The organism is Sphingobium sp. Ant17 (assembly GCF_000588875.1).
Lineage (GTDB): Bacteria > Pseudomonadota > Alphaproteobacteria > Sphingomonadales > Sphingomonadaceae > Sphingobium.
The window spans coordinates 1-49977 of the sequence record NZ_JEMV01000035.1 but is presented as its reverse complement, the minus strand read 5'-3'; the positions used below and the strand labels follow the sequence as shown (position 1 = coordinate 49977).

Here is a 49977-nt window from a genome sequence, read left to right as displayed (position 1 = left end):
CCGATCATCAGCATAGTTCGATCGGGGCGCGTCCTGTCGGGATCTCGCCCCGTAAAGGGCGCTCCGTGCGCCCCGAAGCAAACGCGCACGCGCAACGGGGATCAGTCTCTTGCCAGCCAAGCCTGGGGGTCGTGGTGACGCAGGATATCGTCAACGCCCTTCGTGATGAGGCGCCATGACCTACCTTCTGGACGTCAACATTCTTGTCGCACTGATCGACCCCCAATCATGTCGGTCACGAGGCAGCGCACCGCTGGTTCGAGGCGGAAGGCAGCAAGGCCTGGGCGACTTGCCCTATGACCGAAAACGGCGTGATCCGGATCGTCGGCAACGTCCGCTATCCCGSMACGCCGGTTCTCCGGCCGAGGTCGCGACGATCATGGCCCAGATGTGCAGACTTCCCGGTCACAGTTTTTGGCCGGACGATATCAGCCTGCTGACCGCAGACCATGTCGATGCAAGCCAGATCCTGACGTCAGCGCAGGTGACCGACACCTATCTCCTTGCCCTTGCGGTCGCAAATGGGGCAAGCTCGCGACTTTGATCGCCGCCTGACGCCCAAGGGGGGTGGGCCGGGGGGCAAGGACGCGATCCACCTCATTGGACATCAGTGATGCGTACCGACCTTGACCACCTCCCAGCAGCCAAGCAGCGAGAGCTCGAAGAGGTCGTGCGCATCTTGTTTCGCCGAGTTTCGGGAGGCAACCGAGAATGCGACTGGCCGCAAGAAGTCGGCCCGCATCCTCAAGATCATCCTTTTCGGCTCCTATGCGCGGGGCGATTGGGTCGATGCGCCCTTCGATGCCAATCAGTATAAATCCGACATGGATATCCTGGTCATCGTCAACCAGAAGGAACTGGCCGACGTCGCTGCCTATTGGTCGGTCGCAGAGCAGCGCCTCATCGACGCCTATCTGATCGAGAAGCGCATCCATACGCCGGTGCATTTCATCGTTCACTCGCTTCAGCAGGTGAACCAGGGCCTCAGCCATGGCCGGGTCTTCTTCATGGAAATAGCCGAACAGGGCATCGCCCTCTACGAAGCCGATGATCGCGAACTGGCCAAACCCAAGCCCAAGACGCCGTCGGAAGCAGCGAATGCGGCGCAGGACTATTTCGACGATTATTTTTCTGAAGCCATGCAAGTGTTCGAAGTCGCAAAGTTTGGCATTGAAAAGTCATTCGTCAGGAAGGCGGCATTTGATCTCCACCAGACTACTGAGCGTCTCTATCAAGCCATTTTGCTAACTCTCACCTTCTACACGCCATATGACCACAACATCGCATTTCTCCGCGCACAAGCTGAGAGCAGGCACCCTGCGCTGTTTGACATATGGCCACGGAACTCCCGAAAGGAGCGGGCGATGTTCCAAAAGCTCAAGGACGCCTATGTGAAGGCGAGATATTCCAAGCATTATCAGATCGATTTAGAAGAGCTGCGTTGGCTAGCTGAACGCATCGAAAATCTCGGCCAGACGACCCATTCGATATGCGTTTCTCACATAACCAAGCTAAAGGAAAAAGCGCGCCATTGACGTTGTCGCACGGATTTGCTGCGTAAAATATCCGACGCCGGAATGACCGAGTTTGGGACACCGCGTAATTGATGTAGCCACCCTTCTGTATGGTACGAAGTCGCATGAACGCTTCAATGCAGGAGGGTGACCATGTCGATCTACGCAGGACTGGATGTGAGTGACAAGTCCACGCATGTGTGCGTGGTTGATGGCGAAGGCGCTGTGTTGCGGCGCGAGGTTCTGGCGAGCGATCCCGACGTCATCGCTAAATGGCTTGGCCGCTATTGCCCGGATCTGGTGCGCGTGGTGCTTGAGACGGGGCCGCTGTCGGCGTTTCTCTATCATGGCATGGTAGCCCGCGATGTGCCGGTAGAGTGTATCTGTGCTCGCCATGCCAAGGGCGTGCTGTCGGCGCGGGTCAACAAGAGCGATGTTCATGATGCTGAGGGGATTGCGCAGATGGCCCGAACGGGCTGGTTCAAGCGCATCCATATGAAAGCTTCCGCCACGCATTTTGATCGTGCCGCGATACGAATTCGTGCACAGCTTATCACGGCGCGGACTGCCATGATCAACCAGTTGCGCGGCTTGTTGAAGCTGTTCGGCCTTCGCTTAGGTTCAGCCCGAGCTCCCGGCAAACGAACCGACCGCCTGATAGTGCTTTATGCCCAACGCCCCGATCTGGAGGCATTGTTCGCGCCGCTTATGGCATCCATCGAGGTGATCGAAGCGCAACTGCGCGCCTCGAACCGAATATTGGAGAAGAGGGCTGCCTCGGATCCCGTTTGCGCGCGTCTGATGACGGTCCCTGGCGTTGGGCCGATCACCGCCCTCACCTACACCATGAGCATAGAAGATCCTCGTCGCTTTGCCAGAGGTGAGGACGTTGGGGCGTATGCTGGGCTTGTCCCTCGACGAAGCCAGTCTGGCGAACGTGATACGCAAGGTCATATCTCAAAGGCCGGCGATCCGATGCTGCGACGGTCGCTGTACGAGGCGGCCAACATCATATTGTCGCGGGTAAGGCAGCCATTCGCACTGCAACGCTGGGGTAGGAAATTGGCCGAAGTCAAAGGTCCTAAGCGTGCCAGGGTCGCAGTCGCCCGGAAGCTGGCCATATTACTCCATTCCCTTTGGTTGAACGAGACCGAGTTCCGCTGGGTCTGACCCGGCGCCCCGCTCCCGATCAGCCATGCCCGGACGATCTCGTCACAAAAGTGGAGGGTTAAACCTCGTTTGGGACCCGGAGACGTCCACCCACCACCGCTCGGCCGCGATCATGAGGCACGGACAAAAGGCTCTCCCAGCTGTCCGATGACCCCGAAGACAACCATTGGCAATCGGGCTCAGGGAAAAAGAATGGTGATGCGAAAATCAATTAGACAACTTTGTGCTCGGTCCGCTTTGGAGCGACAGAAATGGGAAAACGGCCACTCCCGGCTCAGGATTTCGATGTCATTTGCTGCGGACAGGGCAGACGTTGATGGGTTGGTTGGGCCGGTTTTGGGAGCTGCTGTTTCATCATGTGAGCGTCCTCGACCGAGAGGAAGAAAAAGCAGGATGGGAAATAAATCGGATCAAGTCGTTCCTGCTTGCATTTTTTCTTGTCGTCAGCGACAGGAAAAAATGGCGTTAGCGACAATTCAGTTTACCCAGGAGCAGGCACGAGACATCGCTAAGGTATCCCCGGGCGACGTGCGCGCTTGGCGCAAAGCCGTTCCGTATCTGGCCGCCAAACCTGGCAAAGCCGCGCGGTTCACTTTTGCGGACTTGATTGGCCTCGCGATCACCAGTGAACTGACGAACCGGTTCGGAGCGCGGATCAGTGACATCGGTGCTAGCGTGGATAAGCTGTTTCATGAACTCGCCAACGCGCGACCCACCCATCTTGAAGGACTTGTTGCATTGATCGGTTCGGCATCCGCTCGTCTCCTGACGGTCGGCGATTTTTCGGCGCGGCAGATCGACGAACCTACTCTGATCGTGCCCTGCGATCCCATCGTCAGCCAGATTAGTGCTCGCATGATGCCCTCTACGCCCGTTGCCACGCAGAGCGCGCTTCCTTTCCCGCCACAGATACTCAAGGCCGCACGATGAGCGGCATGCATCTCGAATTTCAGGTTTCCGCCGGTACGCCTATCGTTTCGCAGCGGTTTGATGGCCGTTTGTCATCGACTGCCACGGAGATCGGCCAGTGACCGGATCAGTAACGATCGATCTTGTCGCAGCGCTACGCCAGTTCGGGGCGGACGAGGCGGCATTGCGCCTGCTGGACGTCGACGAGCCTGGGCTGCTTCCTTATGCAACTTTGCTGACTGCCCGCGATAGTGGTGACGAGGATCTCCAGGCGCTTGGCGGTATCTACGAGTGGCAGGGCACTCCGCTCGTCTTTCTCGTGGCGGCCGACAGGCTGGGCGAGGATGAGGCGAAGCTGCAGCGAATTCGTCGCGTTCTCGCTATGCGCGGCGACGCCCCCTATCTCGGCGTCGTCGGTCCCGGACGTCTCGATATCTATCATATCAGCTTGGATGATCGCCGGACGGTTGAGGCGCGTGTTGATGTCGGGGTAGCGGCCGGCCAAGAGGTCGCGACGCTGGCTCACCTCGCCAATGCGCGGCCGGGTCTGCCGACAGGCCACCGGCAATGGATCTCGCAGGTCGTCCTTAAGCTCCTCGGAGATTCAATCGACACGCTCAAGACGACATGCGGAGTCGATGATGACGATGCTATATCCTTGGTAGGACGTGCCCTTTTTACACGCTTCCTAGGCGACCGTCATTTGCTGGGCTCGCTTGGTGTCGATATACTTGCGACGGCCTGCTTGTTCGATGATGCGGCCAGCGCCGCGAAAACGTCTCAATGGCTCGATGTAACCTTCAACGGCGACTTTCTTCCTACCTCTTCGGGGATCTGGGAGCGTTTACCGCTGGACGCGTTCAAGGTACTGGGCGACATCCTGCGGCGTGCGCCCGGTGGCCAGCTCCGCCTCGGATGGGAAGAGCGTTGGGATAATCTCGACTTCGCGCATATCCCCGTCGCGTGCTCAGCCAGGCCTATGAGCACTATCTCCACAGACATGCACCAGTGCCGCGCGACAATCAGGATGAGAGAGCGTGTTGCCTCACGGAGGAATGCTCCCGAATGGAGTGATCGTTGCCTCACGTAAATGCTCCCTACAGGACATAGCCAGTCATGGCGATATTTGCGTGACGGGTGGCTGTGCAGCCGAGCCGTAGGCGAGGCGGAGCGGCCACCCGTCACGCAGCGCTGATCATGGCCATAGTGCCTGCTGTGCCTTCGCTGGTTACCGCAGGCATATGACTGAACACGAGGGCACGTGCTTTTTCAGTGCGCCAGCCTTTCAGCCGACGTTGGACCGTCCGAAGGAGACCATTGGGGTAATTTCCCGGTTGCTCTGCTTGGAGCCTTTCCAACAACTCCCGTCCGGTGCGCCAGGTTCTTCCTCGAACCAGGTTTCTAATTGGTCGACAACGTGGACCAGCGGATCTGGTCGGCGACGCCCCCGTTTCTGCGGTGGTTTCGCTGTCGCCGTAGGCCGCGCCTCGCCGTTTTTCCATAACGTTCTCAGGCTCAACAGAAACGCGTCCAGCGGCGGGGGCGACGCTGTCTCCGCCGGTGTCGCCGAGGCCACGGCATCAGCGAGTACCACCAGTTTTTGCTGCGCCGCGCGGATGTCGCGCAGCAGCCGAACCGGATCCAGCCCGGCAGCGATGTGGCGAAGCTGCTGACGTGTCTGCTCGCTGGTCCGGGGCTCATCCATCAGGCGCTGGAACGGCGTCGCCGGTGCATGATAGCGTTTATACACTCTGGCTCCGTCCCGCTGCTTCCCGGCCAGTTTGAACGAAGGTTGGAAGAAGTTCACAAAAAGACGGGATGCGGCGTACAACTCCGCCAGCGACCCGGCCGCTTCCAGTCCCTCGAACCGACGATATCCCACCAGGCGACGCACAACGGAGCCATTTTTTTGCTCAACCCAGGCCTGATCGTTCTTCCGATAGGGCCGGCAACGGGTAAAGGTGACCCCAGTCGCGGCACAGTAGTCGCGTACGGTCTCATTGATGAACACACTGTCATTGTCAGAATCGAACCCCAGCAATGGGAACGGCATCAGCTTCCGCAGTTCGGAAAGTACGGCAACCAACAGCGTTTGTTCGCGAACCAGCAGCGGGGCGCACTCGGTCCAACCTGTCGCGATATCGGTTAGCGTAAGCGTCCAGGCCCAGCTACCCTTCGCCATCGGCCCGCTGTGTGACACAAGGTCTGCTTCCATATGCCCCGGAGCCGGGTCCCCCCAGTCGCTGAAGGTTCGGATCGGAACGCTGCGCCTCAGTTCGGATCCTGCCACACCCCGCCGCCGCAGCCTCGGACTGCTTTCCCTCACGGTTTTCAACGCCCGGTCGATAGTCGCTGCGCTCATCTGCAACAACTTCGCCTTGATCGTAGGTTCCAGGTCAAGATGGCCATGGCCTTCCATGGCCTCGATCAGGATCGGTATGAGTGGCCGCAACCGCTTACCGCAGAGGCGGTCGCTCGCCTCCCACAATAGGATCAGCGCGGTTCGCACCGCCTCGGTATAAATCCTGCGCTCGGGACGCGCCGTCTGCCGCGACGGCACCTTTTCTCGCAAAATCCGCATCGCATGCTTGCGGTGCAATCCCGTGACTGCGACGAACTCGTCGAGAACCTTGCCCTTGCTCGTTCGGTCAGCCGCGCGATACCGCTCGCCAACCGCTTCAACCAATTCTCTCCGCGTCGCCATGCTCACCTTCCTCATCGTTTCCTCCCTGCCTCCGCCGGGAGCATTTTAGATGAGGCAACTGGACAACACTCAGGAGCAATTCAGGCGAGGCAATGCGATGCCCGGCAAGATCTGACGTTGCGATATGACGCGCTGTGCGAACATTATGGCATGACGCCGACGCGCAACAACCGCGGCGTTGCCCATGAGAATGGCGGGATCGAGAGCCCGCACGGGCATTTGAAGGCAGCAATAAAGGACGCGCTGCTGATGCGTGGTTCGCGAGACTTCGATGATCTGGCGAGTTACCGGCACTTCATCGACGAAGTCGTCAGCCGCAAGAACCGGCGCAACGGCCCACGCATAGACGCCGAGCGTGCGATATTGCAGCCCCTGCCTGGCGCGCGCACCAGCGATTATGAGGAGACGATCGTCACGGTCACCTCGACCAGCAGCTTCACGCTTCGTAAGGTGTTCTATACCGTGCCCTCACGGCTGATCGGGCATCGGCTGCGCGTTCGGCTTTACGATGATCGCCTCGATCTGTTCATCGGCGGCACTCACCTCATGACATTGCCGCGGGGGCGGTCGTTCAATAACGGCTCCCACGGCCATGTGGTCGATTATCGGCACGTCATCCATAGCCTGCGGCGCAAACCCATGGCGCTCCTGAAGTTGGTCTATCGTGACCAGCTCTTCCCAAGGGAGCCTTATCGTCAGACCTTCGACCGGCTCATCGCCGCGTTGCCCGAACGGATCGCTTGTCGGCAGATGGTAGAACTGTTGGCAATGGCGCACGAAAGGGCCTGCGAAGCCGAACTCGCGGAACTGCTGGCAGCCGACGTGGCTGCTAACCGTCTCCCCGACATGGATGCCTTGCGAATACGCTTCGCTCCCGATCCGGCGGCGCTTCCCGACGTGGTGGTGGAACTAGTCCCCCTTGTCACCTATGATGTTCTCCTGGCGGGAGAAGCCGCATGAGCCGGAACGCACCCGCTATCGACGCCCAGCGTCTGAGCCTCATCCTCAACGACCTGCGCCTGCCAGCAATCAAACAGATCTGGCCCGACTTTACCACGCGGGCAGACAAGGAAGGCTGGCCTGGGGCCCGCCTGCTTGCGGCGCTCGCTGAGCATGAGATCGCAGAACGGGACCGACGCCGGATCGAAAGGCATCTGGGCGAAGCCCGCCTGCCACCTGGCAAGACTCTCGACAGCTTCGCCTTCGATGCAGTGCCAATGATCTCCCGCGCCCGGGTGACGGCGCTGTGTTCTGGTGATGGCTGGCTCGAAAAAGGCGCCAACCTCATCTTCTTTGGTCCACCGGGTGGGGGTAAAACCCATCTGGCAGCCGCAATCGGCCTTGCGTTGATCGAAAATGGCTGGCGCGTCCTGTTTACCCGCACTTCCGACCTGGTCCAGAAACTTCAGGTTGCCCGCCGTGAACTGGCGCTCGAAGCCGCGATAGCCAAACTCGACAAATATCATCTGCTGATCCTCGATGACCTCGCATATGTGACCAAGGATCAGGCTGAAACGTCCGTCCTGTTCGAGTTGATCAGCGCACGGTACGAACGGCGTTCCACGCTCATCACCGCCAACCAGCCTTTTGGTGAATGGAACCGGGTCTTCCCCGATCCCGCCATGACGCTCGCCGCCGTAGATCGCCTCGTTCACCACGCGACAATCTTCGAGATGAATGTCGAGAGCTACCGCCGCCGCTCGGCGATCCAGCGACAATCACGCGCTGGTCGGCCACCGACCTTCGCGACAATCAAGTCCAACGAGGAAATGTCGCGCAGCGACAATCAAACCTGCGAGTAGCGCTTGCCAGCGTCAATCAAAGCAGGCACCACTTGAAAACCGCGACGATCAGTTCTCATCCTGATTGACGGAAACTTCTCATCCAGATCGCCGCGCCATACACCAGATCGGCAGCGGCGCGAAGGTGGCTTCTATACGCCTCGCCCGATCGCGGACCTGATGGTGCGCGGAGGGTTAAACGCGGTCGCTCGTTCGACGCCGGTCCATACAGCCCGCATCCTTGACCCAGCTGCGGGGGCTGGCGTCTTCTTGATTACCGCCTTTCGTCAACTGGTGGCAGAGAATTGGCGAGAGTCCGGTCGACGCCCTGATACGCATGAGTTGCGCCGCATCCTCTACGAACAGATCACTGGGTTCGACATCAACGAGGCGGCCCTCCGCTTTGCAGCGCTCGGTCTCTATCTGATGTCGATCGAACTCGACGCGAATCCTGAGCCGGTGAGGAAACTCAAGTTCGAGAATCTTCGCGGCCGGGTTCTCCTAAAGATGTGCGACGACGGACAGGACAGGCCGCTAGGTAGCTTGGGGCCTGCCGTCGGCGACGAGCATGTCGGTCGATATGATCTGGTCGTGGGAAATCCGCCTTGGGCAACCAGCACCCGCCTGCCGGAATGGCATAGTGTACAGGCGGTCATCCATCGTGTCGCGGCTGAGCGATTGCCGCAGGGATATCCACCTCCGCCGATCCCGAACGAGGTGCTCGACCTACCTTTTTTGTGGCGCGCAATGGAATGGGCCAAGCCGCTCGGCCAGATCGCTTTCGCGCTCCATGCCCGGCTACTGTTTCAGCAGGGCGATGGCATGCAGTTGGCGCGACGGGCGTTGTTTGCAGCGCTTGACGTTACGGGCGTGGTCAATGGAGTCGAGCTACGCCAGACGCGGGTGTGGCCGGAAATCGCGGCACCCTTTTGCATTCTTTATGCTCGGAACCAGGTGCCTCCACAGGGCGCGGGATGTCGCTTGGTCAGCCCGAGGTTGGAATTGGCACTTAACCATGCCGGCGGCATGCGCATCGATGCGAGCAACGCCGAATTAATCACGACGCAGGAAATCATCGAGACGCCGGAAATCTTCAAGCTTCTCTTCAAAGGAACGCGGGCCGACGCCCACGTCTATGAGCGCCTGCGAGCTCATGTGCCGGAGCGCCTCGGTCAGTACTGGGGCCGCCTTTTCGGAGTAGAGGCTGGGCGGGCCCGCTTCACCGGAAACGGGTACCAAAAGCTGAGGAACAGCAGTCGCATAAGAAAACATGGAGATGGCCTGCCAGGCGTCGCAGCTGACTACCTGCACGGCCGCCGAGAAGTCACTCTCGCGTCGATGACCAACATATTGGTTGATGAGAGGACACTTCCTTTTTTCACCGAGCCCCGCATTCATGATCGCCGGGCCGAGACATTATTCGACGGCGCTCTCGTCGTCGTCCAGAAAGCGCCGCCTGCCTCCCTAGGGCGGATCAGGACAGCAGTCGTGCAGGGCGGTGCCGTCTTCAACACTAGCCTGTACGGCTATAGCTCGCGAGCGCACGACGATGGATTGCTCGTCCGTTACCTCAGCCTCGTCATTGGCAGCAAGATCGCGTTGTGGCAGGTTCTGATCACTAGTGGTGAATTCGCCTTCGAGCGCGATACGATTGAGAAAGCGACGATCGACCGACTGTTCATCCCCGCGGTTGAATCTCTGTCCCACCATGACCGGACCGAGGTGCTTCGGCTCTTCCAACGGGTTCAGGACGCACCCCTGACGCGTGGGACGAGGTCGATCGCTGGTGCGCCGGTATCTATCATTTGCGTGAGCGCGACCTAGGGGTCGTAGCGGACACATTGAAGTTTGGGCTGCCTTTCGCCGGGAACCGCCGTCTCGCCCAAGCTCCGGCCGAAGATGAGGCCGTGAACGAGTTTTGCGCGGTCTTGGAAGCAGAATTGTCGCTATGGGGCAAAAGGTTGGGCCGATGCATAGAAGCGCGGCCGGCCGCCAAGCTGGATGCCTCACCGTGGCGGGGCATTCGCCTTACCTCCAGCGTTGCGAAGCCGAATGGACAGGCAGTCCCGCATATCGACTGGGGCAAATTTCTGCCGCTCGCAGACCATTTCGCAGCGACCGAGTTCATATTCGAAGAAGCGAATGATTGCCTTTGGTTGGGGCGGCTCGACCAAGCACGCTACTGGTCGGAAAGTCAGGCCAGAGCCGTCGCGCAGCGTGTCGCTTGGGAGCATATGGACCTGCTGAAGGGGCGTGCAAGCGCGTGACGGCTGGCTCTTCCCTACCTCGCCCCGAGCAGATCGATGAGCTCACCCGCGGGATCGAGCTACCGTTGACGGCGTTGCATGAGGAACATTCGGCAAGAGCAATCTCCTTTTCGCCATTCGCCTCGTTCTCGACCCGACGCTTGCTGACGCGGCGCGTCAGCTTAAGCTTTCCGACTTCTGGGACGGCTGCGAACTTGCCAAGGGGCCGCGGATCGAAGTGCATCTCGACTTTGCCGGGTTCGATACCGACGAGGCGCAGGCGGCCCTGCTCACCGATTTTCGCATCGCCGGTGATCCTACGATCGCCAGGCTCAGCTATGTTTTTCGCAAGAAGCCGGAGGTTGGCGGGCCGCCACAGTCCAGCGCGGATTGCGAGTTCATCGTCTACGGTGGTGGAGATGAATCGCGCCCGATTCCCAGCCGGCTGCGGCGTCGTATCGCGCTCGACATGCTCGACGCCTTGCGCGACGCCGAAGGCCAGCTCGGCTCGTGGCGCAACTCGCCGCTCCGGCCCCTGCTCGAAGACGCGATCGCCGGTGTAGATCACGCATCGCTCGAAGCCGTCGCCGCCGACCTCGATCGCGCCACCAAGGCGCTAGAGGCCTTTCCTACGGTGAAGGCGCTCGAGGATGGACTGCGCTCAGGTATCCTAGATCTCGCCGGTAAGACCCACGACATCGATGCCCGTCTGCGTTTTGCGCCAGCTGACCCGCTGCGCCTTTTCCGCTCGATTTCCATGTTCATCGACAACGGAAAACGCGGCATCGCGGAAGCGAGCCTCGGCTCTGCCAATGTCGCGCTGATCGCACTCAAACTCGCCGAGTTCGCGTGGCGCCGGGCGAAGAATGAGCGCAACTACTCGCTGCTGTGCATCGAGGAGCCCGAAGCACACCTCCACCCCCAGCTGCAGCGCGGTGTGTTCGATAAGCTGTTCAACGCCGGCGATCCTAACCAGGCGCTGATCGTCACAAGCCACTCGCCGACTCTCGCCGCTGTCGCGCCGCTTCGCGCGATTGTGCACCTTAAGGCGCAAGGTGGAAGGACGAACGCTTACTCGCTCGCGAACCTCCCCGTTACGCCCGAAGACCTTGATGACATCGAGCGCTACCTGACCGCCACGCGCTCCGAGCTGCTGTTCTCTCGCGGCGTCATCTTCGTCGAGGGCGACGCCGAGGAAACGCTGATGCCGGCGTTTGCCGATGCGCTTGGGTACAATCTTGATCGGCTCGGTATCTCGGTGTGCAACGTCGCCGGTGTCAATTTCACACCCTATGTCAAACTCGCCGCCAGCCTGGGCTTCCCGTTTTCGGTCGTCACCGACTGGGATCCCCTCGACGGCACCAAGCCGCCGCTCGGCATAGCCCGCACCCTCGACATCTGGGACGCCTATGCGTCTGTATCAGGGAGAGAAGTGCTTTCGGCTGCGCAGCGCGCCAGGTGGGATGCGTCAGACTTTGCCGCGTTCAGCAAAGCGTGGGAGCAGTCCGGCGTTTTCCTGAACGACCAGACCTTCGAAGTCTCCGTCGCGAATACCCCCGCCTTGCTCGGCACGCTCCTCGATATCCTATCTGAACAGGGGTTCGGCTCCGTCCGCACCAAGCGCATCGCAGCTTGGCGTGCCGACATGAAAGTCGATCCTGCGCAGCTGCTCGCGATGGTCGCGGATATCGGGAAGGGACGGCTGAGCGCCAAGATCGCCCGCAAGCTGCCCTTCGGCCAGCATCCACCCGGCTATATCGCTGCCGCCATCAGGTTCGTGGCCGACCGTGTCTAACCATCTCGCGCTGGCGCGGGCACTGGTCGATCTTGCTGCCAACGCCGAACAGGCCGCGGCGGTTCAGGAGCGCGGCCATTGCGTTGTCCTGGCCGGCCCTGGCAGCGGCAAGACCAAGACCCTGACCACGGCGATGGCACGCTGCCTCGTGGAAGATGTCGTCGACCCGCGCGGGGTCGCATGTATCACCTACAATAACGAGTGCGCGATCGAGCTCGAGACACGCCTCGCCGCGCTCGGCATTGCCAGCAACGATCGCGCCTTCATCGGCACGGTCCACAGCTTCGCGCTCACGCAGGTGATCGTGCCTTATGCGCGCTGTCTCCCCGGACTGCTGCCGGATGAATTCCGCGTCGCGAGCCGGGCGGAATGCCGTGCTGCGGTCGAAATTGCTTATTCGCAGGTCTTTGACGACCAGTTCGATCCCCATGATCGCTGGGGCTTTGCCGAAGAGAAGCGCCGACGCGATGTCGACCGATCGCGCCCTGATTGGCGCGGTTGCAATCCTGAGCTTGCCGATTTTATCGAAGCCTATGAGGCCGAACTGCGCCGCCGCAGTCTGATCGACTTCGACGACATGCCGCTGATCGCCTTTCGCATGATCCAGCAGCATGGCTGGATTCGTGCCGCACTGCGAGCACGATTTCCGGTCCTATTCGTCGACGAATATCAGGACCTTGGCTATGCGCTGCACGAACTGGTGCTCCTCCTCTGCTTCGCCGGCGGAATGCGCCTGTTCGCGGTAGGGGACGCGGACCAATCGATTTACGGCTTTACCGGCGCTGATCCCGAACTGCTGCAAAGCCTGGTCGCGCGTGCTGATGTCCGCGTCCTTCGCCTGCGTTTTAACTACCGGTCCGGCGCCAAGATCATTCGCGCCTCGATGGGCGCGCTCGGCGAGGAGCGCGATTATCGTGGGCGCGACGGTGCGCCCGACGGCGACTTGTTCTTCTGGAAGGTGATAGGCGACATCGATACGCAAGCGCGCACTATCGGCAACAAGATCTTACCCGTGCTTCTTGAGCGCCATCCCGCCGAGGAAGTCGCCATTCTCTATCGCGCGGCCTGGCTGGGCGACAAGATCGCCGCCGCGCTTGATGCTAAGGATATCCCCTATGTCCGCACCGACGGCAACGCGCTGATCAAACGCAGCTCGCGGCTCGCGCGGTTCATTGAGGGGTGTGCCCGCTGGACCACCGGCGGCTGGCGCGAGGCCAACCCGCCTTTTGCGCGCTTGCTCTCGCAGGCCAAGGCCTTGGTGTTCGGCGGACGCAGCAGCGACGCGGAAGAGCAGATGCTATCAAGCCAGCTGATTGCATTTTTGCGCAGCGGGATTGACAGCGGCGAGACCACCCATTTCTGGTTGCAAAGATTCTGGCGCGAATTGGTCACGCCATGGCGCGCGATCGCGCGCAATCCACAGGGAGAATGGGACGTTTGCTCCGAGATAGCCACGCGAACGGATCCTGCGCGCGGCGGGGACATTGCCCTCAACATTTTCGCTGGCCGGATTGAGGGAACGGGCCGCGTCAGTCTCAGTACGCTGCACAGCGCAAAAGGCCGTGAGTTCGATGCGGTCATTCTCTTTGGCATGAACGCCGGGGCGCTCCCAAGTCAACGCGACCGAAAAACGCCAACGGCGCTGCGCGAGGCCCGGCGGCTCTTCTATGTTGGCGTGACGCGGCCGCGAAAGGAGCTCGCGATCGTCTATCAGGACGGAAATCCTTCGCCCTGGGTCGTTGAACTCTACAAGCGGAGCCAGCAGGGTTAACCGCAACGCGATGGGTCCAGGGCAGTTCGAGCCGTGCGGCCATTCCGGAGTCGGATCGAGCGGATTCTCCGGCCAGACATAAAAAGCCCAGGCGACGCACGAGTATTGTTTGATGGCCTCTTCGTTTAATGTCCTGAGCGGCGATATGCGCGTGCGATGAAGAACAAGCATCTTTTCGAGCTTAGGAAGGCAGTAGTGCGAACGAGAGTCGGCTATTTCAGTTGGTCGGGTCGCTCCAAAGCGGTCAGCCGCCAAAATAGTGGACGGTCTGCACCTAGGAGGCGAAATTCTCCTGCTGAAAGGCCGGAATGGGTCGGTTTTGCCGGGGGGCGAACGCCGGGTCGTGAGACAATGCTGCCGTTCGACGTGCGACGCTCAAACGGCAGGCTTCGCCGCAACCCGCCTTAGCTAGCGTGAGATGGGGCGGATGGGGGTCTGGGGCAAGAGGTTTCCGGCTCATACCATCGTCCGTGATGCTGACTCACGTGGGGGATTCCCAAAGCGGCGAAACTATGAATCTATGTCTTCGGGTTGGAGGGCATTGTCATGGGTGCAGCGATTGGATTGCGAGACGACTTTGATGCAGCGGGCTTGAGGCGACTGGCGCGGACGACGAAGAGTGCGAACCAGGGACGCCGACTGCTAGCTTTGGCTGAAATCTATGATGGCGCGAACCGCAGCGATGCCGCGCGCATCGGCGGAGTGACCCTGCAGATCGTGCGGGATTGGGTGATGCGGTTCAACGCCCGAGGTCCAGCCGGCCTCCTTGACGGCAAGGCCCCAGGCAAGCCGCCCTTGCTGAATGATAYCCAGCGCCAAGCGCTCGCGGAGGTCGTTGAAAGTGGACCGATACCAGCGATCCATGGAGTTGTGCGTTGGCGGCTGATCGACCTGGCGCGGTGGCTTCATGACGAATTTGGGGTGTCTCTGACGGAAACGACCGTAGGGCGAGARTTGAAAAAGCTGGGCTATGTCAAATTGACGGCACGCCCACGTCACCATGCCCAGAACGAATATGCGATGGAGGACTTCAAAAAGGGGGCTTTGCAGCCGAGCTGGCAAAGATYAAAGCCGCCCTCTCGCGCGACACGCCCATAGAGGTATGGTTCCAGGACGAGGCCCGTATCGGCCAGAAAAACAAGATCACCCGCCGCTGGGCCAGGCGCGGCACCCGGCCTTCAGCGCCCAAGGATCAGAGGACCAAATCAGCCTACATGTTGGGCTACGCCCGCCTTCGGCCCGGCGTTATCTGCCCTGAGCTTGGCAAGGGCGCTGGCTTGGTCCTGCCCTTCTGTAATACCCAGACCATGTCGCTGCACCTGGCGGAGATATCGCTCGCTATCGAACCAGGTGCCCACGGCGTGCTGCTGATGGATCAGGCCGGATGGCACATGACCGGGAAGCTGGAAGTACCCGATAATATCAGCATCGTTCCGGTGCCGCCAAAATGTCCTGAACTCAACCCGGTCGAAAATATCTGGCAATTCATGCGCGATAACTGGCTATCCAACCGCATCTTCACGTCCCACGACAACATCGTCGACCTTTGCTGCGAAGCCTGGAACAGGCTGATCGATCAGCCCTGCTGGGGTGGACGGCCTCCGTATGGCATCAGAATGTGCCAGAGTGAGTCGTTAGATTTCGATCGAAGGAGACCGCCCATGGAACAGATTATCCGCATTGGCATGGATACGTCAAAACATCTCTTTCAGCTGCACGGTGTGAATGCAGCGGAACAGCCGATTTTGCGCAAGAAGCTGCGACGCAAGGAAATGATCGACTTCTTCCAGAAGCTGCCGTCAACGGTGGTCGCCATCGAGGCGTGCGGCGCCTCACATCATTGGGCCCGCCTGCTGGGCTCGTTCGGTCATGAGGTGAAGCTGATCGCACCACAATTGGCAAAGCCGTACGTGAAGCGCGGCAAGAATGATGCCGCCGATGCCGAGGCGCTGTGCGAGGCCATGAGCCGCCCGACAATGCGCTTCGTGCCGGTAAAGACCGCAGAACAGCAGGCAGCGCTAATGCTGGTCGGAATGCGCGACAGGCTGGTGAGAAGCAGAACCCAACTCRCCAATGCGATCCGCGGCTACGCTGCCGAGTTCGGACTAACCACAGCCAAGGGCATATACAAGATCGAGCCGCTGCTCGAACGCACTGCAACCGATGAGACCGTTCCGACATTGGCACGCGAACTCTTCGCGTTGCACGCCAGCGAATACCAACAGTTGGAACGGCAGCTTGAAGACGTCGAGGCAAAGCTACTAGCATGGCACCGCAAAATGAGTGCAGCCGACGCCTGGCCCAAATTCCAGGCGTCGGGCCGATTGGCGCATCGCTTCTCATGATGAAAACGCCCGCCCCGGAACTCTTCGCGTCGGGGCGTCAATTTGCAGCTTGGCTAGGCCTGACCCCGAAGGATCACTCAACCGCCGGCAAAGCAAGGCAGGGCGTTATCACGCGCGCTGGCGACGAAGCATTGCGAAGTATACTGGTGGTCGGGGCCACATCATTGCTTCGACGTGTCAGGGATGGAAGCGGAAAAAATGCCACGCCCTGGCTGCTCTCCATGCTCAAACGCAAACCGCCCAAGCTGGTGGCCGTGGCATTGGCGAACAAAAATTGCGCGGATCGCTTGGAAAATGATGGCCACCGGCGAAACTTATCGAAAAAGCGTCGTGCTATCAGAGTTGAAATGCACGGCATAAGAGATCAGGCAGCGATGGTGAGCGGACARTCAGAGCTACCATCCTGAACTGATGCGTGAACTTGCAAGAAACAGCAGATGGTGGATCGATCGATCCGAGACGCGTGATAGCCCGTATGCGCCAGTGGCCGTTGCAGGTCGCAGCCTTGTTTGGAACTCGTGTCGCGGAAACCATCTTGGCCAGCGTTCATGTGCGAACGCACCCACAGGCCGGACATATGAACGCAAGCGATCCGATCAATATTATCTGCCAAATCTTGCAGGGAGGGGGCCGTCCACATATGGCGCATCATGACAATTGGACGCCGCAAATGGGCACGTGGGTCGTGATCAATGCAGGTTGGTATTACACATGGCGCAGCAAGCTGCGACAGGCTCCTCACCCCGTTCAGCGATACACTCTGCCGGGACGATGCGCGGTTCGTCGATGCCGTCCGCGCCGCCTCGCCCATAATCGCGGAATCTGCCGACCTCGCGCGGCGTTTCTACGCCATACTGATCGGACGCGAAGCCGTAGAGTTCGAGCCATGGCTCGCCCAGGCACTTGGAAGCGCCATCGCTTCGTTCGCGCGCGGCCTCCGGCGCGATATCGATGCGGTGCGCGCCGCATTGATTTTACCGTGGAGCACTGGACCGGTCGAAGGCAAGATCAACAAGCTCAAGCTGATCAAGCGTTCCATGTACGGCCGGGCTGGCCTCGACCTACTCCGGGCGCGTATCATGGCATGACACCTGCACCAAAATTGCGGGAGAGCCCCGTTCCGGGGAAAATTACAGTGCCGTTGACAACACCGCCGCGTTCTGGCTGATGTGGCGCATCCCGCAGGAAATCCCCAAGGCCACCGCGCCCAATACCACCACTCTGGCCACCGCCGAGTTCACGACGCTGCGCGTGCGGCTGCTCAAGGTCGCCGCCCGCGTCATCAAGAATGCCTCACGCATCCGGGTTGCGTTCGCATCCGCCTGCCCCGACGCCGCCCTCTTCCGGTCTATCGCCCTCGCGCTCAGGCCCACTCCGGCATAGCCGACGCGGCCGCGCCGCCGAAAGCCTCAACCCCGTCCATCAACCTTGCAAGCCTCTCGACCACCAGCGATGCAACAGGCGCAGCGGACACGCTCGCCTTGATCAAGCCGACAGTGCCGTCGGGTGCCAAACGCGACCAAATACGGCACCGTCATGAATGCGAGGGGTTAAATCGCCACGCGTTCGCCTGGCGATGCTCATTGGCGCGATCTTACTGCTCACTGGTCTCCTTGACGTCCGGCGAGATCCTCGTCGCCCCAGATATTAACACCGACATTGTCGTTTCCGGCCCGCCTGCTCACATCATTCGAACAGCGGAAAGCAACAGTCAATCGCGCAGTCCGTTCCGGATCCGTTCTACGAGTTTGCCGCTTTTCAACCTATGACGTCAATGGGCCTTTTAATGACCCTGGCTGAGTGCAGAGTACTCAACCATCAGGACGATTGCCGATTCCGCTACCGCCATCACTGAGCAGCACAGTGCCAGTCATGTACGAAGAGTCCCGGCGCGAAGCCAAAAGCGCGTAAAGACCAGCATGGTCGGCTGGTTCGGCTATCCGCCCGAGCGGGGTCATGCTGGAAATCATTTCGTCAAGCCCGGGCATCTGTTCCATCTTCATTTCTGCAAAGCCACCCGTCTGAGTACCGCTGAGTGGGGTCCGGGTCCCTCCCGGTGCAACGCCGTTAACCCGGATTTCGGGTGCCAGTTCCCAGGCCAGTTGCTTGATCAGCCCGAGTACTGCGTGCTTAGAGGCGACGTATAGCGTGCCGCCGCCTCCGGTATAATAACTCGAGGTCGAGGCCGTGAAAATGATGCTTCCCTTAACCTTCCTGAGTTCGGGGATGGCGGCGCGGGCACCAAGAAAATAACCCTTCAGGTTGACGTCGAAGATTTCGTCGAAGACCTTGCCGAGTTGCTCGGGATCCTGCTGTTCGAGCGGGACCATAAAATCCCAGATCCCAACGTTCCCGACAAATACATCGAGCTTGCCGAAAGCCGCCACGGTTTCCGCCACGGCGCGGGCATTGTCTGCATAGGAACGCACGTCTCCCGCCACGGCCACCACGCTGTCCCCATGCCGCGAACGTACGAGTTCTACCTGCTCATCGTCCTTGACCAGGACGCCAACCTTGGCGCCCTCCTCAATATAACGCGCGACCACCGCCGCCCCGATCCCGGTGGCGCCACCGGTAAGTAGCGCCACCTGTCCATCAAGCCTGTTAGACAATTTTCTCTCCTCCGCCTCCGGTTATCGATCAGTATGGGATTAATGATCGAACATCCCGGTGCGACCTTCTTGCAAGTTCACCACGACCGACTTGGTCTGGGTGTAGTGGTTGAGCACTTCATGGCTGAACTCACGACCGAACCCGCTCTGCTTGTAGCCGCCGAGTGGCATGTTGGCCTTCAGATTGTAGTAGCGGTTGATCCACACCGTGCCGGTTTCGAGCTTGCGTGCCATGCGGTGCGCGCGCGCAATGTCGCGGGTCCAGATACCACCGGCTAGGCCGTAATTGGTATCGTTCGCCACCTTCATCATGTCGTCTTCGTCCTTCCAGCTAATCACGCTGGTAACGGGGCCGAAGATCTCTTCACGCGCAATACGCATCGAGTTGTTGACGTTGGTAAAGACCGTCGGCCTGATGAAGTTCCCATCGGCAAGCTTGTCGTTGCGGCTGCCGCCGGTCAGAACGTTGGCGCCTTCTTCCGTCGCCAGTTCGAGGTAGCTTACGACCTTGTCCATCTGCATCTGGGACGCCTGCGCGCCGAGCTGTGTGGCGAAGTCGAGCGGGTCGCCCTGGCGAATACCTTCGAGTGCGACCTTGAACTTGGCGAGGAATTCATCCTGGATCGACTCGTGCAGGAACAGTCGCGATCCGGCCAGGCAAACCTCGCCCTTGTTGAGCACGGTCGACATCGTGGCGCTTTCGACCGCGGCATCGATATCGGCATCGGCGCAGACGATGTGCGCGGACTTGCCGCCCAGTTCCAGCGTCTGCGGGATGATATTGGTGGATGCATACTGCATGATCCGACGGGCTGTCCCCACCGAACCGGTGAAGGCGACCTTGCGGACGTCCTCATGAGTCACAAGCGCCTCTCCGACGTCGGCACCATAGCCGGTGACCACGTTGATCACGCCGGGGGGCAGAAGATCGGCCATTTCCACGAAGAATTCGATCACCGAAAGGCAGACCGTCTCGGCGGGTTTAAGCACAACCGTGTTACCCGAAGCGAGCGCGGGCGCGATCTTGCAGGCCATCATCAGCATCGGAACGTTCCACGGGATAATCTGCGCGCAGACCCCCAACGGCTCGCGATGAACGATGCCGACGGCATCGGGATAATCCATGGTCTGGCCATGGAGGCCGTACGCAGCGCCCGCGAACAATTCGAACTGGCCGATTGCCTGGGGCATGTCGAAATGCATCGATTCGCGGATCGGTTTGCCGTTGTTCAACGTTTCGAGCGTCGCGTAATGCTGATGCCGTGCCTTGAGTCGGCGCGCGACCTCGATCAAAATTTCCTGGCGTTCGGCGGCCGAACTATCCGCCCACTTCGGGAAAGCAGCCTTCGCGGCGGCCACTGCGCGCTGGATATCCTTGGCATTGCCAGCCTGGATTTTGGTCAGCACCGCCCCGGTGGCAGGGTTAATCAGGTCGATCGTCTTTCCGCTATCACTGGAAATCCACTCGCCGCCGATAAAGTGACCGTATTCACTCTTAATTCCGTACTCGTTAGTACCACTTTTCAACTGTGTAGCCATTGCATCTCTCCTTAGAATTCATACAACTTCGATCAAAAGGTCGCTCACCGGAAACACTCTGCAGGCAAGGGCAAAGCCCGCCGCACGCTCGGTCTCCGAAATCTTCGCCACGCTCATCTTACCGGTCGTGTAATCTCCGCCGACCACCCTGACCCTGCAAATTCCGCACCCGCCGCCACGGCAACCAACGCCGATATCGCTCGATCCGCATCGCTCCATGGCAAGCAAGATCCGCTCGTCCTCACCGCAGCTGAACTCTCCGCCGCCGACGATCCGGATCCGGTGCAGCCCGGTTGTCACGCTATACCTTCTCAGCTGCCTTTGCAGCCGCTTTCGCCGCAAAGGACTGTCCGCCGACCGCGAAGTGGCCGCTCGGCATCTCGCGCAAGATAATGCGAACTGATTCACGCGGCGCCCCAATCGAAGTGATGGCAGCATCGGTCAGGGCTTGGATCAGCCGTTCTTTGTCGTCCGTCGATCTACCCTCGAGCATGTTGACCTCGATGATTGGCATTCACGCCTCCACCTGAAACATTACGGCACCAAGCCCCTGGATACTCGTGCGGACGGTTTGACCGGGCGCGAGATTGGGAGCGGCGGTGATGCCACCTGCCATCACGATGTCGCCTGCTGAGATTTCTTCTCCGCCTTCAGCGACAAGTCGCGCTGCGGCGACCAACGACCGCAAGGGGTGGCCGAGAATAGCTGCAGTCGAACCGACCTCGATCACATGGCCGTCGATTTCGAGAATAACCCCGAGGTTCGAGAAATCCTTGGCCGGATCGTTCCATTGTCCGATCACAAGGCCAGAGGACGAGGTGTTGTCGGCAATAACATCGGACAAAGCGAACTTGAAGTTCTCGTACCGGCTATCAATGATTTCCATTGCCGGAGCAATCGCTTCGACCGCCGCCAGCGCCTCCATCGCTGTGACCTTTCCGGAAAGCGGTGCCTTCATAAGGAAGGCCACTTCCGGTTCAACCCGTGGGTGAACGAAACGTGCGCGAGACATCGACGCGCCTTCCTCGATCAGCATCGCGTCGGTCAGGCGGCCCCATGCCACCTCGTCGACCCCGACCTGCAGCATCTTGGCCCGGCTCGTCAGACCCATCTTGACTCCGATTCGGCGTTCACCGCGGCTGAGGCGACGATCGACCGACAGCTTCTGCACCAGATAGGCATCTGCCACACTCAGATCGGGTTCGGTATCCGTGAGTTGGGGCGTTGCGCGCGCATGAAGCGCCGCGCTGTCCAGAATTTCCGCGTAACGTTCAATCTTGTTCATTGCCATCGCCTATGCTGCCCGCACAGAAACGAGATCGAGCGCAACATCGACAATCATGTCTTCCTGCCCGCCAACCATACGCCGCTTACCCAGCTCGATCAGAATTTCGCGGGTGTCGAGGCCGTATTGTTCGGCCGCCTTTTCCGCGTGACGAAGGAAGCTTGAATAGACACCGGCATAACCCAGGCTCAGCGTCTCGCGGTCGACCCGCACCGGGCGATCCTGAAGCGGACGGACCAGATCTTCTGCTGCGTCCATCAGCGCCATCACGTCGCATCCATGGTTCCAGCCCTTTCGGTCGGCCGCAGCAACGAACACTTCGAGCGGAGCATTGCCCGCTCCCGCGCCCATCCCGGCGAGGCTGGCGTCAATCCGCACGGCCCCTTCCTGAGCAGCAACGATCGAATTCGCGACACCGAGCGACAAGTTGTGGTGGGCATGCATGCCGCGCTGGGTTTCCGGCTTGAGCACGCGGTCGTAGGCCCGCAGCCGTTCGCGCACACCGTCCATGTCAAGCGCGCCGCCGCTGTCGGTCACATAAACGCAGTGCGCGCCGTAGCTTTCCATCAGCAAGGCCTGCTGGGCCAGCGCCTCGGCGTCGATCATGTGGCTCATCATCAGAAAGCCCGATACATCCATGCCCAGATCGCGGGCGATACCGATATGCTGCTTGGCAACGTCTGCCTCGGTGCAATGGGTCGCGACCCGCACCGAGCGAACACCCAATGCGTAAGCGCGGCGAAGCTCTTCGACAGTGCCGATGCCAGGCACCAGCAGCGTGGTCAGCACCGCCCGTTTGATCACGTCGCTGCCGCCTCGATCCATTCCCAGTCGGTGTGAGAGCCAAAGCCATAATTGAATGACGTGCCGTTGAGACCATCGCCGTGCGACACTTCGATGGCGTCGACACCGGCATCGTCCAGGGCCTTGGCGATCGTGCGGACGCTGTCAGTGCCATACATGTGAAGGATGGCATGCATCCCGTCACGCAGGGTGACATCTTGGATGTAAAGCTTGCCGGTTTCAGGGTTGAAAGTCATGCTGCCACCCTTTCTAGGTTCTGCAGTGCAATCCGCTCGCCGGCCGCCTTGGCCGCAGCGGTCATAATGTCGAGGTTGCCGGAATATTTTGGCAGGTAATCGCCCGCCCCCTCTACCTCGAGGAAAACGCTGGTCTTGAGACCGACGAACTCGCCGTAGCCGGGAATTTTCAGCGGATGGTTGGAACCAAACCGTTCAAACTGCACCTCCTGCTTGAGGCGATAGCCGGGGACGTAGGACTGGACGGTCTGCACCATGTCCTGCACCGACTGGCGGATAAGATCCTCATCAACCTGATCGGTCAGCGTGAAGATCGTATCGCGCATGATCATCGGCGGTTCAGCCGGATTGAGGATGATAATCGCGCGTCCGCGGCGCGCTCCGCCGACGACCTCGATCGCCTTAGCGGTGGTCCGGGTGAACTCGTCGATATTGGCGCGGGTGCCCGGCCCTGCCGAACGCGATGATACCGATGCGACAATTTCTGCGTAATGGACAGGACTCACGCGTGATACCGCTGCGACGATCGGGATGGTCGCCTGGCCACCGCAGGTGACCATGTTCACGTTGCGGACGCTGCTATCGAGCACATTTCCTACCGGGGGCACGAAAAACGGCCCCAAAGCAGCAGGCGTCAGGTCAACGACCAGCTTGCCGTCCTGCTGCAGCACGGCATCATGCTCCTTGTGGGCGTAAGCCGAGGTTGCATCGAAGACGATTCCGATCTCCGGATAAACCGGCAGCTTGCGCAGCCCGTCCATCCCCTCATGGGTGGTCGTCACACCGCGCTCGCGGGCCATCGCCAGCCCCTCCGATGCTGGGTCGATGCCGACCACCGCAGCGAGTTCGAGCACATCCGAACCCTTGAGCATCTTGATCATCAGATCAGTACCAATATTGCCTGAGCCGATGATCGCACATTTCATCTTGGCCATACGCTTGCCTTTCATCCAATCTTCAGTTTCAGTCCGCGGCGAATTCTGCGCGAACTGTTCCAACTCCATTGATTCTCGCCTCGACGACATCGCCGCGGTTTACCCCGGCCATCGGACCGAGCGCACCAGACAGGATCACGTCGCCTTCAAGCATCGGCCGACCGACCCGCGCCATGACCCGTGCCAGCCACAATGCTGCGGTGATCGGGCTGCCCAGGCAGGCGATACCAGCGCCGACCGAAATGGGTTCGCCCTTGATCTCCATCACCATGCCGCATTCACGCAGATCGAGCCCATCGAGCTTGCGCGGAACCGCGCCCAGCACGAACAGCCCGCTCGAGGCGTTATCGGCCACGGTGTCCCAGATGCGGATGTCCCAATTGGCCACCCGGCTGTCGACGATCTCGATGGCCGGCACGACATATTCAACCGCGCGGATCATTTCTGCGGTCGTCAGATCGGGATGCGGCAGGTCGCGACCGATGACAATCGCGATCTCGGCTTCGACCTTGGGCTGGATCACCTGATTGAGCGAGATCGGTATGCCTTCGGGCACGTCCATATCGGCAAACAGCATGCCGTAATCGGGCTGGTCGACGCCAAGCTGCCGCTGGACCGCAAGCGAAGTGAGGCCGATCTTGCGGCCTACCAGTCTTCGTCCGCTGTCGACATAGTGCCGGGTATTGACCTCCTGCACGGCATAGGCAGCATCAACCCCGCCCGCGAAATGAGATCGCGAACCGGCGCCACGGGTGTTCCGCTTGTCGCAGCTCCACGCAGCATTTCGGCGGCTTGTTGAATGACCCGAGGGTCTATCGTGGTTTCCATGGTCATAATCTCAGAGCTTCACGCAAATGTTTGCGGTTTCGGTGTAGAATTCGAGGCTGTGGACACCACCCTCCCGGCCGATCCCGGAATGGCCAGACCCGCCAAACGCCGTGCGCAGATCGCGCAGGAACCAGCAATTGACCCAGCACACACCGACCTGCATCGCCGCTGCCACCCGGTGCGCGCGCGAAACGTTTTCGGTCCACACGGTCGCGCACAATCCGTAGTCGGTGTCGTTGGCCAGCGCGATAACCTCGTCTTCGGAGTCGAACGGGATTACCCCGCAGCACGGACCGAAGATTTCCTCCCGGATCACCGTGGCATCGTGCGCAAGTCCGGTCCACAGCGTCGGCTCCACGTAGAAGCCGCCCGCCTGATCGCCTTCGACTTTCGGAACGCCGCCGCCGGTGACAACCGTCGCCCCTTCTTCGACCGCTTTCGCGTAATAGCCTAGCACCTTATCGCGGTGCTCTGCGCTGCTCAACGGCCCAAGGTAGGCCGGATCGCCCATGGAACCGGGCTTGAATGCCTGCGCCGCCAGCGTCATCCGCCGGACGAACTCATCGAACAGAGGCCGCTCGACATAGACCCTCTCTGTGCCGAGACAGACCTGCCCGGTGTTGAGGAAGACCGAGCGTGACAGGCCCTCAATCGCCTTGTCGAGATCAGCGTCGGCGAAGACGATCGCCGCATTCTTTCCGCCGAGCTCGAAAGAAACGTCGCGGACCCCGACTGCAGCCTTTTGCATGATCGCCTGCCCGGTTCCGGTCTCGCCGGTAAAAGTGATCGCATCGACATCCTTGTTGGAGGTCAGAAACTCGCCTGCCGAGCCGCCGCCGAAACCATGGACGACGTTGTAGACGCCTTGGGGCATCCCCACCGCGTTCATGACTTCGCCTAGTAGCGCTGCTGTTCGGGGGGTTTCCTCCGAAGGCTTGACCACCACTGTGTTTCCGCAGCTAGCGCCGGTCCGACCTTCCAGGTCATCAGCAGCAACGGGAAGTTCCACGGGCAGATCACCGCGATCACGCCCTTGGCCTTGCGCACGGCATAATTGATCGCCTGCCCACCATCGGGCGTCGGCGTGGTGAAGGATTCACCTGGCATCGTCGCGATAACGTCCGCGAACATGCGGAAATTCGCCGCGCCGCGAGGAATGTCGATGTGCGAAGCCACGTGACGGGGCTTGCCCGTATCGGCCACTTCGGCATCGAGAAAATCATCCGCACGGCGCTCGATTTCGGCGGCCACCGCGACGATCAACTTAACCCTCTCGGCAGTCGTCATCTTGCCCCAAGGACCATCAAGAGCCGCTTTAGCGGCCGCCACTGCATCGGCGACATCGGCTTCGCTTGCCTCATAAACCGTGCCGATTGTTTGTCCCGTTGCCGGATTGACGTTGTCAAAGGTCTTTCCTTGGCTGCCCTTGCGATAGGAACCCCCAATGAAATTGAGTATGTGGTCGGCTACAGGTCGAGGCGAATTGGTAGTCATTTGATTTCTATCGTCCCAATGTATTATTGCACTGGCCGCTCACTGCTGCTCTGCGCCGATTGCGGAGAGGCCAGCGTTGGCGCAGGCAATGTCGAGTTCTTCAGATCCACCAGAGACGCCGATTGCACCGACGAATTCGCCATCGATAACGATGGGAAGTCCCCCGCCAAACATCACGATCCCCGGCTGAACGGTTATCCCGTCGCTCAGCGCCGGATTGCCTGAAACCATCTTGTACACGTCAGGCGTCGCAACCCGAAAGCTGGCGGCGGTATAGGCCTTGTCCTGGGCAATTTGTGACGAGGGAAAGGGTGTACCGCTCGCGCGCAGCAGAGCCGCCAGTTCGCCTCCTCCACCGATGATGGCGGCAACGACCGGGTAACCGGCTTCCTCGCCCTTGGCGACGGCGGCCGAAACCGCTTGTGCGGCCAAGCCGTGTCCGATTGTCCGGATTGTCACCAAACCGTCCATGATCAGGTGTTTACCGTCATGAAGCGTTCGTTCAGCGCCTTCTCGTAATAGAAGATCGCCTTACCCGCGTTTTCTGCCTGCCACATACGGCGCGGGTTGTCGGGGTAATAGATATAGCCGCCGCTGAACGTCTCGTTGCGGTTGCCCGACGGATCGAAGAAATAGATCGTCTGGCCGCGAGTGATCCCGTGGCGCGTCGGGCCGATGTCGAGCGAAATATCGTAGCGACTGATAATGTCAGCCGCGTGCCCAACATCGTTCCAGGATTCGAGGTTGAACGAAGTGTGGTGGATCCGGCCATCTTCCGGATAACCCAGAAAAGCGACATCATGGGCCTTGTTGCTGCATGAAAGGAAGATACCGAGACGTGCCCCGGTACTTTCGTCGACCAGTTCCTCGGTTACTGAGAAGTCGAGAACTTCCACGAAGATCTTGGCGCTCGCCGAGATGTCCACGCCGTTGAGCGCGCAGTGATCAAAGCGGGTTGCCCGCATGCCACGCGGTTCGGCTATCCAGACATCAGGATTGCGGACCGCCGGCCCGGTTTCGGACAGCTCCATTTCTGCGTATAGGTCAAACACATGCGCGGTCGGCGCGTTGAAGCGGATTTTGCGTCCGACACCCGGATCTTCGCCAGCGGGAATGACATCGACGTTCACTCCCGCATCGAGCAGGCGTTCGGCAAAATGATCAAGATCGGAGTCTTTCGCGACCTTGAACGCCATGCGGTCAAGCCCAGCGGTATCGGCTTCGCGCAGGATAATGCTGTGGCGGTCGAATTCGTCGAACGCCTGGAAAAAGGCACGCCCATCCTCGACGCTGACGAGATTGAGACCAATCCGGTCACGATAATGAACAATAGCCTCATCGAGATCGAGGACCCGCAGTTGCACATATCCAGGGCGGATTACACCGGTCAAAGCCATTTCAGTTCTCCTTGCATGCGTCAGCCCTTGAGGCCGTTGCTGAAAAATTCAGACACAACTCGGTTAAAGCTGACCATGCGCTCAATCTGGACCCAGTGCCCGCATTCGCCGAACACGTTCAAGTCAGCACGAGGCAGCAGCGTTGCCAAGCGCACGCTCGACTCCAGTGGAATAACCTCATCGAACCGGCCATGCAGCACCAGCATTTCGTGTTGCAGCGCCGCAATGTCTTCTTCGCGGCTTGCCAGCATCGCGATATTGGCTTGACGGTCCGCGCCGCCAAAGGTCGCATGATACGGTTCCTGTGCACCAGGACGCATACTTGCTTCGTATCGCGACTTGATCAGATCGTCGGTCAGCCTGCTGTGATCCCAGGCAAGATATTCGAGCGACGAGCGCATGGCCTCGACCGAGGGAACATAGCCCCAGACCTCATCGAGCGCTGGCGTGATCGGGAACTCAAGACCGGCCGGTCCCATAAGGACCGCCCGCTCGACTCGATCAGGATGCGCGATCGTGAAAGCCAGCGCAATGCCGCCACCGAACGAATTGCCCACCATTGACACCTTGTCGATGCCAAGCCCGTCAAGCAGGGCGGCAATCTGGTCGACCCAGATCTGCTTGTCTTCGATACGGCCCTTGGAATCGGAATAACCAAATCCGTACATGTCCGGCGCAATCACCCGGAACTGTTTTGCAAGAGCTGGCATATTGAGCCGCCAGTTAGCCCATGCCGTGACACCTGGTCCCGATCCATGGATAAGCACGACTGGCGGCCCTTCGCCCACATCATGGTAGTTGGTCACACTGCCATCGACTACCAGCGACTTGCCAATCTCGGGGCGTGGATCTTCTTTCGTTGCGGTGACCATATCTCTCCCGATCGCGCCTTTACCGCCTTCAAGCCTAAGCGCCTCCCGTCATCTTGACGGAAAACATTATAGGCGGGCGCTAGAATCATTTTCAGCTTTATTGCACAAAACAGAACGCGTTGGCAATTAGCGAATGCATTATACTCGCCGTATACCTGCGAGCGGTGCGCGAGCTACCTCATGCTAGGCCTTCGGCCTTTAGCGCTGCACCCACAGCGGGACGCTGCGCGATCTTGCCGGCATAAGTGCCGAGCGCGGGATATGCAGACATATCGATGCCCACATGTCCGGGCCATCCAAGCATCACGAATAGGTAGATATCGGCGACGCTGAACGAATCTCCGACGTAGTGATCGCGTCCGTCCAGCTCCTTGTCGAGCGCTGCCAGGTGATTCTTGACCAACACCGCGGCCGCCGCCTTGACCTCATCGGACGTTCCGGGAGTGAACAGGGGCACAAAGGCCTTGTGGAATTCCGAGCCGAGAAAGCTGAGGCGGCTCAACAGCTGATAGCGCTCAATGCTGCCCTCGGCTGGCGCCAAGCCGACTCCGGGATTTTGATCGGCGATATAGAGCAGAATTGCTGGGTTCTCGGTCAGGCTCTGACCGTTGTCCAGGGTCAGCGCAGGTACCTTCCCGGATGGATTAACGGCCAGAAAATCGTCGCCTGCTTCGGTTTTGCGGGTTGAGAGATCGACCTTGACCGCCTCGAAATCCGCGCCGGCTTCGCGCAGGGCAATATGCGGTGCAAGCGAACAGGCGCCCGGACTGATGAACAACTGCATTGTGTTTCTCCTCTTGTCTTTTGTCGGTAAAAAATTACGGCCGTCAGATCGGGGTCGCCAGCAGGGTCGCGATCCGATGGGTGTCGTAGACGCACGTCCGGCTAATCAACCTTGCCGCGCCATCCTTGACCAGCAACCTGTCGATATACTTCCCGGCATTATAGATGCGCGTTTCACCGTCATTGCGGGTTTGCAGCACAGCATAGCTGGCCTCCGCCGTCACCGTGTTCCCGTCGCTCCCGGTCACCACCGCCCGAGAGATTAGATGACGACTGAATTGTTCGGGGAACACGTTGGCATGGCGCAGGGCCACCACGCGATCAACCAGCATCCCCTTGCTATCACAATACATCACTGCGGCAGGCAGGCCATTGTCGACATTCTCGCGAGCGATCACCTGGTAGAGGCAATCTTCAACAAAGAACTCGGGCCAATCTTCAAGGCGCCCGTCATCGAGGCATAGGCCGTAAGCGGCGTTCAGGGAATCGATCAGACCTTGCAGAACGGGATCGGCGATTGTCATGCTGGCACCCCCACTGTCGAGGCCGACAAGGCATCACCCATCAATTCCAGATACCCTTTCCAGAATCCACGCACGGCGTTCTCATCCATGCCCATCGGCGCGTAATATTCGCGCACATCGTCGCCACCCATTTCGATGAAATTAAACTTGCCTTCCGCCCCGATGGTACCCTGCTGGCAAAGCTCGACCGCTTCGCCGTCCTCCATCGATATCAGCCCGGAGGGCCCAACAAGATTCAGGTTGCGCAGGCGGTGCCGCGTTGTTTCCTCATCATCGTCGCATAGCCAAAGTAAGTCCAGACCAGCTCTGTCTTGTCAGGGCCAAGCGTCACGATCTGACGGGTCGCCAGCGTGTTCTGGATTTGCTGCAACACCACGTTGGGGAACAGCGACTGGATGTGCAGCCCCACATCGTCGTCAATTTCGGGCCGGAATTGCAACAGTCTTTCGTCCTGCAATTTCGTAGCTCCTTGCATCTCCCGATTGGCTTCGTCGCCGAACGACGTGTAATCGATGTCGCCCTTGGGCTTGGACACGGTAAAGACGTTATGGAAGCCCTGCTCGGTAAGTTCCCCCGCGCTGTCCTGGCTTTGGCGGTAAATGCCGAAGGTCGGGTAGAAAAGATGTAGCAAGGCTCCGTGATAGCTATCACGGCTGTTTTCGGAATAGAGCTTCCAGTTGCCAGACATATACTGACGCGCGTAGCCCAAAACCTTGATCGGGCGATGAAAAACCCGGTCGATATATTTGCGCATCACGGGGCCTAGAAAATCTTCGAGCGGCTCTATCTCGGACGAAAACGTGCCGAAAACCATGCCCTTGTAGCTCTCAACCCGCAGCTTCTCGAGCGAGTGATTGGCCGGATCGAAATCCTTGTCATAGCCGCCGACGCCCTTCATGCCGCGCCGGAACGGCACGCCAACCAGCGTTCCTTCGGAATCGTAAGCCCACTGGTGATAGACGCAGACGAAAGCGCCATCGGCCTGGTTACCGCGCAGCGAGCGGCACACGGTTGCCCCCTTGTGTGCGCAGCGGTTGACCCAGGCGAAAATCTTGCCGTCCTGACCGCGCACCAGGACCACTGGTGTTTCACCGACATGGCTCGTCCGAAAATCGCCTGCATTGGCAATTTCGGCTTCTAGTCCAAGGTAACACCAGGTGCGCCCTTTGAAGACGTTGCTCTGTTCCGCAGCGAAGATTTCGGGGTCGTGATAGACCTTATAGTCGATCGCCGTGGGGATTGATCGCTGGGCCTCAACCCGTGCTTGAGTGTTCATTTCGCTTCTCCTTCAAGTTCAAATCCCTGCCCAGATGCGAGCCGCCCACAGGTGCGCATCGCGCTGAGCATCATCGCCGCGTCCGCCTTGCCTGAACCGACAATGTCGTAGGCGGTGCCATGGGCGACCGACATGTGGAGATAGGGCGGCCCCATTATGATTACGCAGTTGCCCGAAAATCCCCAGGTCTTGACCGCAATATGGCCCTGATCGTGGAACATCGCGAGAACCATGTCGTAACGGCCCTCGATGCACTGGCGAAAGACCGAATCCGGCGCGACCGGTCCTTCAACGGCGATGCCCATGGCCTTGGCCCGCTCGACACCCGGCACGATGGCCAGTCGTTCCTCATCGCCCATGGCGTGGGGATTGAGCCCGGCAACCGCAATGCGCGGCTTGGCAATGCCCCAGGACCGCATGGCATCATTCACCTGACCGATGGCCTTGGCCACCAGATCAGCGGAAATGACATCGATCACCTGACGCAAGGACAAATGATCAGTAAGATGCGCAACCCGCAAGGGGCCGGTCAGCAAAACGAGATAGCTCTCGCCGGGCGTGGGGCTGATAACCTTGTCCAGCTTGCCGGCCATCTTCAGCGAACCGGTACTGATCGGTCCCATGATCGTCGCCGCAAAGGATCCGTCCCGCGCCAGCGCATCAAGCTCATCAAGCCATTGCGCCGTCGCGTGCCCCGCCGCCTCAGTGTCTTCGCCCAGCGGCAGAACCCCGGCAGGCAAGGCACCCGTGTCGATCACATCAATCACGCCCGGATCGTCACTGGGCGTCTCGAGCGACTTCATGGCACGCACGCGTGCTTTGACCCCAGTCATGTCGATGGCCCGTTCGACGGCCGCGGACGACCCGACCAGAACCGGGACCGACACCTCGTGAACCTGCCCGCTCGCAAGCGCCTTGACCGCAACCTGCGGACCGATCCCGGCAGGGTCGCCGATCAGCGTTCCAACGACCGGCCGTGCGCCAAGCGAACCCATTGGCCGGTCAGATACTGTAGACATCGAGCATCGTCCTTGCGACGTCGTTGATCACGATCGTCTTCTTGCGTTTGATCACAAAGGAATTTCCTGCTGGCGCAAGGTCGTAGTGCGCGGATCCGCTGTAAACGGTGACATCTCCCTCAAGCACCGAAGTGACGGTCCATGAGGTTCGCACCTGCAAACCAGCAGCGGTATCCTCGACCGACAGCAGCGTGAACATATGCTGCGTCCGTGGAGCAGGCGTACTGGATGAAGACCGACCGGTCCGGATGCGAAACACCCGATCTTCCAGCCCGCCCCGGTTATGATAATAGATCAGCGAGATTTCACGCTTCGGATCGGCGGTCAGGCGTTCACTATCATCCCAGGCAGGCACCCAATATTCAGCCTCCTCGTCGTAGAGCGACAACCAGGAATCCCAGTCCTTCTCGTCCAGCGCCTGGGCTTCTCGCCCAAGGAAGCGCAACACCGACAGCCATTTTGCATCGACGTCATTCACAAAACCGGCTCCTTGTCCCCAAACGCCATCAGTTCAGCGCCTTCGCGATCGATCGCCGAATTCATACGGTTCACCCACTCATCATGGATCGCGACATAAAGGCCTTCGTCAGCCACGGAGGGACTGCTGAGGACGGCGTCCACACCCAAGCCTGCACCAAAATGTCCAGCGTCCTTCTCCCACCTTGTGGCGCCACGCGACATGTCGTTCATCCGGCCTTCACCGGCAGCGAAACCGGCCTGGCAGTTGTTGAACTCGGTCAGGTCATCGGGCGTCGCCATGCCGCTGGCGTTGAAGAAGTCTTCATACTGCCGAAGCCGCAAGGCCCGGGCCTCAGCACTCTCACCAACAGGCGCGATGCAATAGGTCGTGACTTCCGTTTCATCGACCGAAATCGGGTGAATGATTCTGATCTGGCTACTGCTCTGGTCCATCAAGAACACATTGGGGAAAAGTTGGAGATTGCGGATCCGCTTGTTCATCCACAACGACTTCTCCTCTCCGTGATTGGCAGTCAGCCAGTCAAGAATTTCAAAGTTCGGCCGGTCAATGAAGTTGGCGTAGTCCATCCACAGGACTGCATGACCATTCTCGAAAGAGAATGACCCACCATCCTGTCGATTGTAATTGGCCAAATCGATAGCTTTCGTATCGTTCTTAGATACGCCCAGCACACGCCTTTGAACGGTCATGAAGTAGTTCGCATGCACAGTGCTGACGTGGTATCCGTCCAGACCGTTTTCAACCTGCAACTTCCAGTTGCCCCGATAACGATATCGGGTCGCGCCAGGGATTACCTCAAGCTCTCCGGTCTTGGATTGATCGACCAGCAGATCGATGAACTTTTTCGACCCTGCAAGATAATCCTCAAGCGGCAAGACGTCGTCGGAAAGGCTGGCGAAGATGAAGCCGCGATAGCTTTCAAGGCGCGCAATTTGCGGCAGACCAAGATCAGCCTTGTCGAATCCAGGCGCGTAGCCACCAGCCGCCTCTTCCGTCACATCAAGCAAATCGCCTGCCGATGAATAGGTCCATCCATGGAACGGGCACATGAAATTCTTTTTATTTCCGGCCTTTTCACGGCAGACGCGCGCGCCCCGATGCGCGCAAGCATTCACCATTCCGCGAAGCACCCCCGTCTTATCACGGGTTATAATGACAGGCACTCTGCCAATTTTGGTTGTGATAAAATCGTTGGGCTTAGCGACCTGACTTTCATGCGAAACGAACACCCAGTTGCGTTCGAAGACATACTTAAGCTCAAGCTCGAAAATCTCGGGGTCGGTAAAAGCTGCACGATCTACTTTATAGACGCCGCGCGTTTCATCCTTGGCCAACCAGGATTGGAGCCGTCCCCGCAGGACCTGCAGGTTGGCGATACGCCCAACCAGTCGTTCTTTCGCGTTCATTACCTGTCTCTCCCGCATCGTCCTTTTGACCCGACGTCGCTTCTGCGATCAATTGGCCCCGGCGCCATTGCAAATGCCGGTCGCTGAACAGTTACCAGTTCGCCAATCACCTGTCGGCGAATCAACCAGCCAATGCCAGGCCGCTATCCTACCGCTAAAAATTATTCAGTGCAACGTATTGCACCCAGCGAAACATTCGCCTAATAGAGTTTCCAGATTAGGTGCCGAAGCCGCATGTTTAGCGTCGTCGAGCATGCTGGACACAGCGCCAAAAAAGGCGGCAATTTTGGGAGAGCAGTCAATGTCATCGGTCAGCGAACTTGGATATCTCGGCATGTCAGTGACAGATCTCGATGCGTGGCGAGCCTACGCAGCAGAGGTTGCCGGAATGGAAGTCGTCGACGAAGGTGAGAGTGATCGCATCTATCTCCGGATGGATCTGTGGCATCATCGCATAGCACTTATCAAAGGCGACACTGACGATCTCGCCTACATGGGCTGGCGGCTTGGTGATCCGACCGAGTTCGAGGCAATGGTTGAAAAGCTGACCAACGCCGGGATAGCAGTGACTGTGGCGAGCGATGCCGAAGCCCGCGAGCGCCGCGTGCTCGGCCTGGCCAAGTTGACCGATCCCGGTGGAAACCCCACCGAAATCTTCTACGGCCCGCAAGTGGATGCCCACAAGCCTTTCCATCCCGGACGCCCCATGTTCGGCAAATTCGTCACCGGGTCGGAGGGGATCGGTCACTGCATCCTGCGCCAAGACGATGTCGAAGCCGCAGCCGCGTTTTACCGCCTGTTGGGGCTGCGCGGATCGGTTGAATACCAGTTGCATCTGCCCAACGGCATGGTGGCCATGCCGTACTTCATGCATTGCAATGAACGGCAGCACTCGGTCGCCTTCGGCCTCGGCCCGATGGAAAAGCGCATTAACCATCTGATGTTTGAATATACCGAACTGGACGACCTCGGGCTCGCCCACGACATCGTGCGCGAGCGTCAGATTGATGTCGCGCTTCAGCTCGGCAAGCATGCCAACGATTTGGCCCTCACCTTCTACTGCGCCAACCCTTCTGGCTGGCTGTGGGAATTTGGTTGGGGTGCTCGTAAGGCGCCTGCCCAGCAGGAATTCTACACCCGCGACATTTTCGGTCACGGCAATGAGGCCCAGGGGTACGGCATGGATGTTCCTCTCCAGTAAGCCGCCTCCAGACTGGCTGCTATATCAAATACATCAAAGGATTACGAAGCACGATGACAAGTAAGGTACGTCTTTGCCCGGTTGCTGACGTCAAGGATGGCGAACCGGTCGGAGTGTTTCTGGAGCAACTGCCCGCGCTGGCTGTCTACAACGTCGATGGTGATATCTTCGTCACCGACAACATGTGCACCCATGGAAACGCAATGCTGACTGATGGGTACCAAGATGGCGGCATCATCGAATGCCCATTTCATGGTGGATCGTTCGATATCGCCACTGGGGCGGCGAAGGCCTTTCCTTGCCAGGTTGCGATCAAGACTTACCCCGTCAGGATCGAAGACGGGTGGGTCTGCATCGATCAACTGGAAGGAGTGGCCTGAGATGGATCCGAACATTTCCGAGCGCCTTCGCTTGCAGTATCTTGCAACCGAAATCAACGCCATCCATGCCGAGTGGATAGATGATGATCGACTTGAGGAATGGCCAGAGCTGTTCGCGGACGACTGCATTTACAAGGTTATCGCGCGCGAGAACCATGACCGCAATCTGACCGTCTCGGCGATATTCTGCGATAGCAAAGGCATGCTGGTCGACCGCATCGTATCCTTGCGCAAAGCAAATATCTTTCCGGTGCACAGCTATCGTCATATTCTGGGGCCTACTCGCATCGTGTCAGAACACGAATTAAAGATCACGGCTCAAACAAATTACACCGTATTCATGACTCGAGCGGACGGTCGTACGGAAATATACAATTCCGGCAAATATATCGATGAAATCGACTGTAGCGGAGAGAAACCGCTCTTTACATCGAAAGTCGCTGTATTTGACACGAATGTCATAGATACAATGATGGTACGTCCAATATAAGCCGATTGTGAGATTTTACTTATGCCAGAAACAGTGCTTAAGGGTAGTCAAGATTCGGATGCATCGGACGTTGCCGGGTGCCGTGTACCGTATCGCGTATTCACCGATCCGGAATATTATCGGCGAGAGCAAGAGAATATCTTCCAGGGAGAAACATGGTCTTTCGTTGCCCTGGAAGCGGAAGTGCCCGAACCGGGAGACTTCAAATCAACCTTCGTGGGCGAGACTCCGGTCATAGTGACCCGTGCCAGTGACGGTAAAGTGCATGCCGTGGTCAATCGTTGCGCGCACCGCGGTGCACTGGTTTGCCGCGAAGTGCGCGGCAACCGCCCAAATCTGGAATGCGTATACCATCAGTGGGCCTATGATCTGGAAGGCAATCTGATCGGAGTCCCATTCCGGCGTGGCCTCAAGGGTCAGGGCGGCATGCCCGGTGACTTCGACATGAAGCAACACGGCCTGAGAAAGCTCCGTGCGGAAAGCATTGGCGGTCTGGTTTTCGCCAGTTTCTCTGAAACCGTTGAACCGCTGCGTGACTTTTTGGGGCCGATCGTGATCGAGCACATCGAGCGCATCATGTGCAAGCCAATCAAGGTGCTGGGCGACCAGCGCCAGCATGTGCATGGCAACTGGAAGCTCTACGCCGAAAACACGCGCGACCCATATCACGCAAGCCTACTCCACCTGTTCCACAACACATTCGGATTATACCGATCGACACAGACGGGCAAAAGCGTGATGGACGCGAACAAGCGTCATTCGCTGCTTTACTCGATCGCTGCCAGCAACGACGATGCCGCGGATAAGCAGGCCTATGGGGATTCTCGCACCTTTAACACCGATTTCAAGCTGCAGGACATGTCGCTCCTTAAAGGTCGGCAGGAATTCGATGATGGCATAACCCTCGTTATCCTCGCAGTGTTCCCCAATCTGGTGCTCCAGCAGATTCAGAACACCCTGGCGGTGCGGCAGATACTAACCAAGGGCACCGACGGCTTCGAGCTTGTCTGGACCCATTTCGGCTACGCTGATGATGATGCCGAGATGCAGGCTATCCGGCAAAAGCAAACCAACCTGATCGGTCCGGCCGGGCTGATCTCCATGGAAGATGGTGAAGCTGTCGAAATCGTCCAAAGGGCCGTCATTGGCGAAATGGAAGCAGAATCTTACATCGCCATGGGCGGAGGCCGTGCGGACGATGCAGATCACCTGGTCACCGAGGGCTCAATCGTTGGATTCTGGGAAAACTACGAAAAGCTAGTGGGTTACGGAGCCGCGTCATGACCAAAAAGATCGATTTCTATTTCGATTTCATCAGTCCGTTCAGCTACCTCGCGCAGGCGAAACTGCCTGATTTGGCCCGCAGGACCGGCTGCCTGATCGAATATTGGCCGATCGACATTCCGGAGGCGAAGATTGCTGCCGGAAACTATGGCCCGTCCAACCGCGAAGTTGTTCCCAAGATAAAGGTCCTGATGGCCGATTTGGAGCGCTGGGCGGTCAAGTACGGGGTACCTTTGACGTTTCCCGCGAGCTTCGCCTGTTCGGATTGGAACTGTGCAGCGCTTTATGCCCGCAGCCACGGCCGGGCGGAAGCATTTGTTAGTGCCGCGTTCCACCGAATCTGGGGGATCGGGATTGATCCGCGCGATCGGAATGAGTTGCGCGGCTGTGCCGAAGACGTTGGATTGGACGCAGATGCATTGTGCGAATTCGTCGCTTCACCCGCGGGCCGGGGCGAATACCGCAAGGCCCGTACGCAAGCCTACCAGCGAGGCGTATTCGGCGCGCCGATGATGTTTGTCGATGATCAGATATTCTGGGGCAACGATCGCCTCGATTTTCTTGAAAGTTATCTTCTTGATTAAAATTCAAAGTATGAAGTTTATAAAAGATTAATATGGATGGGAGCTTCCGAGGTGTGGGTCCAAAAACCATCGTCGCTCTCGACAGCATGGCGTTTGGCCGCGCTCGATGCAAAGTCGCACGTATTTAGCGTCGTAAAGGCTGCTTTCAGAGAGAGAGTGTTGGGTGCAATGAAGGAAGCTTTCCTTTACAATTTTAAGAAACTCGTAGCCCCGCTTTTGGCAGCGTAGTGTGGTCGATAGGAAGCCCCCAGTTAGCATGACCGCTCTAAAAAAGAAGCTTTTGATCCCAATTCCTCTTATAATCTTATTCGTTCCAATGATTTAATTAAAACAAGTATTTAGGGAGATGGAAATGAACCAGAATAGGCACAGAATATTTCTTTTGGCTGGCAGCGGTTTAGCTATGGTCGTGTCATCCGCCCCCGCTTGGGCGCAAGATGCGGCAAATGTCCAAGCAGCCGTCGAACAGAGCAGCGGAGGTCTCGATGAAATTGTGGTGACCGCACGCAAACGTGAAGAAAATGCGCAAGACACCCCAATCGCAATTACTGCGATGAGCGGTGACATGATTGAAGGTCGGCAGATATCCAACGTCGCGCAGGTTGCATCCTACGCGCCGAACGTCGCTATCCAGCCAGTTGCGAATATCTCCGGATCAAGCGCGTCACTCACCGCTTTCATCCGTGGTGTGGGGCAAACTGACTTCAATATCACGGTAGACCCTGGCGTGGGCATCTATGTTGATGGTGTCTATGTGGCGCGGTCGGTTGGCGGTCTCTTGGAAATGGCCGACATCCAAAGTGTACAGATCCTTCGTGGGCCCCAGGGAACGCTCTTCGGCAAGAACACCATTGGCGGCGCGATCGTCGTCAACAGCCGCGAGCCTTCCAACGAGTTTGAGCTCAAGCTCGAGGCCGCTACCGGTCGGTTCAATCGGGCGGACATCAAGGGGATCATTAATATTCCCATCAGCGACACGCTCGCCATGCGAGCGGTCGCATCCTATGAAACGCGCGACGGCTACCAGTTGCGGCTGGTTGACGGTGACCGGCAGGGCGACAAGGACAGTTTCTCAGGACGCGTAGCCTTCAAGTGGGAACCAAGTGATGTTTTCACAGCGACCTTGGCAGGCGACGTTAACATTCGTCGCGAAGGGACCGCCTCAAATACTCTTATCGAAAACCGGGATTCGCCCGATCTGTTGCAGTTCGTCACCACTCCCAACGGTACGTTCGCTTTCCCAAGTGCGAATTTTGGATACAACAAGCTCGGCGGCGGGGCCGGTCAGTGCGGTGCGCCCGGCGAACTGGCACCCCTTGATAATCCCAACTGTGTCTCCTCTCGCTGGGTTACCGGTGACATCGACACGACATGGGCTGGCAGCAACAACCAGTCCGATTTCGACCTTTGGGGTACAAACCTCACGCTGGAGTATAATTTAGGGAATCTGACCCTGAAATCGATCAGCGCCTATCGCGAACAAAATTCAATCATTGAGTCAGACTTTGACGCAACGCCACACGTGGTAACCCAGAATACCAACAAGCTCGACCTGTGGCAGGCCTCCCAGGAACTTCAACTGAACGGAAGTGTGCTGGACGACCGGTTGAAATTTACTCTCGGCGCGTATTACCTTAAGGAGAAGGGGTTCGGCGACGAGCTGCTGCAGTTTGGCTTCGCCGATTTCTTTAGCGGCGGCGGGATCGACAATGACAGTTACGCCGCCTTCGCTCAGGCGACATTTGAGGTTACGGACCGGCTTTCGATCACCCCGGGCATTCGCTACACTGACGAAACAAAGCGCTTCGATCCGTCTGTGCAAGTCATCACCGTCGATCGGACGGCCGGTTTGCCTGGCCCATATCCAGATGGTGTGTTCATCCAGTTTGCTCGCTGTATCACCGGACAGGCTGCGCCAGTGCTCGGGCCTGATGGGTTCCCCGATCCAACCTGCGTTCCCTCGGCAACCAATCCGGGCGGCAACCACGTTGTCCCCGCTGTCGAAGTTGCCGCCAAGGCCAAGGAGTGGACCCCGGCAGTGTCGGCAAACTACGAGTTCAGTGATGATGTCATGGGCTATGTCTCTTATTCGAAGGGATTCAAGAACGGCGGTTTCACCCAGCGTATCTTCCCGGGCGAACTGGTAACCCCCTCCTTCACGCCCGAATTCGTCGAAACCTACGAGGTCGGCCTCAAGACCGAGTTGTTCGATCGCCGCCTGCGGTTGAACATGGCGGTGTTCCAGTCTGATTATACCGACATCCAGATCGTCGTCAGCGAGGGCATTGCACCCAAGGCACGCAACGGTGGTGTCGGACGGATCAGAGGCTTTGAAATCGAGGGACAGGCTGCCCCGACCGATTGGTTGCGGATTGACTACGGCCTGGGCTATCTGGACGCTGGCTATCGCTCGGTGCTTGCGAGCGCGTTTCCTGTGAACATCGACTCCAAGTTCGCTATGGTGCCTGAATGGACAGGAACCGTTGCAGCGAATGCGACTGTGCTCGACAATGAAAACGGCAAGCTGGTACTCCGTGGTGATTGGTATCATCAGAGTTCAACTTTCAAGGACGCTATCAACAACCCGCAACTTTTCCAACCCGCTTACAGCGTGTTCGGTGCGAACGCTTCATACACCCTCCCTGGAGATCATTTCACGATCACCGGAGGCGTTACCAATCTGACTGATAAGCGGTACATCCAAGGTGGCTTTGTCGATCTTGATGTGGCTGGTCTGGCAACTGCCAACTTTTCCCGCCCACGGGAATGGTTCCTCAGGGTCGGTTATGAATTCTAAAACTTAGGATCGGGGGGCGGCTTAACTTGCCGCCCCCTTTTGTCTCAGACGAAGCGGAAGGGTGACAGATTGTTGACAAGTGTATCTTGTCCATTCGTTGAAGTTTTAGAACCAACCTTTGTTGGCGCTGTGCGCTCGTGAAACGGATCGTCGTTGCCATAACCGGAGCAACCGGTGCGATCTACGGGTTGCGTCTGTTGACAATGCTGAAAGATCAAGCTGGCTGGGAAACGCATTTGGTCATGTCGCAGGCCGCCTTGCTCAACATCCGCGAAGAGCTTGTCGATGGGCGGCAGCAATTCGAGGATGCTGCAAACGTCGTGCACAGCAGCCGCAATGTAGGGGCGAGCATCGCGAGCGGTTCGTTCCTGTGCGAAGGCATGGTGATCGCGCCATGCTCAATGCGGACATTGGCTGCAGTCGCCAATGGCCTGTCCGACAATCTGATTACACGCGCGGCGGACGTCATGCTTAAGGAACGGCGCAAACTGGTGCTGATGACGAGAGAAACGCCGCTTAATCTGGCACACCTTCGCAACATGACTGCGTGCACAGAAATGGGCGCGGTGATCTTCCCCCCCGTACCAGCGTTTTACAATCGCCCACTCGAAATCGACGAAATTATCGATCACAGCTGCATGCGGGTGCTTGATCAATTCGGACTTCATCGCAACCTGGAGAATCGTTGGCAGGGATTGACTGGCGAAAACCCCGATCCGGCATTGCCAGTCAAGAAAATCGAAAGGCAGGCATGATGACTTGGTATCTAAGCTCGACTTTGTACGATTAGGTAGCGAAGCATAGTGCTTGAGCCATACGTACGAGGCGGGTTGTCGGAATATAGTGCGTTTCTCGGTGCGGCGGGGAGTGTGGATTAATGTCGCCGACCCAGATCTGGAGGCGGACGGCACCGATGGCGTCACTGAATGTCGGGCTGGTTTTTCGATACCACGCGGCGGAATACGGGGTGCTTTTATTGGTCAGCAGATCGCAGGCCCATAGTGATATAAGAGTGTAGAGACCCAGCAGCGCCGGTGTGGTTCGCGCTATGGCTTTGTCGGTCCACTGGCGCTGTGTCTCGACACCCAGGTGAGCGCGGGTTTCGGCAAATGTGACCTCAATCTGCCACCGCCGGACGTAGAGGGCGATGATGTCGGCGGGCTCGAGGGTGATGTCGGTACTGAAGAAGGCTTGCGGCTCGCGCTTTCCGTCAGGGTCGCGAACCAAGACCCAGCGGGCCGGCAAGACCGGGGTGCCGGGCCTGTACCATAATGCGATGTCGGATGTGATCTCGAGCGTCTTGCCGTTGAGATGGCCATACCAGGCAGAGACGAGAATGCTGGTCCAGTGAAGCGCCCCGGGTTTTCAGGAGGCAGTTTTCATTTGGCTATGCAGCCATATCGAGGTTCTCGAGGGCTGCATAGTAATTGTCTTCGGCCTCAGCGGGCGGGATGTGCCCGATAGGGCCGAAGAGCCGGTGATTATTGTACCAATCGACCCAGCGCAGCGTTGCCATTTCCACGGCCGAAACGCTTGGCCATGATCGCTGCCGCCAGATGACCTCGGCCTTGTAAAGGCCGTTGATCGTCTCGGCTAAGGCGTTGTCGTAGGAATCACCGACGCTACCGACCGAGGGGACGAGTTTGGCCTCGGCCAAGCGCTGGGTATAGTTCATGGCAAGATATTGAACTCCCCTGTCGCTATGGTGGATCAGTCCATCATCGGGACCGGGCCTRCGGGCATGRATCGCCTGCTCCAGGGCATCCAGAACGAAGYTGGCAGTGGCTGACGTKCTGACCTTCCATCCGACRATCCGCCGGGCAAAAGCRTCAATCACGAAGGCGACATAGACGAAGCCTGCCCAAGTATGCACGTAGGTGAAATCGACGACCCACAGGGCGTTTGGCCGGCTGACGCGAAATGCCCGATTGACCTTGTCCAGCGGACACGGCGCCTTCGGGTTGCTGATGGTGGTGATCGTCTTCTTCCCACGACGGACGCCTGCCAGCCCCATGGCGCGCATTAATCGTTCCACCGTGCATTTCGCCACCATGATGCCTTCACGCCGCATCTGGTGCCAGACCTTGCGTGCGCCATAGAGACCGAAGCTGGCCTCATGGACCCGCTTGATCTGCTCCCTGATCTCGTCATCACGCTGCGCACGTGCTGGACGCCTGCCGGGATCGGCACTACGCGCGGCGTGTTCATGGTAGGAGGATGGGGCGATTGCCAGTTCCCGGCAGATCGGCTCGATACCCAAAWTCCTCGCGATGGACGTCGATGAACGCCATCATCATCTCCCGGGGCGGTCGAGTATCCGTCTTGGTCAAGGTCGTTTTGGCTGCCAATCACGCCCTTCACGCAGCAGCGTGTTTGCCAGAACGATGATGCGACGCATGACGGCGGTGAGTGGCGACCTTTTTCGCCTTTCCTGCATTTACGAGCTGCTGATATTTGTCGCGGAGATCGTGATTAAAGCGAATGGCGACCAACGCAGGCATGTAGATTGCCCGCCGGAGTGACGCCCGGCCACCAATAATCCGCTCTTTGCCCTGCCACTTGCCTGACTGTTGCGTCATGGGCGCAAGTCCAGCCAGAGCAGCAATCTTTTTGCTGTCGAGATGCCCAAGTTCCGGCATGTCGATCACCAAGATGGTCGCGGTTAATCTGCCGACCCCCGGAATGGTCATCAGACGCCTGATGCGCTCATCAAGGGTTCCACGCTGTTTGGCGATCTGGGCAACGACTTCATCCAAGGCTTTGATGTCGGTGTCAATGTCATTGATCCGGCGGCAGAGTTGGTCTTTCACCAAAGGGTTGGTTGCTGTAGCAAGGCGTGTCTTTGCCGTGATCTGATCTTTGACCAAGGCACGCCGTGCTGTCAGCAACTCCCTGAGATCATGAACATCTTCACCTTCTATGCCTTGAGGGGTCAAATCCAGAACAATCCCCATGCGAGCCAGCATTTTGGCGTCAACGCTATCGGTTTTGGCCAGTCGGCCGATAGCCTGTGCAAATCGTCGCGCTTGTTTCGGATTGACCTTGATGAAGGGGTGCCCCGCCAAACTGAGATATCGCTCAAGCCCACGATGATAGGCACCGGTCGCCTCGAAAACGAACAGTACCCCATCATTCTCGCCCAGCCAGGCGCATAGCTGAGCGAAACCTTCAGCCGTATTAGGCAGGCTGAGCGCTACGTCATGGGAGTGCCAGAAAGCGTCCAGACGGTCTTTCGACACATCGATTCCGATGGTATCCTTTGCCATCTTTTCTATCCACCTTTGCTTGTCGTTCGGGCCCGGAGCCCACGTATCCGTTCAGTCGTAAGAAAAGAGACAGGGACTCGCCAAACTCGACCGCGGTCCTGCAAGACCAAGCTCCGCACGGCGCCGCCCCCGCCACCACCCGGCACCGCAGCTGCGGTGCCGGGTAGTGGCCTCCCCTTTTTGCCTAGGAGCCAGGGATTCTCATAAGACAAAGCTCCGCCATCGCAAAAATACGCAGATGCCTTGCGCAAAATCTCGTTGGCCCGGCGTAGTTCCTTCACTTCGCGCTCTAGCAGCCTTAGCCGCTCACGGTCATCGGCAGCCAACGCCGCTGGCCCCGCTCGTCGGCCCGCCTCCTCGCGGCACCAGCGGCGCAGCGTCTCCAGCGAGCAGCCGAGCTTCGCAGCGATCGACTTCATCACTTCCCATTCCGAGCCATATTCGGCCCGCTGCTCCATCACCATACGAACCGCCCGTTCGCGAACTTCAGGTGAAAATTTGTTGGTTGTCTTGCTCATAACGGATGCTCCTTCTCACAAGTTGGAGCCTCCTGAAAACCCGGGACGCTTCACTTTCGGCGAAGCACGGTTAAGCCGGCCTCATCTACACCGTGAACTTGGAAAACCGTTTTGGCCAGATCAAGGCCAATTGTAACAACTCATACCATCCGTCCGTGATGCTGACACACGTGGGGGATTCCCAAAGCGGCGAAACTATGAATCTATGTCTTCGGGTTGGAGGGCATTGTCATGGGTGCAGCGATTGGATTGCGAGACGACTTTGATGCAGCGGGCTTGAGGCGACTGGCGCGGACGACGAAGAGCGCGAACCAGGGACGCCGACTGCTAGCTTTGGCGGAAATCTATGATGGCGCGAACCGCAGCGATGCCGCGCGCATCGGCGGAGTGACCCTGCAGATCGTGCGGGATTGGGTGGTGCGGTTCAACGCCCGAGGTCCAGCSGGTCTCCTTGACGGCAAGGCCCCAGGCAAGCCGCCCTTGCTGAATGATACCCAGCGCCAAGCGCTCGCGGAGGTCGTTGAAAGTGGACCGATACCAGCGATCCATGGAGTTGTGCGTTGGCGGCTGATCGACCTGGCGCGGTGGCTTCATGACGAATTTGGGGGTGTCTCTGACGGAAACGACCGTAGGGCGAGAGTTTGAAAAAAGCTGGGCTATGTSAAAATTGACGGCACGCCCACGTCACCATGCCCAGAACGAATATGCGATGGAGGACTTCAAAAAGGGGGCTTTGCAGCCGAGCTGGCAAAGATCAAAGCCGCTCTCCCGCGCGACACGCCCATAGAGGTATGGTTCCAGGACGAGGCCCGTATCGGCCAGAAAAACAAGATCACCCGCCGCTGGGCCAGGCGCGGCACCCGGCCTTCAGCGCCCAAGGATCAGAGGACCAAATCAGCCTACATCTTCGGCGCTATCTGCCCTGAGCTTGGTAAGCGCTGGCTTGGTCCTGCCCCTTCTGTAATACCCAGACCATGTCGCTGCACCTGGCGGAGATATCGCTCGCTATCGAACCAGGTGCCCACGGCGTGCTGCTGATGGATCAGGCCGGATGGCACATGACCGGGAAGCTGGAAGTACCCGATAATATCAGCATCGTTCCGCTGCCGCCAAAATGTCCTGAACTCAACCCGGTCGAAAATATCTGGCAGTTCATGCGCGATAACTGGCTATCCAACCGCATCTTCACGTCCCACGACAACATCGTCGACCTTTGCTGCGAAGCCTGGAACAGGCTGATCGATCAGCCCTGGCGCATCATGACAATTGGACGCCGCAAATGGGCACGTGGGTCGTGATCAATGCAGGTTGGTATAATAACTGCTCGTGATGTATAGCGAAAAGGGCGGCCCTTTCGAGCCGCCCTTTTCTTAGTCGCTGCATTGGTTTGATCGTCGATACCGACTATTATGAACAGGTTTCAGCATCTGGCTGTTTTGTTCTGGTTACCGCTTGCTGGCCTTTGTTAGGAATAAGCCGGGTCTTGTCGCACCTCCGCTAAATCAGATTACTTATGCTTGGTCGGATCGACCAGCTTGTAACCCATGCCGGGCTTCGGCGTCGGTGGCAGCGGTTCACCCCGCGTCACAGTCCGCTCTGCACCAGTGTCTCCGCCGCGAGGGCCGAAGATGCCGTACTGGCCCGAACGGGGCGCAGACTGACCAGGCTTCATCGTCTTGCTCATGATTTTCTCCTTTCTACCGCCATCTTCCACAAGATGTTGTGGCATTCATGGGCTGGCGACCACATCATGAATGAACCCGCGATTCGCGCAATAGGAAAAGGACAGAGAACGAACAAAATGCATTTGAATAACGTATCGTGATCGCTGGCCAGCGATCCGCACCATCTTTGATCGGCAGCCGAACAACGTAAGGGAGGCAGAGGAAAGCAAATTGCGGCGTAGTATGTTCGAAGAGGGGCGGCGCGTCCGCTAATCCACGGCGCAGGTAATGAGTAGCCAAAACCCCCGCTCCAACGCCGTTCGGGCTGATCTTGTCGAAGCCCAATTTTTATGCGGGGAGTGTGGCCCTTCGACTGCCTCGACTTCTCTGCCACCGCCCATCACCCCTTGCCCCCACCTTCTCCCCCCGCTAAGTTCCCTTTTCGTTCTGCAAAGGGAAATTTATGGACAGCCTTTCCGCCCTCCTGATTCTGGTCGCGCTGCTTGTCGGGCTGGCGGTGGGGTGGCTGTTGCGTGGGCGGATGCTTGCTCCGTTGGCGGCCGAGAAGGCGGATCTGGCCGCGCGGTTGGAGGTGGCCAGCACACAGCGCAATGGCGCGATCGCCGAGTTGGCGGTGGAGCAGGAGCGGGTGGCGCAGGCCCATGCCCAGATCGCCCGGCTCGACGCCGCACAGGTCGCGTCGGCGCAGCGGCTCGATGCGATCCAGGCCAGCGCGCAGGAGCGTTTCGAAACTGCTCAAGCTGAGCGTGAGGCGGCGCTGCGCGAACTCGCGGCGCTGCAGTCCGATACCCAGGCCCGCGCCGAAGCCTTTGAAGCGCAGATCGCCGCGCTTAAGGATGCCAAGGAACAGCTGTCCGCCCAGTTCAGCGAGATTGGCGGCAAGCTGCTGGGCGAGGCGCAGAAAACCTTCCTCGACCGCGCCGACCAGCGTTTTGCGCAGGCGAACGAGAAGAGCGAGGCACAGTTGAAGACCCTGCTTTCGCCCGTCGAAACCACGCTCAAACGCTATGAGGAGGGCCTGCAGCGGGTCGAGAAGGACCGCGTCGGCAGCTATGCCGAACTGCGCGAGGCGGTGAGCCAGGTGCATATCGGCCAGGGCCAAGTGCGCGAAGAGACCGCCAAGCTGGTCAATGCGCTGCGGGCCGCGCCCAAGACGCGCGGCCGCTGGGGCGAACAGCAGTTCAAGAATCTGATCGAGGCCGCCGGCCTGTCGGCCCATGTCGATTTCAGCGAGGAAGTATCAGTCGCGGTGGAAGATGGCCGGTTGCGCCCCGACTTCATCATCAACCTGCCCGGCGACCAGCAGATGGTGGTCGACGTGAAATGCTCGCTCGTCGCTTATCTGAACGCTGTCGACCAAGTCGACCCCGCGCTGCGCGACGCGCATATGGCCGACCATGCCCGCGCCATGCGCACCCATGCCGACGCGCTGGGGCGCAAGGCCTATTGGGAACAGTTCGACAAGGCACCCGACTTCGTCATCATGTATGTGCCGGGCGACAATTTCGTCACCGCCGCCCTGGAAGCGGACATGGACTTGTGGGAGCGCGCCGCGCGCAATCGCGTCATCATCTGTGGCCCGACGACCTTCCTGCCCCTGGCCCGCACCCTCGCCAGCCAGTGGCGACAGGCCAAGTTGCAGGATCAAGCGCGCGAAGTCGCTGAACTGGGCAAGCAACTCTACGAACGCCTTGCCGCTGCCGCAGGCACGCTCAAAAAGCTCGGCAATCGGCTCCACGGCGCGGTCGGCGACTATAACGCCTTCGTCGGCAGCTTCGAAGGCCGCGTGCTGGTGACCGGACGCAAGCTGCGTGACCTCAATATCGAGACCGGCGGCAAGGAATTGGAGGAGCTTGGCCCGGTCGAGGCGCTGGTCCGCGACCCCGCTTCCCCCGAAGCGCTGCGCGCCCTGCCCGACGCTGCGCAATAGCGCTGCGGAACCAACCGGCCTCGACCTGCGTCTCTTGCCTATGAAGCCTTGAAAATCAAAGCCGTAAGGGTTGTGAGGCAAGGGTCGGAGACTAACATGTGGAAGCAGTTCAGCATCAGGCGCGCGCCCAAGTCGCCTGCCGTTCCCCTCGAACCGGAACAACCGCGCCGGACCCGGCAGCCCGAACCGGAGCACCTCTTTGCCGACCTGATGGCGAAGCTTGATCGAATTCCTTATCCAATCCAGAACGGGTCTGTACTGAGGTTCTAAGATCCAGGCCATCGAACGTGGTGAAGGCGTAGCCAAGTCCCGGCATGCCCTGCGGTCATCTCTGATGGCAAGCATCACGTGTGAGACGAAGCCCCTCACCCCTCCCTTGCTCCATACTCCTGCCGCTGGCATGGCAGATCGATGAAAAAGATCGGCCTGCTTGGCGGCTCCTTCAATCCGGCGCATGGTGGCCACCGCGCCATATCGTTGTTTGCGGCTAAGGCGCTTGGGCTCAACGAAGTCTGGTGGCTTGTGTCCCCCGGCAACCCGCTCAAACCGCGCATCGGGATGGCCCCCCTCCCCGCGCGCCTCGCCCATGCCCGTCAGGTCGCGCGCCGCGCGCCGATTCGCGCGACCGCCATCGAGGCGACTTTGGGTACACGTTATACGGTCGATACGCTCCGCGCGCTTGCCCGCCGCTATCCCGGAAACCGCTTCATCTGGTTGATGGGAGCCGATAATCTGGTCCAGTTTGGCGAATGGCGCAACTGGCGTGGCATTGCCCGGCAAATGCCCATTGCCGTAATCGCCCGTCCAGGCTATGATAGCGATGCCTATGGCTCTGCGGCCATGAGCTGGCTGCGGCGCTTCGTCCGGTCCCCGCGCCAGAGTGCAGACTGGACGAATTGGAGACCACCGGCGCTCGTGCTTTTGCGCTTTCGCCCTGATCCAAGATCGGCGACCCTGCTTCGGCAGGCGGACCCCCTCTGGCATCGCGAATATGAAAGAGCGTGTGTGCGCGATCCGCTCACGCGTCGGTTAGTGATCTAGAATGGAGCCTTTTTGACCAGACCTCATCCCGCCAACGACACGGCCCCATTGGCCGATAGCGTGGCCGCCCTGCACGCCCTCGTCATGCAGTCGCTCGACGACGACCAGGCGCAGGAAACCATCTCCATCCCCCTGGAAGGCAAGAGCAGCATCGCCGATTATATGGTGATCGCGAGCGGTCGTTCGTCGCGTCAGGTCGCGGCGATCGCCCAGCATCTGGCCGAACGGATCAAAAAGGAAACCGGCCGTTCGGCACGAGTCGAAGGGCTGCCGGTCGCTGACTGGGTGCTGATCGACGCGGGCGACGTGATCGTTCATCTCTTCAAGCCCGAAGTGCGCAGCTTCTATAATCTGGAGCGCATGTGGGGCTTTGTCGATGCACCGGTCGCGGGTACGGCCTGAAGCCTTCGCCGAAGCCTTCGACAGCGACGCCATGACGCAGTAGGAGGAGCATCATGCTCCTCCACATCATCGCGCGCGGAAAAATCGGACGCTCACCCGAAGCCGGTCTGGTCGACCGCTATGTCAAGCGGTTGACCATGCCGCACAAGATCACCGAAATGCCGACCGGGGCGGCAAGCTGCCGCCTGCCGCGCCCGGCACCGTGACGGTGATGCTCGACGAAAAGGGGCGCCAGCTTGGCTCGATGGATTTCGCGCGGCGGCTGGAAGGCTGGCGCGACGCGGGCACCCGCGAATGCCGCTTCCTGATCGGCGCAGCGGATGGCTTCGACGATGCCGATCGGGCCAATGCGGACCTGCTGATCGCCTTTGGCGCAATGACCTGGCCCCACATGATGGCCCGCGCGATGCTGGCCGAACAATTGTGGCGCGCCTGCTCCATCCTTGCCAACCACCCCTATCATCGCGAAGGATAGCGGCGTGAAGCGGGGGACGATCATCACCGGTGGACTGCTGGCCCTTGTGGCGTTGGCCGCCACGCGCCTGCCGGCGGCCGATGACGCCGCGATCATCCTGCCCGGCACCGCAGGCACCACGTTGGCGCAGGAACAGGCCGCGCTCAAGGCCGCCCGCCGTCAGTCGGACGAAGCGCGCGACCGCTCGGCCCGCCTGGA

Annotated in this window: 40 protein-coding genes, 13 pseudogenes and 1 other annotated feature; of the genes and pseudogenes, 28 read left to right on the top strand and 25 right to left on the bottom strand. The window is 59.1% G+C overall.

The features are described from left to right. Positions 1-175 precede the first annotated feature (175 nt). The 5 genes from BF95_RS15845 (at position 176) to BF95_RS15825 (ending at position 4683) form a co-directional block, all read left to right on the top strand. A complete protein-coding gene (locus BF95_RS15845) occupies positions 176-544 on the top strand; it encodes a hypothetical protein (protein ID WP_200866985.1) in 369 nt (122 codons plus the stop codon). 82 nt (positions 545-626) lie between these two features. Beyond that, a complete protein-coding gene (locus BF95_RS15840; RefSeq protein WP_327195473.1) occupies positions 627-1535 on the top strand; it encodes a nucleotidyltransferase and HEPN domain-containing protein in 909 nt (302 codons plus the stop codon). Between the two features lie 132 nt (positions 1536-1667). After that, positions 1668-2684: an IS110 family transposase gene (locus BF95_RS15835; RefSeq protein WP_037475392.1), complete on the top strand. Its 1017-nt coding sequence runs from the start codon at positions 1668-1670 to the stop codon at positions 2682-2684. A 393-nt stretch (positions 2685-3077) separates the two neighbouring features. Next, positions 3078-3614, top strand: a complete 537-nt coding sequence (locus BF95_RS15830) for a hypothetical protein (RefSeq protein ID WP_141249556.1) — start codon at positions 3078-3080, stop codon at positions 3612-3614. Between the two features lie 97 nt (positions 3615-3711). After that, positions 3712-4683 (top strand): hypothetical protein, encoded by a 972-nt coding sequence (locus BF95_RS15825; RefSeq protein WP_043152448.1) that lies wholly within the window; start codon positions 3712-3714, stop codon positions 4681-4683. A 91-nt stretch (positions 4684-4774) separates the two neighbouring features. Here BF95_RS15825 and BF95_RS15820 read toward each other — a convergent pair. Continuing rightward, positions 4775-6312, bottom strand: a pseudogene (locus tag BF95_RS15820) (integrase catalytic domain-containing protein). A gap of 81 nt (positions 6313-6393) precedes the next feature. Here BF95_RS15820 and BF95_RS15815 point away from each other — a divergent pair. The 10 genes and pseudogenes from BF95_RS15815 to BF95_RS15775 form a co-directional block, all read left to right on the top strand. Further along, positions 6394-7257 (top strand): annotated as a pseudogene (locus BF95_RS15815) (Mu transposase domain-containing protein); the annotation flags it as partial. Beyond that, a complete protein-coding gene (gene istB, locus BF95_RS15810) occupies positions 7254-8099 on the top strand; it encodes an IS21-like element helper ATPase IstB (protein WP_043152446.1) in 846 nt (281 codons plus the stop codon). The pseudogene BF95_RS15815 and the gene istB, both read left to right, overlap by 4 nt. Positions 8100-8258: 159 nt before the next feature. Further along, the gene (locus BF95_RS15805; RefSeq protein ID WP_051520066.1) at positions 8259-9902 is read left to right on the top strand and encodes an N-6 DNA methylase; all 1644 of its coding nucleotides are present in this window, start codon (positions 8259-8261) and stop codon (positions 9900-9902) included. Continuing rightward, the gene (locus BF95_RS25680; protein ID WP_152542758.1) at positions 9884-10345 is read left to right on the top strand and encodes a hypothetical protein; all 462 of its coding nucleotides are present in this window, start codon (positions 9884-9886) and stop codon (positions 10343-10345) included. Before BF95_RS15805 ends, BF95_RS25680 begins: the two co-directional genes overlap by 19 nt. 217 nt (positions 10346-10562) lie before the next feature. Then, the gene (locus BF95_RS15800) at positions 10563-12119 is read left to right on the top strand and encodes an ATP-dependent nuclease (RefSeq protein ID WP_235209797.1); all 1557 of its coding nucleotides are present in this window, start codon (positions 10563-10565) and stop codon (positions 12117-12119) included. Beyond that, entirely contained in the window at positions 12112-13890 is a 1779-nt protein-coding gene (locus BF95_RS15795; protein ID WP_037476304.1) for an ATP-dependent helicase, read from the top strand. Before BF95_RS15800 ends, BF95_RS15795 begins: the two co-directional genes overlap by 8 nt. 546 nt (positions 13891-14436) lie before the next feature. Continuing rightward, positions 14437-15473, top strand: a pseudogene (locus tag BF95_RS26515) (IS630 family transposase); the annotation flags it as partial. Positions 15474-15551: 78 nt separating this feature from the next. Further along, positions 15552-16595, top strand: a pseudogene (locus BF95_RS15785) (IS110 family transposase). A 332-nt stretch (positions 16596-16927) separates the two neighbouring features. Then, complete coding sequence (locus BF95_RS31125) at positions 16928-17323, top strand: ISL3 family transposase (protein ID WP_043152440.1); 396 nt, start codon at positions 16928-16930, stop codon at positions 17321-17323. Positions 17324-17381: 58 nt separating this feature from the next. Next, positions 17382-17618, top strand: a pseudogene (locus tag BF95_RS15775) (transposase); the annotation flags it as partial. Positions 17619-18046: 428 nt separating this feature from the next. On the opposite strand, the gene hcaB reads toward BF95_RS15775, so the two are convergent. From hcaB to BF95_RS15685, 19 genes and pseudogenes are all read right to left on the bottom strand, one after another. Beyond that, positions 18047-18847, bottom strand: a complete 801-nt coding sequence (hcaB, locus tag BF95_RS15770; protein WP_043152437.1) for a 3-(cis-5,6-dihydroxycyclohexa-1,3-dien-1-yl)propanoate dehydrogenase — start codon at positions 18845-18847, stop codon at positions 18047-18049. A gap of 39 nt (positions 18848-18886) precedes the next feature. Beyond that, a complete protein-coding gene (locus BF95_RS15765; protein ID WP_043152435.1) occupies positions 18887-20386 on the bottom strand; it encodes an aldehyde dehydrogenase family protein in 1500 nt (499 codons plus the stop codon). A gap of 18 nt (positions 20387-20404) precedes the next feature. Further along, positions 20405-20686, bottom strand: coding sequence for a 2Fe-2S iron-sulfur cluster-binding protein (locus tag BF95_RS15760; RefSeq protein WP_043152434.1), 282 nt, complete (start codon positions 20684-20686; stop codon positions 20405-20407). Between the two features lies 1 nt (position 20687). Continuing rightward, positions 20688-20900, bottom strand: a complete 213-nt coding sequence (locus BF95_RS15755) for a 2-hydroxymuconate tautomerase (RefSeq protein ID WP_043152433.1) — start codon at positions 20898-20900, stop codon at positions 20688-20690. Then, complete coding sequence (locus tag BF95_RS15750; RefSeq protein WP_043152431.1) at positions 20901-21671, bottom strand: 2-keto-4-pentenoate hydratase; 771 nt, start codon at positions 21669-21671, stop codon at positions 20901-20903. Positions 21672-21680: 9 nt separating this feature from the next. After that, positions 21681-22711, bottom strand: a pseudogene (dmpG, locus tag BF95_RS15745) (4-hydroxy-2-oxovalerate aldolase). Beyond that, positions 22708-23646: an acetaldehyde dehydrogenase (acetylating) gene (locus BF95_RS15740; RefSeq protein WP_043152460.1), complete on the bottom strand. Its 939-nt coding sequence runs from the start codon at positions 23644-23646 to the stop codon at positions 22708-22710. Before BF95_RS15740 ends, dmpG begins: the two are co-directional and overlap by 4 nt. A 28-nt stretch (positions 23647-23674) precedes the next feature. After that, positions 23675-24480, bottom strand: a pseudogene (locus BF95_RS15735) (fumarylacetoacetate hydrolase family protein). 4 nt (positions 24481-24484) lie between these two features. Beyond that, a pseudogene (locus tag BF95_RS15730) lies at positions 24485-25968 on the bottom strand (2-hydroxymuconic semialdehyde dehydrogenase). A gap of 39 nt (positions 25969-26007) precedes the next feature. Continuing rightward, positions 26008-26400 carry a GlcG/HbpS family heme-binding protein gene (locus BF95_RS15725; protein ID WP_235209796.1) on the bottom strand — a complete coding sequence of 131 codons (393 nt, stop codon included), beginning with the start codon at positions 26398-26400 and terminating at the stop codon, positions 26008-26010. Positions 26401-26441: 41 nt separating this feature from the next. Then, positions 26442-27365, bottom strand: coding sequence for a catechol 2,3-dioxygenase (locus BF95_RS15720; RefSeq protein WP_043152429.1), 924 nt, complete (start codon positions 27363-27365; stop codon positions 26442-26444). A 20-nt stretch (positions 27366-27385) separates the two neighbouring features. Next, positions 27386-28237, bottom strand: coding sequence for an alpha/beta fold hydrolase (locus BF95_RS15715; RefSeq protein ID WP_043152428.1), 852 nt, complete (start codon positions 28235-28237; stop codon positions 27386-27388). 178 nt (positions 28238-28415) lie between these two features. After that, positions 28416-29021, bottom strand: coding sequence for a glutathione transferase GstA (gene gstA / locus BF95_RS15710; RefSeq protein WP_043152427.1), 606 nt, complete (start codon positions 29019-29021; stop codon positions 28416-28418). Positions 29022-29064: 43 nt separating this feature from the next. After that, positions 29065-29544, bottom strand: coding sequence for an aromatic-ring-hydroxylating dioxygenase subunit beta (locus BF95_RS15705; protein WP_043152426.1), 480 nt, complete (start codon positions 29542-29544; stop codon positions 29065-29067). Next, positions 29541-29750 carry a hypothetical protein gene (locus BF95_RS29350; RefSeq protein ID WP_235209795.1) on the bottom strand — a complete coding sequence of 70 codons (210 nt, stop codon included), beginning with the start codon at positions 29748-29750 and terminating at the stop codon, positions 29541-29543. The genes BF95_RS15705 and BF95_RS29350 overlap by 4 nt, the downstream gene beginning before the upstream one ends. 29 nt (positions 29751-29779) lie before the next feature. Beyond that, positions 29780-30820, bottom strand: a complete 1041-nt coding sequence (locus tag BF95_RS15700; protein WP_235209794.1) for a Rieske 2Fe-2S domain-containing protein — start codon at positions 30818-30820, stop codon at positions 29780-29782. Continuing rightward, complete coding sequence (locus BF95_RS15695; protein WP_051520063.1) at positions 30817-31839, bottom strand: PdxA family dehydrogenase; 1023 nt, start codon at positions 31837-31839, stop codon at positions 30817-30819. Before BF95_RS15695 ends, BF95_RS15700 begins: the two co-directional genes overlap by 4 nt. Next, complete coding sequence (locus BF95_RS15690) at positions 31823-32317, bottom strand: aromatic-ring-hydroxylating dioxygenase subunit beta (protein WP_051520062.1); 495 nt, start codon at positions 32315-32317, stop codon at positions 31823-31825. Before BF95_RS15690 ends, BF95_RS15695 begins: the two co-directional genes overlap by 17 nt. Continuing rightward, the gene (locus BF95_RS15685; RefSeq protein WP_043152422.1) at positions 32314-33726 is read right to left on the bottom strand and encodes an SRPBCC family protein; all 1413 of its coding nucleotides are present in this window, start codon (positions 33724-33726) and stop codon (positions 32314-32316) included. The genes BF95_RS15690 and BF95_RS15685 overlap by 4 nt, the downstream gene beginning before the upstream one ends. Before the next feature lie 301 nt (positions 33727-34027). On the opposite strand from BF95_RS15685, the gene bphC reads away from it, so the two are divergent. The 7 genes from bphC to BF95_RS15650 all read left to right on the top strand — a co-directional run bounded on the left by bphC (position 34028) and on the right by BF95_RS15650 (position 41217). Beyond that, entirely contained in the window at positions 34028-34927 is a 900-nt protein-coding gene (gene bphC, locus BF95_RS15680; protein ID WP_043152420.1) for a biphenyl-2,3-diol 1,2-dioxygenase, read from the top strand. Positions 34928-34980: 53 nt separating this feature from the next. Next, entirely contained in the window at positions 34981-35307 is a 327-nt protein-coding gene (locus tag BF95_RS15675) for a non-heme iron oxygenase ferredoxin subunit (RefSeq protein WP_043152418.1), read from the top strand. A gap of 1 nt (position 35308) precedes the next feature. After that, positions 35309-35797 carry an aromatic-ring-hydroxylating dioxygenase subunit beta gene (locus BF95_RS15670; RefSeq protein WP_051520061.1) on the top strand — a complete coding sequence of 163 codons (489 nt, stop codon included), beginning with the start codon at positions 35309-35311 and terminating at the stop codon, positions 35795-35797. A 21-nt stretch (positions 35798-35818) separates the two neighbouring features. After that, positions 35819-37081 (top strand): aromatic ring-hydroxylating dioxygenase subunit alpha, encoded by a 1263-nt coding sequence (locus BF95_RS15665; protein ID WP_043152416.1) that lies wholly within the window; start codon positions 35819-35821, stop codon positions 37079-37081. After that, positions 37078-37665 (top strand): 2-hydroxychromene-2-carboxylate isomerase, encoded by a 588-nt coding sequence (locus BF95_RS15660; RefSeq protein ID WP_043152414.1) that lies wholly within the window; start codon positions 37078-37080, stop codon positions 37663-37665. The genes BF95_RS15665 and BF95_RS15660 overlap by 4 nt, the downstream gene beginning before the upstream one ends. 352 nt (positions 37666-38017) lie before the next feature. Next, positions 38018-40462, top strand: coding sequence for a TonB-dependent receptor (locus BF95_RS15655; protein ID WP_235209793.1), 2445 nt, complete (start codon positions 38018-38020; stop codon positions 40460-40462). Between the two features lie 137 nt (positions 40463-40599). Beyond that, positions 40600-41217 carry a UbiX family flavin prenyltransferase gene (locus tag BF95_RS15650; protein ID WP_051520059.1) on the top strand — a complete coding sequence of 206 codons (618 nt, stop codon included), beginning with the start codon at positions 40600-40602 and terminating at the stop codon, positions 41215-41217. 31 nt (positions 41218-41248) lie between these two features. Here the strand turns inward: BF95_RS15650 and BF95_RS15645 are convergent, their stop codons facing one another. From BF95_RS15645 to BF95_RS27430, 4 genes and pseudogenes are all read right to left on the bottom strand, one after another. Beyond that, entirely contained in the window at positions 41249-41707 is a 459-nt protein-coding gene (locus tag BF95_RS15645) for a hypothetical protein (protein WP_200866984.1), read from the bottom strand. 142 nt (positions 41708-41849) lie between these two features. Continuing rightward, positions 41850-42774: pseudogene (locus BF95_RS15640) on the bottom strand (IS3 family transposase); the annotation flags it as partial. Further along, positions 42681-42799: a sequence feature (AL1L pseudoknot), on the bottom strand. It overlaps the preceding pseudogene by 94 nt. Before the next feature lie 20 nt (positions 42800-42819). After that, positions 42820-43728 carry an IS110 family transposase gene (locus BF95_RS15635; protein WP_152542757.1) on the bottom strand — a complete coding sequence of 303 codons (909 nt, stop codon included), beginning with the start codon at positions 43726-43728 and terminating at the stop codon, positions 42820-42822. Positions 43729-43940: 212 nt separating this feature from the next. Next, positions 43941-44246: pseudogene (locus BF95_RS27430) on the bottom strand (transposase); the annotation flags it as partial. 231 nt (positions 44247-44477) lie between these two features. Here BF95_RS27430 and BF95_RS26505 point away from each other — a divergent pair. Further along, positions 44478-45544: pseudogene (locus BF95_RS26505) on the top strand (IS630 family transposase). A gap of 209 nt (positions 45545-45753) precedes the next feature. Here BF95_RS26505 and BF95_RS28340 read toward each other — a convergent pair. Then, a complete protein-coding gene (locus tag BF95_RS28340) occupies positions 45754-45930 on the bottom strand; it encodes a hypothetical protein (RefSeq protein ID WP_171899226.1) in 177 nt (58 codons plus the stop codon). 443 nt (positions 45931-46373) lie between these two features. Here BF95_RS28340 and rmuC point away from each other — a divergent pair, with 443 nt between their 5' ends. The 5 genes and pseudogenes from rmuC to BF95_RS15585 all read left to right on the top strand — a co-directional run. Continuing rightward, on the top strand, positions 46374-47861 hold the full coding sequence (gene rmuC, locus BF95_RS15610) for a DNA recombination protein RmuC (protein ID WP_043152403.1): 1488 nt from the start codon (positions 46374-46376) through the stop codon (positions 47859-47861). Positions 47862-48272: 411 nt separating this feature from the next. Then, positions 48273-48902: a nicotinate-nucleotide adenylyltransferase gene (locus BF95_RS15600; RefSeq protein ID WP_043152401.1), complete on the top strand. Its 630-nt coding sequence runs from the start codon at positions 48273-48275 to the stop codon at positions 48900-48902. 12 nt (positions 48903-48914) lie between these two features. After that, the gene (gene rsfS / locus BF95_RS15595) at positions 48915-49304 is read left to right on the top strand and encodes a ribosome silencing factor (RefSeq protein WP_043152398.1); all 390 of its coding nucleotides are present in this window, start codon (positions 48915-48917) and stop codon (positions 49302-49304) included. Between the two features lie 53 nt (positions 49305-49357). After that, a pseudogene (locus tag BF95_RS15590) lies at positions 49358-49779 on the top strand (23S rRNA (pseudouridine(1915)-N(3))-methyltransferase RlmH). Between the two features lie 4 nt (positions 49780-49783). Further along, positions 49784-49977, top strand: a pseudogene (locus tag BF95_RS15585) (metalloendopeptidase); the annotation flags it as partial.

Coding starts and splice junctions, on each gene's coding strand:
- BF95_RS15835 (WP_037475392.1), top strand. CDS start 1,668: ATGTCGATCTACGCAGGACTGGATGTGAGTGACAAGTCCACGCATGTG.
- BF95_RS15830 (WP_141249556.1), top strand. CDS start 3,078: ATGGGAAATAAATCGGATCAAGTCGTTCCTGCTTGCATTTTTTCTTGT.
- istB (WP_043152446.1), top strand. CDS start 7,254: ATGAGCCGGAACGCACCCGCTATCGACGCCCAGCGTCTGAGCCTCATC.
- BF95_RS15805 (WP_051520066.1), top strand. CDS start 8,259: ATGGTGCGCGGAGGGTTAAACGCGGTCGCTCGTTCGACGCCGGTCCAT.
- BF95_RS31125 (WP_043152440.1), top strand. CDS start 16,928: ATGCAGGTTGGTATTACACATGGCGCAGCAAGCTGCGACAGGCTCCTC.
- BF95_RS15765 (WP_043152435.1), bottom strand. CDS start 20,386: ATGGCTACACAGTTGAAAAGTGGTACTAACGAGTACGGAATTAAGAGT.
- BF95_RS15755 (WP_043152433.1), bottom strand. CDS start 20,900: ATGCCAATCATCGAGGTCAACATGCTCGAGGGTAGATCGACGGACGAC.
- BF95_RS15750 (WP_043152431.1), bottom strand. CDS start 21,671: ATGAACAAGATTGAACGTTACGCGGAAATTCTGGACAGCGCGGCGCTT.
- BF95_RS15740 (WP_043152460.1), bottom strand. CDS start 23,646: ATGGCCAAGATGAAATGTGCGATCATCGGCTCAGGCAATATTGGTACT.
- BF95_RS15720 (WP_043152429.1), bottom strand. CDS start 27,365: ATGGCTTTGACCGGTGTAATCCGCCCTGGATATGTGCAACTGCGGGTC.
- BF95_RS15715 (WP_043152428.1), bottom strand. CDS start 28,237: ATGGTCACCGCAACGAAAGAAGATCCACGCCCCGAGATTGGCAAGTCG.
- gstA (WP_043152427.1), bottom strand. CDS start 29,021: ATGCAGTTGTTCATCAGTCCGGGCGCCTGTTCGCTTGCACCGCATATT.
- BF95_RS15705 (WP_043152426.1), bottom strand. CDS start 29,544: ATGACAATCGCCGATCCCGTTCTGCAAGGTCTGATCGATTCCCTGAAC.
- BF95_RS29350 (WP_235209795.1), bottom strand. CDS start 29,750: ATGGAGGACGGCGAAGCGGTCGAGCTTTGCCAGCAGGGTACCATCGGG.
- BF95_RS15700 (WP_235209794.1), bottom strand. CDS start 30,820: ATGAACACTCAAGCACGGGTTGAGGCCCAGCGATCAATCCCCACGGCG.
- BF95_RS15695 (WP_051520063.1), bottom strand. CDS start 31,839: ATGTCTACAGTATCTGACCGGCCAATGGGTTCGCTTGGCGCACGGCCG.
- BF95_RS15685 (WP_043152422.1), bottom strand. CDS start 33,726: ATGAACGCGAAAGAACGACTGGTTGGGCGTATCGCCAACCTGCAGGTC.
- bphC (WP_043152420.1), top strand. CDS start 34,028: ATGTCATCGGTCAGCGAACTTGGATATCTCGGCATGTCAGTGACAGAT.
- BF95_RS15675 (WP_043152418.1), top strand. CDS start 34,981: ATGACAAGTAAGGTACGTCTTTGCCCGGTTGCTGACGTCAAGGATGGC.
- BF95_RS15670 (WP_051520061.1), top strand. CDS start 35,309: ATGGATCCGAACATTTCCGAGCGCCTTCGCTTGCAGTATCTTGCAACC.
- BF95_RS15665 (WP_043152416.1), top strand. CDS start 35,819: ATGCCAGAAACAGTGCTTAAGGGTAGTCAAGATTCGGATGCATCGGAC.
- BF95_RS15660 (WP_043152414.1), top strand. CDS start 37,078: ATGACCAAAAAGATCGATTTCTATTTCGATTTCATCAGTCCGTTCAGC.
- BF95_RS15655 (WP_235209793.1), top strand. CDS start 38,018: ATGAACCAGAATAGGCACAGAATATTTCTTTTGGCTGGCAGCGGTTTA.
- BF95_RS15635 (WP_152542757.1), bottom strand. CDS start 43,728: ATGGCAAAGGATACCATCGGAATCGATGTGTCGAAAGACCGTCTGGAC.
- BF95_RS28340 (WP_171899226.1), bottom strand. CDS start 45,930: ATGAGCAAGACGATGAAGCCTGGTCAGTCTGCGCCCCGTTCGGGCCAG.
- rmuC (WP_043152403.1), top strand. CDS start 46,374: ATGGACAGCCTTTCCGCCCTCCTGATTCTGGTCGCGCTGCTTGTCGGG.
- BF95_RS15600 (WP_043152401.1), top strand. CDS start 48,273: ATGAAAAAGATCGGCCTGCTTGGCGGCTCCTTCAATCCGGCGCATGGT.